The sequence below is a fragment of the Streptomyces sp. NPDC048481 genome, assembly GCF_043200075.1.
In the GTDB taxonomy this organism is placed as follows: domain Bacteria; phylum Actinomycetota; class Actinomycetes; order Streptomycetales; family Streptomycetaceae; genus Streptomyces.
Genome location: NZ_JBICXC010000002.1, coordinates 1 through 55,632, shown reverse-complemented (window position 1 = coordinate 55,632; position 55,632 = coordinate 1). Strand labels below are relative to the sequence as shown.

The window sequence follows — 55,632 nt, the reverse complement described above, 5'->3', positions numbered from 1 at the left end:
TCCGTACGAGTGACGGTGGAACGGTCGTCGCCGCGGTGCACGGCGGTTTCATCTCGTTCGCCGACGACAAGCTGTCGCTGCTGGCCGAGATCGCCGAGCTGTCGGACGAGATCGACGTCCAGCGCGTGGAGCGGGAGCTGGAGCGCGCGAAGGCGGAGGGCGACGCCGCCGCCGAGCGTCGCGCGGACGTACGACTGCGTGCGGCGGCCTCGCGCTGACCCAGGGCACAGCCGCATGACGTCACTCAGCCGCGGTCGGTACCGGAGCAATCCGGCGCCGACCGCGGCTGAGGCAGATCTGGATGTTTTTTCCGTTCCGTTACCTATTTCGGTACCTAGGAGACGAGGAGGTCGGTGTCGATGGTCCTCGCTCTGACTGTGTGCGGAATCGTCGTGGCCCTGGTGGTGCTGGGGTTGTTCGTCTTCGGCCTGCGCCGCAGACTCATCCAGCGATCCGGCGGCACCTTCGACTGTTCGCTGCGCTGGGACGTCTTTGAGGAAGCGGACACGAGCGGCAAGGGCTGGAGCTACGGCGTCGCCCGCTACAACGGCGACCGCATCGAGTGGTACCGGGTCTTCTCCTACGCCTACCGTCCGCGCCGGGTCCTGGAGCGCGGCTCGATCGAGGTGGCCGGCCGCCGGCTTCCCGACGGCGAGGAGGAGCTGGCGCTGCTGTCCGACGCCGTCGTCCTCGTCTGCGTGCACCGCGGGACCCGTCTCGAACTCGCCATGAGCGAGGACGCGTTGACCGGTTTCCTCGCCTGGCTGGAGGCGGCCCCGCCCGGCCAGCGGGTGAACGTGGCCTGACCGCGTTCGCCCTCCCCCGGAAGAGGTCCGGGAGAGGGCGAAGTCGTTCGGTCATTCGGTCAGGCGGTCATACGCACTTCGTCAGTTCAGTCCGTTGCTGATGGCGTTCACCAGCTCTCCGTTGCCGGTGTCGCCGCTGAACTCCCAGAAGAACGCACCGCCCAGGCCCTGGTTCTTGGCCCAGGTCATCTTCGTGGCGATGGTGGCCGGGGTGTCGTAGGACCACCAGTTGCTGCCGCACTTCGCATACGCCGTGCCGGCGATGGTGCCGGTGGCCGGGCAGGACGTCTTGAGGACCTTGTAGTCCTCGATGCCCTGCTCGTAGGTGCCGGCCGCCGGGCCGGTGGCCGTGCCGCCGGGGGCGTCCTGGGTGACGCCGGTCCAGCCCCGTCCGTAGAAGCCGATGCCGATGAGCAGCTTGCTCGCGGGCACGCCCTTCGCCTTGAACTTGGCCATCGCGTCGGCCGTGGTGAACCCGGCCGTCGGGATGCCGCTGTACGAGGTGAGCGGCGAGTGCGGAGCGGTCGGGCCCTGGGCGGCCCAGGCGCCGAAGAAGTCGTACGTCATCACGTTGTACCAGTTGACGTACTGCGCGGCGCCCGCGTAGTCGGCGGCGTCGATCTTGCCTCCGGTGGAGCCGTCGGCGGTGGTCGCGGCGGTGACCAGGTTGCCCGTGCCGAATTTGGCGCGCAGGGCCTGCATCAGGTTCTTGTAGGCCGCGGGGCCGCTGGTGTCGCAGGACAGGCCGCAGGAGTTGGGGTACTCCCAGTCGATGTCGATGCCGTCGAAGACGTCGGCCCAGCGCGGGTCCTCGACCAGGTTGTAACAGGACTGCGCGAACGCGGCGGGGTTGGCCGCGGCCTGGGCGAAGCCGCCGGACCAGGTCCAGCCGCCGAAGGACCAGAGCACCTTGATGTGCGGGTACTTGGCCTTCAGCTGGCGCAGCTGGTTGAAGTTGCCGCGCAGCGGCTGGTCCCAGGTGTCGGCGACGCCGCTGACGGACTGGTCGGCGGTGAAGGCCTTGTCGTAGTCGGCGAAGGAGTCGCCGATCGCGCACTGGCCGTTGGTGACGTTGCCGAAGGCGTAGTTGATGTGCGTGATCTTGGCGGCCGAGCCGGACGTCACCAGGTTCTTGACGTTGTAGTTGCGGCCGTAGATGCCCCACTCGGTGAAGTAGCCGAGCTTGACCTTGTCGCCGGTGGTCGGGGGAGTGGTGCCGCCGCCGGTGGTGTGGACGGCGACCGCGCCGCCGGCCGGGCCGGTCTGGTCGGCGGTGTCGCGGGCCCGGACGGTGTAGGAGTAGTCGGTGCCGGCGGTGAGGCCGGTGTCGGTGTACGAGGTCGTCGTCACCGTGGCGACCTTGGCGCCGTCGCGCAGGACGTCGTAGTTCTTGACGCCCTTGTCGTCGGTCGCGGCCGACCAGGCCAGCTTCACCGAGGTGTCGGTGACGGAGGACGCGGTCGGGGTGCCGGGGGCGGACGGCGGGGCGTCGCCCGGGACGCTCGTGCCGTCGCAGCTGCCGCCGTTGAGCTTGCAGTTGGACGGGGAGCCGGCGCCCGCGCCGTTGAAGCCGAAGCTGACCGAGGCGCCGGGGGCGAGGGAGCCGTTCCAGGACTTGTTCTTGGCGGTCCAGTGGAGGCCGGAGGACGTGACGTCGGCGTCCCAGGCGGAGGTGACGGACGTGCCGGAGGGGAAGTCCCACTCGATCGTCCAGGAGCTGATGGCGGTGGTGCCGGTGTTCTTCACCGTCCACCTGCCCTCGAAGCCGGTGCCCCAGTCGGAGGCCTTCGCGTAGGTGGCGGAGGCCGCCGATGAGTCTGCCGCCGCCTGGGCGGGGCCGGTGAGACCGACCAGGCCTGCCAGCGGGAGCAACAGCGTCGCGAACCCTGCCGCGGCTCTGTGTCTGAAGCGCATCCTGCGCCTCCTCGGGGGGAGTTGGGGGGCGTGACTGAGCCTTCACACCCACGGTGCCGCGAGAATAGAAAGGTCTGGACCACGGGTCAATAGGTCTGGACCAATGCACGGGATAAACCTCTGCCCGCCCCCGAAACGCCTCCCGGCCGCAGACCCCGGACGTCAGTCGAGGCCCGGCTCGACGCCCAGCTCCTGGGCCAGCACCGCCGCCTGCACCCGGCTGCGCAGCCCCAGCTTGCCCAGCAGCCGGCTCACATGGGTCTTCACCGTCGCCTCCGCCATGTCCAGGCGCCCGGCGATCCCCGCATTGGACAGCCCCCGGCCCAGACAGGCCAGGACCTCGCGCTCGCGCCGGGTCAGCGGGTCGAGCACGGCGGGATCGGCCGCGGGCGCCCGGGCCGGCCGCGCGGCGAACTCGGCGATGAGACGGCGGGTCACGGCCGGGGCGATCAGGCCGTCCCCGGCCGCCACCGTGCGGACCGCGGTGAGCAGATCCCTCGCCTCGGTGTCCTTCAGCAGGAACCCGGACGCTCCCGCCCGCAGCGCGCCGAAGACGTACTCGTCGAGGTCGAAGGTGGTCAGCACCAGCACGTCGGCGAGGCCCTCGCCGACCACCGCCCGGGTCGCCGACACCCCGTCCAGGCGCGGCATCTGAACGTCCATCAGCACCAGGTCGGGAAGCAGCTCCCGGGCCAGCCGCACCGCCTCCTCGCCGTCCGCGGCCTCGCCGACCACCTCGATGTCGGGCGCGCTGCGCAGGATGAGGACCAGTCCCGCGCGGACCGCGGACTGGTCCTCGGCGACCAGGACCCGGATGGCGGCGCTCATGCGGACTCTCCATCGACCAGGGGAAGAACGGCGTGCACGCTCCAGCGCGGGCCCTGCGGTCCGGCGGCGAACGTGCCGCCCAGCAGCGCCGTCCGCTCGCGCATGCCGACGAGCCCGGCGCCCGATCCGGGGGCGCGGGGCCCGTCCCGGTGACCGTAGGGGCTGAGGACCCGCAGGTCGAGCGCGCCGTCGCGCTGGACCAGCCGGACGGTGACCCGTCCGGGGCGCGCGTGCTTGAGGGCGTTGGTGAGCGACTCCTGGACGATGCGGTAGGCGGCGAACTCGACGGGCGTGGGGAGTGTGCCGTGGTCGGCGTCGAGGCTGACGTCGAGCCCGTTGGCGCGGGCGCCGTCGACCAGCGCGCGCAGTCCGTCGAGGGTGGGGGCGGCGGCCGGCTCGCGGTCCCCGCTGCCGTCGCGCAGGATGCCGATCAGCCGCCGCATCTCCGCCAGCCCCTCGACGCTGTTCTCCCGGATGACGGCCAGGGACCGGCGGGAGGTGTCCGGATCGTCGAGGGACAGGGCGGCCGTCGAGTGGATGGCGATCGCGGAGAGGTGGTTGGCGACCATGTCGTGCAACTCCCGCGCCATCCGCGCCCGCTCGGCCGTGACCGCCTGGGCGCGGTCCGCCTCGGCGAGCAGCGCGGTCTGCTCGGCGCGCAGCCGGGCGGCCTCGGCGGCGTCACGGTGATCGCGCACGATCCAGCCGGTGGCGGCCGGCCCGTAGGCGACGACGCCCACGATCACGCCGATCAGCAGCGCCTCCGGCACCCGCCACACCGCGAACGGCACCACGGTCCCCGCCACCGTGAGCAGAGCGGTGATCCACTGGATGCGGCGGGCGGAGGCGAGCGGGCCGTACAGGACGGCCGCGTACACGACGTCGGTGAACATCAGGATCGTGGACACGTTGCCCTGGGTCACGAGGTCCGCGGTGACCGTGACGCCGGCGACGGCCAGAGCCGTGCGCGGGGCCGTCCGGCGCAGCAGTTCGCAGCCGGCCATCACGGTGAGCGGCACGAGCACCGGCCAGGGGCCGTCGAAGACGGTGATCGGGTCGTCGGACCTGCGGGTGCCCAGTCCGGCGGCCACCAGGAGCAGCCCGCCGAGCAGTCCGCCGGCCGCGAGGAGCACGTCGAACCGGTGCGGTCGGGGGAGTCGTCGGGCGGGCATGCCCTCCATCCAACACGCCCTCCGCGCCGGGCGCCTGCCCCCCGGGGACGGTCCGGGACTGCATCTTTCGATGTACCGCCGGTTCGTCATCGGCGACGACGAACGCGGGCCGCGGCGGCGGCAGCCTGGGAGGGACGGAGAGGAGCCGACCGTGATCGTCGCGCTGATCGTCGCCTGCGAGGCGGCCTTCTGGGTGCTGCTGGCCGCCGGACTGGCCTGCCGGTACGTGTTCCGCATGCCGAGGCTGGGGCTGGCGCTGCTGCTGTGCGAGCCGCTGCTGGAGGTCGTGCTGTTCGCCGTGACCGCGGTCGACCTCAGGAACGGGGCCGAGCCGGACTGGCGGCACGGCCTCGCCGCCGTCTACATCGGCTTCACCGTGGGCCTGGGCCACTCCACGATCCGGTGGGTCGACGCCCGGGTGGCCCACCGCTTCGCCGGCGGTCCGCCGCCCGTGCGCCCGCCCCGGTACGGCACGGCCCGCGCCGTGCACGAGTGGAAGGTCGCCGGGCGCTGGACCGTCGCCGCGCTGACCGCCGTCGCCCTGCTCCAGGCGGCCGTCTGGTACGTCGGCGGCGAGGGCGCGACCGGCTCGCTGCGGGCGTGGCAGCAGCGGATGCTGTTCGTCGTCGGCGTCAATGTCGTCATCGCCGCGAGCTACACCCTCTTCCCGAAGAAGCGGCCGCAGGGCGAGCCGGATCGGGAACCGGCCAACCTGGGACAGGGGCCCGCCGCCCGCCCGCCGGGGCCGTGACGGGCGCCGTGGTCAGCGTTCGCCGCCCGGCACCCACAGGACGTCGCCGGTGGCCTTGTTGGCGGTGCGGGCCAGGATGAACAGGAGGTCCGAGAGGCGGTTGAGGTAGGTCGCGGTCAGCGGGTTCATCGCCTCGCCGTGCACCTCCAGCGCCGCCCAGGTGGAGCGTTCGGCGCGCCGCACGACCGTGCAGGCCTGGTGCAGCAGGGCCGCGCCCGGCGAGCCGCCGGGAAGGATGAACGAGCGCAGCTTCTCCAGCCGCTCGTTGAAGCGGTCGCAGTCCGCCTCCAGCCGGTCGACGTAGAACTGCTCCACCCGCAGCGGCGGGAACCCGGGGTTCTCCGTCACCGGCGTCGACAGGTCCGCGCCGACGTCGAAGAGGTCGTTCTGGACGCGGGTGAGGACCGCGACGAGTTCCTCGTCGAGCCCGCCCAGGGCGAGCGCCGTGCCGATCACCGCGTTCGCCTCGTTGGCGTCCGCGTACGCGGAGATCCGCAGATCGGTCTTGGCGACCCTGCTCATGTCGCCGAGGGCCGTGGTGCCCTGGTCGCCGGTCCTGGTGTAGATACGCGTCAGATTGACCATGCCGTCAATCTAGTCCGTCTCCGCGGACGCGTTCCGTTCCGTTCGTCACTGCGCCGACCACGGGGTCACTTCAGGGCCAATCGGTGGGAATCGGGCAGGATTTGACGACGTGACCGGCGTCTCACGCCCTGAGACGTGAAACGCGTTACTAACCGGTCACACAGCGCCTCGCGACCGCTAATCTCCGGCCCAGAGGCACACGGACAGGTACAGGGACGGACAACCGGACGGACAACCGGACGGTCGGCCGGACCCTCGGCCGGGACTCGACCGGACGGGCGGCCGGAACGGCTGCGCCGGATGGCTGAACGCCGGTGACATCGGACGCGTGAGCGGGCAGGGCTTCTACAGGCGCACACCGCACGGGCCCCACGGGCCTCACCCCTGCGGGTGAATTCGGTATCGGTTCGCTCACAGACGGCAACCTCCGGCCGCTTCACGCAGTCAGAGGATGCAACGCACCACCGGACATCACACCGCGGAGCACGAGACGCACGCTTAGGGGAGCGCTATGCACATCAGGGGCGACCACGTCGAGCTGGTCGTCGGGGGCCGTCTCGACGTCCGCAGCGCGGCGGACGCCCGTACGGCCCTGCACACGGCCGTCGACGACGGAGTCGGCGACCTGGTGCTCGACCTGTCCGAACTGGATTCCTGGGACGCCACCGGACTCGGCGTCATCATGGGCGTCCACCGACGGGCGGGCCGCTGCGGCCGGCGGCTGGTGCTGCGCGGCGTACCCCCGCAGATGCAACGCCTCCTGGTGGCCACCCGGTTGCACCGCATCCTCGCCATCGAGGGCGGCATCGGCGTGGAGTCGCTGCCCCGGGTGTGACCCACGAGGGCCGTGGCCTGCACGGGAATCGTGCGACGGGCGCAATCCTCACAAGACCGTGACGCTTCGGGCGGGGCGGTACCCCGGGCTGTCGCGGATACTGTGCGAAGGTTTACGGTTCGTCTGCCCGCCGCTCTCAGCCTCGAGCGGGCACCGGACCAGAAGCGACAGCGCAGTGTGCAGCAAGGCCGGGAGGGGCTACCGCCACACGACGCTTTTGGGGGGCTCGAACCTATGGACCCGAACCCGCGGGGACCCGAGGAGTACGGGCAGGACGGCGACGGGAAAGCGCCGCGCCCACGCCCTTCCCGGGACCCCCTCACACCCGACTTCGGCCAGCACCAGCCGGCCCAGGCCCGCACCGTGCGACTCGTCGTCGGCGAACACCTCCTCACCGTCAACCCGGTGGACGGCAGCGAGATGGAACGCCGTCCGCCCGGCGAGCAGGACGGCGGACCACCCGGCAAGCGCACGCCCGAGCAGCGCGCCGAGACCGAGCGCGCCGCCCGGCCGCCTGCCCCCGCGGGGCCGGCCCGCACCCCGTGGCCGCTCCAGGGCCGCCAGGACGAACGCGAACAACTGGTCCGCCTGCTCGCCCGCGGCCGCTCCGTCCGGGTCACCGGCGCCCCCGGCTCCGGCCGCACCAGCCTCCTCGACCTCGTCGCCGAGGACTGCGAGGACCTCGCCCCCGACGGCGTCGTCCGCCTCTGCGGGTTCGGCCGCACCGCCTCCGACCTGCTGCGCGACCTCTTCCACGCCGTCCACGACGCCCCCCGGCACCGCCCCGGCGATGACGAGCTGCGCGACCTCGTCCGCGAGATCGGCGCGGTCGTCGTCGTCGACGACATCGACCTCGGCGGCGCCGCCCTCGACGAACTGCTCGACGCGACGCCCGAGTGCGCCTTCCTGCTCGGCGCCGCCCCGGACGCCCCCGCGCCCTCCGCGGAGTCCGCCGTCGAGGAGGTCGCCCTCGCCGGACTCGACCGCGCCGGCGGCGTCGAGGTCATCGAGCAGGCCGTCGGCCGCGTCCTCACCGAGGAGGAGGCCAACTGGGCCGGGGACCTCTGGTTCGAGTCCGAGGGCCTGCCGCTGCGGTTCGTGCAGGCCGGCGCCCTGCTCCGGCAGCGCGACCGGCTGCGCGCCGACGCCGACGCGGTCGACGCCTTCGGCGTCTTCGAGGACGCCCGGCCGCTCCCCGCACCGGCCGAGGCCGCCGCCGGGGCGTGCGAGGCGGAGGAGATACCCCTGCCCTCCCTCGGCGAGGCGGCCGCGCCCGCGCCGCTGCTCGCCGCCCGCCTGAGCGCCTCCGCCCGCGCCACCCTGCGCTTCGCCGTCGCCCTCGGCGGCGAGGTCCCGCACCAGGCGCACCTGCCCGCCCTGGTCGGCGACACCCACGCCGACGCGGCCCTCGGCGAACTGGCCGCCTGCGGACTCGTCTCCCCGGTCGGCACCCGCTACCGCCTCGCCGTCGGCGTGCGGACCCAGCTGGAGGCCGCCGGATACGCCGACGACGTCGAGGCCCGCGTCCTGGCCGCCGCCCAGCACTACGCCTGGTGGGCCGGACACCCCTCGGTCACCCCCGAGCGGGTGTGCGCCGAGGCCGACGCGGTGCTCGCCGCGCTCACCGCCCTCGTTCCCGCCACCACCCGCCCCGAAGAGGGCGAGGAGGCCACCGCGGTCCGGCTCGCCCGCACCGCAGCCCCCGCCTTCGCCGCGGGCCTGCACTGGCGGGCCTGGGCGAGCGCCCTGCACGAGGGCGCCGAAGCCGCCAGGCTGGCCGGCGAGTCCGCCGACCGCGCCTACTTCCACCACGAACTGGGCGTCCTCGCCCTGTGCACCGGCGACCTCGACCGCGCCCGCTCCGAGCTGGAGGCCTCCCTCGCGCTGCGCGGGGTCATCTCCGACAAGCGCGGCACCGTGGCCGGCCGGCGCGCCCTCGCCCTGGTCGCCGACGCCTCCGGCGACATACCCGGCCTGCCGACGACGGCCCCGCCGGTGGCCGCGGACGAGGAGAAGCCCGAGGCCCGCCACGAGGAGTCGGCGCCCGCGCCGCGCGCCGTCCAGGCGGCCCTCCCGTCCTTCACGCCGGAGGCGGTAACCCTCGTCGCCCGCCGCGAACCGCCCGCCCGGCCCGCCGGGCCGGCCAAGCACCAGCGCGGCGGTCTGCGGGGCCTGGCCCGGCGCAACCTCGTCGCGGCCGGCGCGGGCGCGCTGCTCGTCGCCGTCCTCGGCACGGTGGTGACGCTGGGCGCGACCTCCGACAACGACGCCCACAACCCCTCCGACCGGGTGGGCGTCAACCCGACCGCCGACTCCGGGCAGAACGGCGACGACCCGAACGGCGACACTCCCGGCGACGGCGACGCCGGATCGTCCTCCGACACCGGCGAGGCGACCAGCAGGCCGACCGACCCCGGCCCGGACGGCACGATGGGCACCACGGACGACCCCTCGCCCACGGGACCGGCCGACCCGTCCCCGGACGCCAGCGGTTCGCCCGGCGGTCCCGGGCACGGCAGCTCGCCGTCGAGCACGCCCAGGCCCTCCACGTCGCCGAGCCGCAGCACCGGGCCCTCGACGACGCCCTCGCAGTCGGCGTCGTCGAGCTCGTCCGCTTCCCCGGACCCGTCCGAGTCGGACACCGAGGAGCCCACCGGGACGCCGACCGGCGACACCTCGAACTCGGCGGGCAGCTCGATGTCGTCCGCGCCCGGCAGTTCCCTCACCTCCGCCGCGCCCGCCGCGGACGCCGGCCCGCCCGCCTCGCCGGACGAGGTGCTCTAGGGCGCATACGCGGACACACGGGAACGGGCCGGTTCCGCAAGGGAACCGGCCCGTTGCCGATCGTCGCGCACGCGGTCGGTCCGGACCGCGCGGCCGTGTTCAGAACAGACGCAGCTTGTCGTCCTCGATGCCGCGCAGGGCGTTGTAGTCGAGGACCGTGCAGCCGATGCCGCGGTCCGTGGCCAGGACTCGGGCCTGGGGCTTGATCTCCTGGGCCGCGAAGACGCCCCGCACCGGCGCGAGATGCGGATCGCGGTTCAACAGCTCCAGGTAGCGGGTGAGTTGCTCGACGCCGTCGATCTCGCCGCGCCGCTTGATCTCCACCGCGACGGTCTGCCCCGCCGCGTCCCGGCACAGGATGTCGACCGGTCCGATGGCCGTCATGTACTCGCGGCGGATGAGGGTGTAGCCCTCGCCGAGGGTCTCGATGCGGTCGGCGAGCAGCTCCTGGAGGTGCGCTTCCACGCCGTCCTTGATCAGGCCGGGATCGACGCCCAGTTCGTGCGACGAGTCGTGGAGGATCTCCTCCATCGTGATGATGAGCTTCTCGCCGCCCTTGTTGACGACGGTCCACACGCCCTCCTCGTCGCCCGCGCCCTCCTTGAGCGTGCAGGGCGGCGACATCCAGTTCAGGGGCTTGTAGGCGCGGTCGTCCGCATGGATCGAGACGCTGCCGTCCGCCTTCACCAGAATGAGGCGGGGGGCGGAAGGGAGATGGGCGGTGAGCCGGCCGGCGTAGTCGACGGAGCACCGGGCGATGACGAGACGCATGGGGCGCAACGCTATCCGACGCCCCCGCCCCCAAGCGATTCGCCCTGGAAAAAGATCCTTCGGCGGGCACTCGACAGTGGCCGATTGTGTGCCCAACCGGGGTTCCCTATGTGCCCATTCTCCTGGTGCGGTCACCGTCCGTTGCCTACCGTAGTGAACGGGAGGTCGCGATGCGTGTACTCAGCGTGTGCGGTGTTTCGGCATGCGGACTCCCGTCCCTGTCCGGCAACCCCTGCTGTTCCGGGGGTGCGAGAGGAGTACCCATGTCGCTCGACGTCTCACCGGCCCTACTCGAACAGGCCGAGCGAGGCGAGGTCGACGAAGCACAATTCGTCGACTGCGTCCGGACCTCCCTGCCCTACGCATGGGAGATGGTCAGCTCCCTGGTGGCCCAGCTGAAGGTGGACGGCGCGGACTTCGCCGACAACCAGACGCCCCCGCCGGACGAGCAGGCACGCGGGCAGTTGCTGCGCGCGCTCGCGAGTGACGCCATACGCGGTGCGCTGCAACGGCACTTCGGTGTGCGGCTGGCCTTCCAGAACTGCCACCGGGTGGCGGTGTTCCCGTTGGACCCCGCGGTCGACGAGAAGCTCGGCCGCTTCACCTCGGTCCGCAGCCAGGTGCTGAACCAGTCCCCGGAATTCCGGGACTGCTGAACCGGTGACGCTGTCGCTTGCCGCTCCTGACGCGGGAGGTTCCACAGACACGGGAGCGGCAGGCCTCAGGGTCGGCTGGGCTGTTCACCGGAGGTGGGGGAGCACCTCCGAGCCCAGCCGCCGTACGTTCTCCTCCGTGGCCGCGAGGTCGCCGGAGCCCTCGACGAGCAGCGCGAAGCGCGAGATGCCGGTCCGTTCGCTGGTCGCCGCGAGGCGGTCGGCGCACAACCGCGGGGTGCCCACCGGGTGCAGCCCGCAGAGCAGTTCGGTGTACGCCACCGGGTCCCGCATGCTGCGGGCTCGGCCGTCCACCGTCACATGCGCGTCCAGGCCCTGCTTGAGCCAGCCCGGCATCGCCTTCACCAGCGTCTCCACCGCGTCCGTGCGCCGGTCCGCGATCTGGCAGACGCCCGCCGACACATGCGCCGCGCCCCGGATCTCGTCCCCCGAGCGGCCGGCGGCGCGCGCGCAGCGCCGCCACTGCGCGACCATCTCGGCCTTCTCCTCGTCCCCGACGTGCATGCCGAGCAGCATCGGCAGCCCGCGCTCGGCGGCCAGCCGCACGCTCGCCGGGGAGGTGCACGCCACGACGACCTCCGGTCCCGCCGTGTCGGTCAGGGCCTCCGACGGCCGGGGCACGACAGGGACCTCGCGGAAGCGGAACCGCTCGCCGTCCGCTCCCACCGAGGGCTCGCGCAGCCAGCGCACCAGCAGATCGAGTGATTCCGGGAACCCCTGCTCGTACGCGCGCAGCCCGGCGCCGAAGACCTCCAGGTCGACCCACGGGCCGCCGCGGCCCACGCCCAGCGAGAAGCGGCCGCCGCTCGTCAGGTGCAGCAGGGCGGCCTGTTCGCCGAGGGCCACGGGATGGACGGTGGGCAGTACGCTGACCGCCGTGCCGACCCGGATGCGCCGTGTGCGGCCCAGCAGCAGCGCGGCGAGCGTGACCGCCGACGGACACGTGCCGTACGGCACGAAGTGGTGCTCGGCCAGCCAGACCGAGTCCAGGCCCGCCTCCTCGGCGACCTCGGCCGAGCGGACGGCGCGGTGCAGCGCCTCGCCCTGGCCCTGGCCGGGGAACTGGGCTCCCAACACGAAACTTCCGACACGCATGGACATTCCTGCTTCCTTGGCTCCGACGCGGAGCTCCCCCACCGGGCATAACCGTCCGACACGTGCCGAGGACACGGCCTGGCGGAGAGATTTCCGGATTGTCTGCAGAATGCGCCGTCCGGCAGGGTGACTTGCAGGGGCGGCCGATCTACGGGCGCCCCCGTCCGGGCCGCGTACGCTGGACGCCGAACCCGCTTCCCGCAGAGCCCCGTGAGGTGTCCCGTGTCCCCGCGCCGCAACCGACCCAAGGGTGAGAACTCGTCCGGCCGGAGCGCCGAGGACGACGGCGCGGGCCGTTACGGCGGCTGGCAGTCGGCGGAGGCCTGGCAGGGCGAGCGGTGGAGCGTGCGCCATGTGGCGGGTTCGAGCGCGCAGGGCAAGGCCTACCGGTGCCCCGGCTGCGACCAGCTGATCCCCGACGGCGTCCCGCACGTCGTCGCCTGGCCCGAGCACGCGGGCGTCGACGACCGCCGGCACTGGCACAAGGCGTGCTGGAACGCACGGGACCGCCGCACCCCGGGGGTGCAGCGGTCCCGTAACGCGCCGAGGTTCTAGCCCCGGCCGCGCGCGCAGCGGGCGGCCTCGCGGCGGATCAGACGTCCCGCTTCTCCAGCAGGGCGAAGGCGGCGCCGAGCGCGGCGGCGGTCACGCCCAGCGCGATCCACAGCGGGTCCCAGCCGCTCGGTCCGCTCTCGCTGAGCGAGGTCGCGTAGAAGACGCCCATCTGGTTCGGGATCGAGTACTCGAACAGGGCCTGGCGCAGGTCCTCCAGCGAGGACGAGAACATGAAGATCGCGATGACCAGCGGGGCCAGCAGGAGGCCGATCATGATGGTGATCGCGCCCGCGGAGTGCCGGATGATCGAGCCGACGGCAAGCGACAGCAGGCCGAGCAGCGCGACGTAGAGGGACACGCCCACCGTCGCCTTCAGCCACTCCCCGCCCGTCGGCTGCCGGGCTTCGCCCAGCATGCCCACGTGCATCAGGGCGACGAGGCCGGACGACACAAGCGTCACCGTGAAGGCGACGGTGAAGAACACGACGGCCTTCGCCGCGAGGACCCGCCCGCGCGAGGGGCAGGCCACCATGGTCGTGCGGATCATGCCGGTGCCGTACTCCGAGGCCGTGGTCAGCACGCCCAGCGTGATGACGCACATGCTGCCCAGGAGGAGCCCGAAGAACCCGAACGGCAGGGCCGTCTCGTCCGAGAGGTCGCTCTCCGAGGCGTTCGCGGCGACCAGCGCGCCGGCCAGCAGGCCGATGCCGACGACGAGCAGCACGAACACGCCCAGCGTCCACATGGTGGAGCGCACCGACCGGATCTTGGTCCACTCGGAGGCGACGGCGTGCCCGAGGTGGGTGCGCACGACGGGGATCGGCGAGGTGTAGCCGGGGCCGGCCTGGGCGTACGAGGGGCCGGGCGCCTGCCAGGCGGGCGCGGCCTGCGGCGGCTGGTGCTGCGGGGTGCTCATCGGGCGTCCTCGGACTTGGTCTGGGCTGCGTCGGGGGCGGGGGAGGAGGCAGGGGCAGGAGTGGCGGCGGAGGGCTGCGCCGGGGCGGGGGCCGGCGCCGCGGCCGGCTGCGCCGGGGCCTGGACGGGCGGCTGGGCGGGCGCCGCGTACGGGTTGGCCCCGCCGGGCCCGGGAGCCGCCCCGGGCGCTCCGGGGGCGCCGTACGCCCCGTAGGAGGCCGCCGGAGGCGTCTGCGCGGGCTGCGGGGGCGCGTAGCCCTGCTGCGGGGGCGGCGGGGCGTACCAGCCCGGCTGGCCCTGGCCCGGCACCGGCATCGGCGGCTGGACGCCGGGCGGCAGCGGCTGCTGGAGCCCGGCCTTCTGGTCGATGGTCGAGCGGTAGTCGACGGCGCCCTGCGTCATCCGCATGTACGCCTCCTCCAGCGAGGCCTGGTGCGGCGACAGCTCCCACAGCCGGACGTCGCAGTCGTGGGCGATGTCGCTGATGCGGGGCAGCGGCAGACCCGTCACCCGCAGCGCTCCGTCCGGCTCGGGGAGCACATTGCCGCCCGCCTCGGTCAGCGCCGAGGCCAGCTTCTCGCGCAGCGGCGGGTCGGTGTGCGGGGTGCGTACCCGGGCGAAGTCGGCGGAGTTGGCCGAGATGAAGTCCGTCACGCTCATGTCGGACAGCAGCTGCCCGCGCCCGATGACGATCAGGTGGTCCGCCGTCAGCGCCATCTCGCTCATCAGGTGCGAGGAGACGAACACGGTGCGGCCCTCGGCGGCCAGCGACTTCATCAGGTTGCGCACCCAGAGGATGCCCTCGGGGTCGAGGCCGTTGACCGGCTCGTCGAAGAGCAGCACCTGCGGATCGCCGAGCAGCGCGGCCGCGATGCCGAGCCGCTGGCCCATGCCCAGGGAGAAACCCTTGGAGCGCTTTTTGGCCACGTCCTGGAGGCCGACAACGCCGAGCACCTCGTCGACCCGGCGGGCCGGGATGCCGGACAGCTGGGCCAGGCACAGCAGGTGGTTGCGGGCGTGCCGGCCGCCGTGCACCGCCTTGGCGTCGAGCAGCGCGCCCACCTGGCGGGCCGCGTTGGGCAGCTTGCGGTACGGGTAGCCGCCGATCGTCACCGTGCCCGCCGTCGGGTTGTCCAGGCCGAGGATCATCCGCATGGTCGTCGACTTGCCCGAGCCGTTCGGGCCGAGGAAGCCCGTCACGGCGCCGGGCCGTACCTGGAAGGAAAGGTTGTGAACAGCGGTCTTGTCGCCGTAGCGCTTGGTCAGGCCGACTGCTTCGATCATGCTCCGCACCCATCGAAAGGATCAGGACAGCAGGGCACACGCCCCCGTAAGGGTTAGGAGGATATCGGGGCGCTGACGGTTCCGCTCAAATCAAAGCAAAGGCCGAAGCGTGACCCGCCCCCTCGTGCCGTGACCCGCCCCCTCGTGCCGGGCGCGGTACCGGTCCGGGCGCCGTCCCGCGTCGGAGACCGCCCGCCCCCCATGCCGGCGTGCGCCCGGGTCAGGCGTCGCGTCTCTTGAGCAGCAGGTACCCGCCCGCCAGCGCGGCCGCCACCCACAGCGCCATGATCGCGAAGCCGCCCCACGGCCCGTAGGGGGTGTCGTCGTCGATCGGCGTCACCACCCGCATGATCTTGCTGCCGGCCTGGTCGGGCAGGTACTGGCCGATCTTCTTCGTCGCGGAGACGTTGCCGAGGATGTTGGAGATCAGGAAGAAGAACGGCATCAGGATGCCGAGCGAGAGCATCGGCGAGCGCAGCATCGTCGCCACGCCCATCGAGAACAGGGCGATCAGCGTCATGTACAGGCCGCCGCCGATCACCGCGCGCAGCACCCCGCTGTCCCCGATCTCCGCCCGGTGCGAGCCGAGCATGGCCTGTCCCAGGAAGAACGTGACGAAGCTGGTGACGAGGCCGACCGCCAGCGCCAGTCCGCCCGCCACGACGATCTTGCTGAACATGAACGCCCCGCGCTGCGGCACCGCGGCCAGCGAGGTGCGGATCATCCCCGTGCTGTACTCGTTCGACACGACCAGCACCCCGAACACGATCATCGCCAGCTGACCCAGGCCCATCCCGGCGAAGCTGATGAACGTCGGGTCGAAGGAGAGCCGGTCGTTGCGGCTCATGTCGTCGAAGTCGCTGTTCGACAGTGCCGAGATCAGCATGCCGAGGGCGACGGTGACGATCACCGAAAGGGAGAGCGTCCACACGGTGGACGCCACCGACCGGATCTTGGTCCACTCGGACCGGATGACCTGGGTCGCCGCCATCGTCAGCTCCTCGTCCGGTCGTCGCCCCACCGCTGCTGCGGCGGCGCGTCCGAGTGCGCGTGGTACTCCACCGACTCGGCGGTCAGCTGCATGAACGCCTCCTCCAGCGAGGCCCGCTGGGGACTCAGCTCGTGCAGTACGACCTGGTGGCGCGCGGCCAGCTCCCCGATGTGCTCGGGCTTGCCGTCGTCCACCTCCAGCGCCCCGTCGCCGGCCTGCACGACGGTGGTCCCGGCCGCGTGCAGCACGTCGAGCAGCCGCTCGCGCTCGGGGGTGCGCACCCGCACGTACGACCGCGAGTTCTGCGCGATGAAGTCGGCCATCGAGGTGTCGGCGAGCAGCCGGCCCTGCCCGATGACCACCAGATGGTCGGCCGTCAGCGCCATCTCGCTCATCAGATGCGAGGAGACGAACACCGTCCGCCCCTGCGCGGCCAGCGTCTTCATCAGGTTGCGGATCCAGTGGATGCCCTCGGGGTCGAGCCCGTTGACCGGCTCGTCGAACATCAGGATCCGCGGGTCGCCGAGCAGCGCCCCCGCGATGCCCAGCCGCTGGCCCATGCCCAGCGAGAACCCCTTCGCCTTCTTCCCCGCCACCGCCGTCAGACCGACGGTGTCCAGCACCTCGTGCACCCGGCCGCGGGGGATGCCGTTGCTCTGCGCCAGACACAGCAGATGGTTGAACGCGCTGCGCCCGCCGTGCATGGCCTTGGCGTCCAGCAGGGCGCCGATGTACTTCAGAGGGTCCTTGAGCCGGTCGTAGTGCTGCCCGTCGATCCGCACGTCCCCGGCCGACGGCCGGTCCAGGCCCAGCATCATCCGCATGGTGGTGGACTTGCCGGCGCCGTTGGGCCCGAGGAAGCCCGTGACGATGCCCGGTCTGACGGTGCACGTCAGATCGTTGACCGCCACTTTCTCGCCGTACCGCTTCGTCAGGCCCTCGAGCTCGATCATGCGGCCACGCTAGAACGCGGCAAAGCCCTCTGCCACCGGAGTGGCAGAGGGCTTCACCGGCGTTCGGCCGCCGTGCGCCCGGAGGTTACCGGGACTGCTGCGCCGGAACCCCGCGGGAGATCGGCTCGTCGTCCGTGGACGGCGTGCCGGCCGCGGCCACCGCGGCGCCGGTCAGCGTGGCGAGCATCTCGCGGACGTTCGTCAGCTGGGCGTTGATCGAGTCGCGGCGGTTGGTGAGAGCCGCCAGCTCGCGCTCCGACTCCGAACGGATCCGGTCCGCCTTGGCGTTGGCGTCGGCCACGATGTCCTCGGCCTGGCGCTGGGCCGTCTCGACGGTCTGACGCGCGCGGCGCTCGGCGTCGGTGCGCAGCTTCTCCGCCTCCAGGCGCAGCTGCTCCGCGCGGTGCTCGATCTCCGCGAGACGCTTCTCCGCCTTCTGCTGACGGGACGCGAGGTCGCGCTCCGACTGCTCCCGGCGCTTGGCCAGGTTGGTCTCGAAGTCGGCGGCGGCCTGTGCGGCCTTCGCGCGGGTCTCCTCGAAGAGCGCGTCGGCCTCCTCACGCTTCGACTGCGCGTCCTTCTGCGCCTCGGAACGCAGCTGCGACGCGTCGCTCTTGGCCTTCTCGACGATCCGGACGCCCTCGTCCTCGGCCTTCGCCTTGCGCTCCGCGGCGAACGACTCCGCGTCGTTGCGCACCTGCTGGGCCGCGGACTCGGCCAGCTCACGGTGCTGCTCGGCCGCGCGACGGGCCTCCTCGCGCAGATCCTTGGCCTCTTCCTCGGCGAGGCGGAGGATCTTCTCGACACGCGCGCCGAGACCGGCGTACGACGGCTCCGCGTCGCTTACCTGGGCCTGGGCGTTCTGCGTCTCGAGGTGCAGCTCCTCGATGCGCTTTTCCAGAGCAGTGATACGGGCCAGAGCGCTGTCACGGTCGGAGACGAGCTTCGAGATGCGTTCGTCCACCTGAGCGCGGTCGTACCCACGCCGCACAAGCTCGAAGCCGTAGGGGGAAGTGTCGCTCATGGGGTTCCTGTCGAATGAGACCGGTGAGGTGATAGGTGGAATCCTAGGGGCCTTTGCGGTGTGTCATCGAGCGTATGCGTGTTTGATCTGGAGAATGACACCCCTTTTGGGTGGCTCGGCGGCGGACCGCTTGCCAAAGGTGCGCTCAAAGGCCCAAGAATTTAACGCAATCCACACATTCCGCTAGCCGTCCGGCGACTTCCCACCCGATCGAGGGGCTCCGATGGCCGCGCCCGCCTTGACGGCTCCGTCCTTGCCCCCGCCCGGCGCCTCGAACGACTCCAGCGCCTCCAGCACGTCCTGGACCCGCGAAATCTCGGCGTTGATGTCCTCGCGCCGGCGCACCAGGACCTCCAGCTCCCGCTTGCCCTCCTCGACCGTGCGCCGCGCCTCCCGGATCGCCTCGGCCTTCAGCTCCTCGGCCTCGCGCACCAGCGTCGACTTCTTCTGCTCGGCCTCCTTGAGCAGCCCCTCGGCCTTCTTCACCGCGGCGATGCGGACCTTGCCGGCCTCGGAGTTGGCGTCCGACACCAGCTCCTTCGCCTTCGCCTGCGCCTTGGCGAGCTGCTCCTCGGCCGCCTTGATGAGCGCATCGCAGCGGTCGCCCGTCGAACGCATCGTCTCGGCGGCCTCACGGCGGGCCCGCTCGTGCAGCGCCTCGATCTCGCCGGTGATGCGGTCGCGCAGCTCCTCCGCCCGCTCCCTTATCGCCGTGGCGTCCCGGCGCGCGCCGACCAGCAGCTCGTCGGCGTCCGTACGCGCCTTCTCCACCCGCGAGTTGCCCTCGACGGTCGCCTCGGACACCAGCCGCTCCGCCTCGCTGCGGGCCGCGCCCACCATCGAGTCGGCCTGCGCCTCCGCGTCCGCCGTGGCCTTCTGCGCCTGCTGCTGCGCCTCGGTGAGCAGCTTGTCCGCCTCGGCCGCCGTCTCCGTGATGAGGGTGTCGACCTGCTCGGCCGCCTCGGAGCGCCGCTTGTTGGCCTCCTTGCGGGCCTCGTCCAGCGTCGTGTCGGCCTCCTCGCGAGCCACGCTCATCAACCGGTCGGCCTCCGCCGCGGCCTGCGCCTTGACGCGCTCGGCCTCGGCCCGCATCCGCTCCGCGTGCGCCTGCGCGGACCCGACCGTCTCGGCGGCCTCGGCGCGCAGCCGCTCCGCGTCCCCGGACGCGTCCTGGATCAGCTTCTCCGCCTTCGCAACCGACTCCGACCGCAGCCGCTCGGCCTCCGCCATCGTCTCGGACTGCAACCGCTCGGCCTCCGCGAGGGTCTCGCTCTGCAGCCGCTCCGCCTCGCTGCGCGCCTCGTTGATGAGCGCGTCGGCCTGCGCCGCCGCGTCCGAACGGATGCGGTTGGCGTCGTCGCGGGCGTCCGCCCGGGTGCGCGACGCGTCCTGGTCGGCCTGCGCAATGGCGTCCGAGACCTCGGTGCGCACCCGCTGGGCGTGCGCCGACGCCTCCGAACGCAGCCGCTCCGCCTCGGCGATCGCCTCCCCGAGGGTCCGGTCGGCCAGTTCCTGCGCCGCCTCCGACGCCTCGCTCGCCTCGCGCCGGACCCGGCTCGCGTCCTCGGCGGCCCGCTCCCGCTCGGCGTAGGCGTCGGCGCGGACCCGGTCCGCCTCCTCCTCGGCCTCGCGCCGGGTGCGGTCCGCCGCGTGCTCGGCGGCCGAGCGCAGCCCGGTGATCTCCTCCTGCGCCTGCTCGTGCAGTCCGGCCACCGAGTCGCGCACCTGCTGCGCGTGCTGCTCGGCCGCCGACACCATCTCGGTGGCCCGCCGGTCCGCGTCCTCGACCAGACGGACGGCCTCGGTCTGCGCCTCCTCGACGCGCTTGCGCGCCGAGGCCAGCAGTTCCTCGCTCTGCTCGCGGGCCCGCTCGCGCTCCTGGCCGGCCTCCTCGCGGGCGGAACCGAGGAGTTCCTCGGCCTCGCGCCGGCGCCGGACGGCCTCCTCCTGCGCGGCGGCCAGCGTCTCGGACGCCTCGGCCGACAGCCGCTCGGCCGCGGCCTGCGCCTCGGCGCGCACCCGGTCGGCGGTGTCCTGCGCCTCGGACTTCAGCCGCTCCGCCTCCGCGGCGGCCTCGGACCGCAGCCGCACGGCGACGGCCTCGCCCTCGGCGCGGGAGGCGGCCGCGTCGGACGCGGCCTCGGTGCGCAGCCGGTCGGCCTCCGCCTCGGCCTGCTGTTGCAGGGAACGGATCCGCTCGGCGGCCTCCGAGCGCAGCCGGTCGGTCTCCTCGGCGGCCTCGCGGCGGATCCGCGCGGCCTCCTCCCGGGCCTCCGTCAGCGCCTGCTCGGCGGAGGCGAGGCGTGCCTCCGCCTCCGTCTGAAGCCGGGTCAGCTCCTCGGCGGCCTCCGCCTGCCGGGCCTCGACCGCCCGCTCGGTCTCCTCGCGCAGCTCGCGCGCGGCCTGTTCGGCGTTCGAGGTGATGGTCTCGGCGAGCTCCACCGCCTCCTCGCGGGAGCGCTCGGCCTCCGCGCGGGTGCGCTCCAGGACCTCCTCGGCCTGCCGGCGCAGCGTGGTGGCGCGCTCGATGGCCTCGGTGCGCACCTTCTCGCTGTCCGAGGTGGCCTTCTGGCGCAGCTCGTCAGCGTCGGCCTTCGCCTTGGACAGCAGCTCCTCCGCGGAGCGGGCCGCCTCCTCGATCTGCTGGACGGCCTCCTTGCGGGCCTCCGCGCGGATCTTCTCGCCCTCGGCGACCGCGTCGGCGCGCAGCTGCTCGGCCTCGCCGCGCAGCCGGCGGGCCTCCTCCTGAAGCTCGACCGTCTTGGCGCGGTACTCCTTGGTGTCGTCCTTCGCCGAGCCCTTGAGCTGCTCCGCGATGTCGTGCGCCTCGGCGCGCAGCCGGTCGGCCTCGGTCTCCGCCTCACGGCGGATCCGCTCGGCCTCCTCGGCGGCGGCCTTCGTGGTGCGCTGCGCGTCCTCCTGCGCCTTGTTGAGGACGTCCTCGGCGGTCTTCGCCGCCTTCGACAGCTGGGTGGCGCTCTCCTCGGCGGTGAGCGTGCGGGCCTTCTCGGAGGCCTCCGCGACGATCTTCTCGGCCTCGGCGCGCGCGTCGGCGACGAGCTGCTCGGCGTCCGCCTTGGTGGTCTCGGCCTCCTTGGTGGCCTCGCTGACCAGCCGGGCGACCTGCTCCTTGGCCGTGCGGGTGCGCTGCTCCTTGGCGGCCTCCGCGGCGGCGAGCGCCTTCTCCGCGGCCGCCTTCGCCTCCGCGAGCACCTTGTCCGCCTCGGCCTGCGCCTTGCGCAGCGCCTCCTCGGCCTCGGACATGCGCTGCTCGGCAGCGCGGCTCAGCTCACCGGCCTGGCGGCGGGCGGCGTCGGACTCGGTGACCGTGGAGGTGCGCAGCTGCTCGGCGTGGTCGCTGGCCTCCTGGGCCTGCGTGGAGGCGGCGTTCAGCAGCCGCTCGGCGTCCGTGCGGGCGCGCAGCAGGAGCTGCTCGGCCTCCGCGCGGGCCGCTTCGGCGTCGGCCTGGAGCCGCTGGCGCGCCTCGGCGGCGACGCGTTCGGCCTCCGCGCGGGCCGTCGCCAGGGCCTGCTCGGCCTCCGCCCGCGACTCGTCGAGCAGTCGGCGGGCCTGCGCCTCGCTGCGGGCGCGCAGCTGTTCGGCCCAGGCCACGTTCTCGTTGACGTGCGACTCGACGTTCTGCCGGCGCTCGGCGAGTTCCTGGTCGAGCTGCTGGCGGCGGGTGACCGCCTCCTGGTGCAGCTCCGCCTGGAGCCGGGCCGCCTGCTCGGCGTGCTCCTGGAGGATGCGCTGCGTCTGCGCCCGCACCTGGCTCAGCTCGCGCTCGGCGTCCTGGCGCAGCTGGTCGGCCTGCATCTGCGCGTTGCGCAGCAGCTGTTCGGCCTGGTACCCGAGGTCGCCGCCGTCGAAGGCGGGCCGGGACATGATGGTGCGACGCGCCTCGTGCAACTTGGCGCGCAGCACCTCGACCTGGTAGCCGAGGTCCTCGGCGTGCTGGATCGCCTTTTCCCGCTCGGTCTTCAGCCGCTTCATCTCGGCTTCGAACCGAGTCAGGTGGTCGACGTCAGCCGCCGGTTCCCGCTCCTGGCTCTCGTAGCCCCGCACTGCGCGGTCCCATCCGTCCCTGGTCGCAAGCTTGCCGAACGAGCTCCGTCCATCCGCCGGACGGGGCTCCCGGGGAATGGTGTCAGATCAACGACGGAGCATGGGCTGCTGCCCCGACGCTCGTCCCCCGAAACCCGGACCCCGGCCGCGTCCTGCCGCCGGACGGCAGGACCGGGTCGCCCCGGTGTGAGCGGCGACCGAGCCCAACCCTACCGGCCCATATGTACGAGGGTCAGTGCTCAGGTGACTCAACAGGGGCCGATGTGACCAGTTCTGTCAGTACTCCGTGGCAATCCTTGGGGTGCAGGAAGGTGATCCGTGACCCCATGGAGCCGCGTCGGGGCTCTTCGTACAGAACGCGTACGCCCTTGGAGCGGATGTCCTCGGCGTCGCCGTCCACATCCGCCGTACCGAAAGCGATGTGGTGGACTCCCTCGCCGTTCTTGGCCAGCCACTTGCCGACGGCGGAGTCCTCGCGGGTCGGTTCGAGAAGTTGCAGGTAGGAGGCGCCTCCGTCGGACGTTTCGTTGATCTTGAGCATGGCCTCGCGCACGCCCTGTTCCTCGTTGACCTCGGAGTGGAACACCTCGAAGCCGTATGTGGAACGGTAGAACTCGACGGTCGCGTCGAGGTCGTGGCAGGCGATCCCGATGTGGTCGATTCGCGTCAGCATGGTGTCAGTGCAGCGCGCCCGCGGTGGTTACGCAACGTGCGCGCGATCACACTGACGGCCCGATGACGGCACGGAGTGCCACTCAGTACATTCGAAGTAAACCCTCGTTCACTCCTCGGCCTGTGCAGGCCGGTAAGGGGATTCGCAGCTCATGACTGACTCGACTGGCTCCAACGGCACGACCTCGGTGATCGTCGCGGGTGCGCGTACGCCCATGGGACGGCTGCTGGGCTCCCTCAAGTCCTTCTCCGGAGCCGACCTCGGCGGCTTCGCGATCAAGGCCGCCCTCGACCGTGCGGGGATCGGCGGCGACCAGGTGCAGTACGTGATCATGGGCCAGGTGCTGCAGGCCGGCGCGGGCCAGATCCCGGCCCGCCAGGCCGCCGTCAAGGCCGGCATCCCGATGAACGTCCCGGCGCTCACCATCAACAAGGTGTGCCTGTCGGGCCTCGACGCGATCGCGCTCGCGGACCAGCTGATCCGCGCGGGTGAGTTCGACATCGTGGTGGCGGGCGGCCAGGAGTCCATGACCAACGCCCCCCACCTGCTGCCCAAGTCCCGCGAGGGCTTCAAGTACGGCGCCATCGAGATGCTCGACGCGATGGCGTACGACGGCCTCACCGACGCCTTCGAGAACATCGCGATGGGCGAGTCGACCGAGAAGCACAACACGCGCCTCGGCATCGCGCGCCCCGAGCAGGACGAGATCGCCGCGCTGAGCCATCAGAGGGCCGCCGCCGCGCAGAAGAACGGCGTCTTCGAGGCCGAGATCACCCCGGTCGAGATCCCGCAGCGCAAGGGCGAGCCGGTCGTCTTCAGCAAGGACGAGGGCATCCGCGCCGACACCACCGCCGAGTCCCTCGGCAAGCTCCGCCCGGCGTTCGCCAAGGACGGCACGATCACCGCGGGCTCGTCCTCGCAGATCTCCGACGGCGCGGCGGCCGTGGTCGTGATGAGCAAGGCCAAGGCGCAGGAGCTCGGCCTGGAGTGGATCGCCGAGATCGGCGCCCACGGCAACGTGGCCGGACCGGACAACTCGCTCCAGTCCCAGCCGTCCAACGCCATCCTCCACGCGCTCAAGAAGGAGGGCCTGGAGGTCGCCGACCTCGACCTGATCGAGATCAACGAGGCCTTCGCCGCCGTCGCCGTCCAGTCAATGAAGGACCTCGGCGTGTCCACGGAAAAGGTGAACGTGAACGGCGGCGCCATCGCCCTGGGCCACCCGATCGGCATGTCCGGCGCCCGGCTCGTCCTGCACCTGGCGCTGGAGCTCAAGCGCCGGGGCGGCGGCGTCGGCGCGGCCGCGCTGTGCGGCGGCGGCGGCCAGGGCGACGCCCTGATCGTCCGGGTGGCCAAGGCCTGAGACGGCCGCTGTCGCGCCCCGCGCCCGGAACGGCCGGGCACGGGCGAGGCCGGAACAGGGCTGAGCAGAGCTGAACGGAGCTGAACGGAGCTGTGATGCAGGACGTCTCCTCACTGGCCGCCCAGGCCAGGGAAGGCCGGCCCCGGGCCGTGGCCCGGCTGATCTCGCTGGTCGAGGGGGCGTCCCCGCAGCTGCGGGAGGTCATGGCGACCCTGGCCCCGCTCACCGGCAACGCCTACGTCGTGGGCCTGACCGGCTCGCCCGGCGTGGGCAAGTCGACCACGACGTCCGCGCTCGTCACCGCGTACCGCAGGCAGGGCAGGCGGGTCGGCGTGCTGGCCGTCGACCCGTCCTCGCCGTTCTCCGGCGGCGCGCTGCTCGGCGACCGGGTCCGGATGTCCGAGCACGCCTCGGATCCCGGCGTCTACATCCGCTCCATGGCCACCCGCGGCCACCTCGGCGGCCTCGCCTGGGCGGCCCCGCAGGCCATCCGCGTGCTGGACGCGGCGGGCTGCGACGTGATCCTGGTCGAGACGGTGGGCGTCGGCCAGTCCGAGGTGGAGATCGCCTCCCAGGCGGACACCAGCGTGGTGCTGCTCGCCCCCGGCATGGGCGACGGCATCCAGGCCGCCAAGGCCGGGATCCTGGAGATCGGCGACGTCTACGTCGTCAACAAGGCGGACCGGGACGGCGCGGACGCCACCGCGCGGGAACTGAACCACATGCTCGGCCTCGGCGAGGCCCGTGCGCCCGGCGACTGGCGGCCGCCCATCGTGAAGACGGTCGCCTCCCGCGCCGAGGGCGTCGACGACGTCGTCCAGGCATTGGAGAAGCACCGGGCCTGGATGGAGGAGCGCGGCGTCCTCGCCGAGCGGCGCCGCTCGCGCGCGGCCCGCGAGGTCGAGACGATCGCCGTCACCGCCCTGCGCGAACGCATCGGCGACCTGCACGGCGACCGCAGGCTGAGCGCCCTCGCCGAACGCATCGTCGGCGGCACGCTCGACCCCTACCGCGCGGCGGACGAACTGGTGGCGGGCCTCACCGAGAGCTGAGGGCCGGAGACGGCAGGAAGGCGGACCGCCGATCGGGGGTCCGCCTTCCTGCCGTCCCGCCGAGGAGGCTGCCTACGGCCGTCCCCGGTGACCGCGGAGGTGTTCCGCGACGGGCTTGAGGGCCTTGGAGAGTTCGGTCAGTGCCTCGGGGGAGAGGAGGTCGATGAAGTGCCGCCGCACGGAGTCCACATGGTGCGGCGAGACCTTCTGCATCGTCTCCATGCCGTGTTCGGTCAGCACCGCGTACAGGCCCCGGCGGTCCGACTCGCAGTTCTCACGGCGCACCAGGTCCGCGTTCTCCATGCGGGTGATCTGGTGCGAGAGGCGGCTCTTGGACTGGAGGGTGGCGGACGCGAGGTCGCTCATCCGCATCCGGCGGCCCTCCGACTCGGAGAGGTTCACCAGGATCTCGTAGTCGTTCATGGTCAGGCCGAACGGCTGGAGATCCTTTTCGAGCTGGTACGTCAACAGCCTGTTGACCTCCAGATGGGTACGCCAGGCGCACTGCTCCGCATCGGTCAGCCACCGGGTGGCCGTTTCGGTCTCCATAGATGAAGTCTACCTAAAATGTTGAAAGGCGAACTAGTGAGGGCGGTGTGACGGTGCGCACGCGTTCGATGTCACACTCCGCAGACTACCGCTCACAGCCCGAAGCGACGCTGGAGGTCCCCCAGCTGTCCGGGAAGGCGCGGTGCGCCGGATTGCGCTCCGGGACCCCCGTGCCCACCCGCGCCGGTCCCGGAACCGGGCACTCCCGGCTCGTGCGGAACCACCCCCGTGGCCTGCTCCGCCATCAGCGTCTCGGTCGACTGAAGCAGCACCGTGCCGGCGCCCACGAACTCGAACTGGTGCTCCTCGCCGGAGGCCCCGCCGAGGCCCGTCAGTGCACGTAGACCGCCCATCACACCCGTCATGTACCCGTGGTCGTAGTGGTGGCACGGGGAGGGGCAGTCGGCCCATCCGACGAGCGCCTGGGGGTCCACCCGGAGGGGAGGTTCCATGAACACCACCGGGCCGTTAGATGCGGCCACGAACTTTCCGGTTCCGATGAGCGTGAGGAATCCCGGCACGATCGACTGCTTGAGCGACAAGCTTGGCTGAAAAGCGAGCAGATTGCCCGAGCGAATGGTCAGGTTGCCGTCGTCCAGATCGTACGAATTCACGTCGAAGGCCCGGTCGGCGAGGAGCATCTTGCCCGAGCCCTCCGCCACGACCCAGTCGCTCGCGTGCAGAGGCGAATGGAAGGAAGTGCGCACCAGGCGGTCCAGCCGGCCGTGTCCGACGCCGTTGAAGTCGATCGACCCGTAGTAGGCGATCATCTTCCCCTTCTGGAGGAACCACTGGCTCCCCTTGAGCTCCACGCAGAAGGTGTAGCTGTTCACGTTGTCGTCGACCGGCAGGCTCATGGGGTCGTAGACCGTCGGGCCGCCGCCCGGAACCCCGTACATGCTCACAGCTTCTCCTCCGACGCCTGGACGAACACCGCACCGCTGCCGCTCAGCTCCAGCTGGAACGCCTCGCCGGAGCCGCGGCCCACCATGTCCCGCCAGCCGAGCGCGGTCGACAGCTTGTTGCGGACGTCGCCGTGGTGGGCGACGTAGGCCTGGGGGTCGACGTGGACCGGGCGCTGCGGGGTGATCGGGACCTCGAAGACCCCGCCGTGGGCCATCACGGCGACGGCTCCCTGGCCCTTGAGGGTGGTGGTGAACAGCCCCTGTCCGCTGACCTGGCCGCGGACCATGCCCATGACCCCGCCCTGGGAGCCCAGGAACATCGTGCCCTGCTGGAGCGTGCCCTCGAAGGCGAGGAGCCGGTCCGCCTCGACGTACAGCGTGTCGCCGGTGAGCCGGATGACCTGGACGTGGTGGCCGCCGTGCCCGAAGAGGACCGTGCCGCTGCCCTCGACGGTCATCAGCGGCGTGTCCTCGTTCGCGAGCCGCCGCCCGATCATGGACATCACGCCGCCCTGCCCGCCCTGGACGTTGGGCGTGAACGACACCTCGCCGCGGTACGCGAGCATCGCGCCGCGCTGGCTGTAGAGGCGCTGCCCGGGGATCACGGTCGCCTCGACGATCTTGGAGTTGATCTCGCGGAACGTCATGTCACACATCCCCCGCGATCGTGTTGCGCTCGCTGGGCTGGACGTACACCAGGCCGTTCCCCTCGAAGCGGATCTGGAAGGCCTCGCCGCCGCCCTCGCCCATGAAGGTGCGGAACGTCACACCGGACTGGAAGGACTGACGGACGTCTCCCTGATGCGCGATGTACGCCCCCGGGTCGACGGTCAGCGGGTACTGCGGGCTGACGCGCAGCACCACGGCCGGCCCGTCCGAGGTGATCGCGGCCTGGCCGTTCCCCTCGACGGTCGTCGTGAACAGCCCGTTGCCCTGGGTCGCTCCGCGCAGCCCCGTGAAGCTCGTGCCCGTGCGCAGGCCCGCGTCGGTCGCGAGCAGGTTGCTCGACTCGACGAAGAGCTTGTCGCCCTGGAGCCGGACGAGGTTGATCTCGGAAGCGCGGTCGGCGAACCAGCACGTGCCCTGCCCCCTCACCTCCATCACCGTCATCTGCTCGCCGGTGAGCCGCCGGGTCACCATGCCCCGGATGCCCTCGCCGCCGCCGCTGAGCTTCTTGAAGGCCATCTGTCCGTCGTACGCGACCATCGAGCCGTTCTTCGCCTTCACGGCGTCCCCGGTCATGTCGACGGCCAGCACCTTGCTGCCTTGGAGTCGAAACATCGCCACGCTGCGAAAGGTATCCGCCACCCGGGTGCCCGGAACAGCACCCGGGGGTGGAGAACGACCCTGAACGCACCCTTAGGGCGACCGTTTGCCACAATGGACGAACGCTTGTGCGCGCGTTCACAAGCCGCCCCTGCCGAAAGCCCTCCCCGAAGGTGACCCGTGGACCTGAAGACCGCCTCCGCCCTCCGCCGACTGCGACTGGTCTCGGCCCCCGAAGCCGTGTCCTTCCTCCTGCTGCTCGTCTGCTCCGTGCTGAAGCGCACCACCGACTTCAACGGGGTGCCCGTGATGGGCGCGGTCCACGGCCTGCTGTTCGTCCTGTACGTGCTCTTCTGGGCGGACGCCTGGAACCGCGCGAAGTGGTCCCTGAAGACGGCGGCCCTCTACTTCGTCCTGTCCGTTCTGCCGACCGGCGGCTTCTTCGCCGAGCGCAGGCTGCGCCGCGAGGCCGAGGACGCGGTCATCGCCTCCCGCGCCCGCAAGGAAGGCGTGGTGAACGCGTGATCGTCGCCTTCTCGGTCACCCCGCTGGGCGTCGGCGAGGACGTCGGCGAGTACGTCGCGGAAGCCGTCCGCGTCGTCCGCGACTCGGGCCTGCCGAACCGCACGGACGCCATGTTCACCTCCGTCGAGGGCGAGTGGGACGAGGTGATGGACGTCGTCCGGCGCGCCGTGGCCGCCGTCGAGGCACGGGCGCCCCGCGTCTCCCTGGTCCTGAAGGCGGACATCCGCCCCGGCGTCACCGACGGCCTGACGTCGAAGGTGGCCACCGTGGAGCGGCACCTGGCTTCCTAGCCCGCTCTGCACACCCGTCCGGCCGGTCACCCGAACGGCTACGGAGAGGCGGGGTTCCCTCCCCGGCCGCGTGGCTAAGGTCTCCCCGGTCGATCATGTTCCGCGCCGTGGCGCGGCGCCCGAAAGGGGAGTGTGCAGTGGCAGGGCGGCGAGGACCGGGCGGTCTGGGCAGGGCGTTCACGGCGCTCGTGCTGACGGTGACGGCGTCGCTGGCGGTGGTCCGCGCGGGGGAGGCTCACCGGCCCGCGTGCCCGCCCGCACGCGGCGAACTCACCGTCGAGGACCTCCCCGCGGGCTCGTCGGTGCGGGACTGCCACGCCGTGGGCCGCGTCGTCACCCACGACGGCGCGGGCCTGGCGGTCCCCGAACCCGGCACCACGGTCAGCGTCGACGCCCTCACCGCGGACGGCTCGGCGCGCGACTTCACGGTGGCCGTAGCGCCCGACGGCACGGTCTCCTACGCCTACGAGGCCGAGCACGCGCAGGCCCGCCCGCACCGCCGGGACGACGCCCCCGCCTCCTGCTCCGACGACGCGTACTCGACCGCCGGGCGCAAGGAGTACGGCACGTACGAGTGGTTCCTGGGCGACGGACCGCTGCCCGCCCATCTCTCCCGCGCCGAGGCCCGGCACGCGTTCGCGTCCGCCGTCGCCGCCATCACCACGAGCCGCAACGACTGCGGCTACGAGGACACCGTCACCGCGAGGGCCCGGTACCTGTCGACCACCAGCCGCGAGGCGGGCATCGACCGCGAGGCCCGCTGCGTGCACCGGGACGGTCTGAGCGTGTGGGACGCGGGCGACATCGGCCCCGACGCCGTCGCCACGACCTGCTCCTGGAGCCGGCCGGTGCCGGGCGGCGGCCCGGAGGAGCTGCTGGAGGCCGACGTCCGCTTCAACATCCGCGACTTCGCCTTCACCGACCGTCCCTCGGACGCCTGCACGCGCGCGTACGACCTGCGCAGCGTCGCCACACACGAGGCCGGGCACGTCTTCGGCCTGGGCCACGCCGGCGAGGGACACGAGAACCTCACCATGTACGCCAGCTCGTTCGCCTGCTCCGCCGCCGCCCGCACCCTCGGCAAAGGCGACGTCCTCGGTCTGCGCAGCCTCTACTGACAACCGCCTCCGGCCGGCCGGCCCACCCCGGTCGCGGGGTGCGGACGCGCCGCGTCAGCCGCGCGCGCGTCGCCTCACCGCTCGTCCGTGTGACCCCGGTCCCGTCGGCTCGTCTGCCGTGCGCGCGCCCGGCGCGGGCGCTTCGGGGGACCGACAGGCGAGACGGGGCTGACCGCGATGTGACCGGCCGGTAAGGTCTGGAGGCGTGCCGAAACCGCTCAGTCTCCCTTTCGACCCCATCGCCCGCGCCGATGAGCTCTGGAAGCAGCGCTGGGGGAACGTGCCGTCCATGTCCGCGATCACGTCGATCATGCGCGCGCACCAGATCCTGCTCGCCGAGGTGGACGCCGTGGTCAAGCCGTACGGCCTGACGTTCGCGCGGTACGAGGCGCTGGTGCTGCTCACCTTCTCCAAGGAGGGCGAGCTGACGATGTCGAAGATCGGCGAGCGGCTCCAGGTGCACCCCACGTCGGTGACCAACACCGTCGACCGGCTGGTGCGTTCGGGCCTGGTCGACAAGCGCCCCAACCCCAACGACGGACGCGGCACGCTCGCCGTCATCACCGACAAGGGCCGCGAGGTCGTCGAGGCCGCCACCCGCGACCTGATGGCGATGGACTTCGGGCTCGGGGTGTACGACGCGGAGGAGTGCGGGGAGATCTTCGCGATGCTGAGGCCCCTGCGCGTGGCGGCGCACGACTTCGAGGACTGACCGGCGCGGACCCGAACGGGTCGGCGCCGCGGGTCCGGCCCCGGGCAAGATCGTCCCAAAACCGGTGGTTACGCTCGTCCTCATGAAAAAGAGCGTGCTGACCCGCTACCGCGTCCTGGCCTACGTCACCGGTGTCCTGCTGGTACTGCTGTGCCTGAGCATGATCGCCAAGTACGGCCTGGACATGGACGGCGCCGCGGACTTCACCCGTGTCATCGCCATCGCGCACGGCTGGCTCTACGTGGTCTACCTGATCTTCGCCTTCGACCTGGGCTCCAAGGCGAAGTGGCCGGTCGGCAAGCAGCTGTGGGTCCTGCTGGCCGGGACGATCCCGACGGCCGCCTTCTTCGTCGAGCGCAGGATCAGCCACGAGCTGGCCGGCCGGACCGCGGACGCGGCCCCGGCGCCCGTCGAGGCGTGACCCGGCGACTCCGGTGACCCCTCCGCCGTACGCCCACGCGCGCGTACGGCGGCCGGGCGCGTTCGGCCGGCGGCTGCCCCACGGCCGCCGGCTGCCGGCGGCCCGCGCCCGGCGCCCTTGGACGTCTCCAGGCGCCCTCAGCGGCTTCTGACGTCCGTAGCCGCAGGCGTCTTGTGACGTCCCCGGGTGTCCCCGGGCGTCCTCAGGCGTCGCCGCCAGTCGCTCTCAGGCTTCGGCGGCCGGGAGGGACGCCGACGACAGGCCCAGGAGCAGTACGCGCGTGAATCCGCGCACCCACTCCTCGTCGGCCGGTTCCGCGCTGACCAGGGTGCGGTGCACCACCGCCCCGGCGACCACGTCGAAGATGAGGTCGACCGTGCGCGCGGCCTCCGCCGGGTCGGTCTCCGGGGGGAGTTCGCCGCGGGCCTGCGCGCGGGCCCGGCCCTCCAGGACCAGCCCCTTCTGCGGCTCGACGATGGAGGCGCGGATGCGCTCGCGCAGCGCGTCGTCGCGGGTGGACTCGGCGACGGCCGCCATCAGCCCGCTCTTGGCCTCCGGGCGGGCCAGGATCGCCGCGAACTGCAGGACCACGCCCTCGATGTCGGCCGCCAGGCTGCCGCGGTCGGGGAGTTCGAGTTCGCCGAAGAGTTCCGCGACCGCGTCGACGACCAGTTCGTTCTTGCCGGCCCACCGGCGGTACAGGGTCGTCTTGGCTACTCCGGCCCGCGTGGCGACGTCCCCCAGGGTCAGTTTCGACCAGCCCAGCTCGACCAGGGCCTCCCGCGTCGCGGCCAGGATCGCGGTGTCCGCGGCGGCGCTGCGCGGACGGCCGGGACGGCAGGCGGGAGTGCGGATCTGCATGCCTTCGACCATAACCGCAGGTTTTTTCCCCGCTTCCGTGAGGCAGATCACCGGGGGGCGGTGTTGCGCGAGCACCCGGTGCCATTACGCTACGACTCGTAGCGAAAGCCCGTGACGGACGTACACGGGCCGGATCCGGCAGGGGTGCGGGTGGGGACCCGAGTGCTCGTGTCCGGAGTTGTTCGCGAAGTACGGGGATCGCTTTTCACGCAGGCGCGCGGACGGGGGAGGATAGACGCATGCAGCCACGGAACATGTCCATGAGCGGAGTCGTCGACCTCGCCGCGGTGAAGGCGGCCCAGGAGGCCAAGGCGAAGGCGGAGCAGACGCGCGCCGAAGCGGCCCGGCAGGGCGGCGCGGGGGCCGTCTCCCCGGCCGATCTCGTCATCGACGTCGACGAGGCGGGATTCGAGCGGGACGTCCTGCAGCGGTCCGCCGAAGTGCCCGTCGTCATCGACTTCTGGGCGGAGTGGTGCCAGCCCTGCAAGCAGCTGAGCCCCGTCCTGGAGCGGCTCGCCGTCGAGTACAACGGCCGCTTCCTGCTCGCCAAGATCGACGTCGACGCCAACCAGATGCTGATGCAGCAGTTCGGGGTGCAGGGCATCCCGGCGGTGTTCGCGGTCGTCGCCGGGCAGGCGCTGCCCCTCTTCCAGGGGGCCGCCGGCGAGGCGCAGATCCGCCAGACGCTCGACCAGCTGGTGGAGGTCGCCGAGCAGCGGTTCGGGCTCACCGGCCTGACCGTCGACGCCGATGCCGCGCCGGGCGCCGCGCAGCCGGCCGAGGCCGAGCCCGTCGGGCCGTACGACGCCCTGCTCGAAGCCGCCGTACAGGCCCTGGACGCCGGTGACTTCGGCGGCGCCGTACAGGCCTACAAGAACGTGCTCGCCGACGACCCGGGCAACAGTGAGGCCAAACTCGGACTCGCGCAGGCCGAGTTGCTCCACCGGGTGGGCGGCATGGACCCGCAGCAGGTGCGCAAGGCCGCCGCCGAGAACCCGGCGGACGCCCAGGCGCAGATCGCCGCGGCCGACCTGGATCTGGTGGGCGGTCACGTCGAGGACGCGTTCGGGCGGCTCATCGACACCGTGGCCCGCACCGCGGGTGACGACCGGGACGCCGTGCGGCTGCGACTGCTCGAACTGTTCGAGGTGGTCGGGCCCGAGGACCCCCGGGTCGCGGCGGCCCGGCGCGCGCTGGCGCGCGCCCTGTTCTGATCCCCCGGGCGCCCGGGTTCTGACCAGTCGCTAAACGTCAGAGCCCGTGCCGCCGGAGTGAAAGTTCTGCCGAATCGGTTCCCTCGCGGCCGCGCTTTACCAAATCTTGGTAATCGCGGCCGCTGTTACTGGGAGTAAGACAAGGCCGCCGATCTGTCGGATTCCGTCCATCGATCAACAGTTTTGTCCTGGGCATGAGGGACACCCTGCGTCGTCGGTCGAGACCTGTGGGTCGTTCTTCGGTTATCCGGCCGTTACTAGCCAGTAACGAACCCCCTTGTGCGGGCGGCGAGAATGCACCACGATCGGCCACGCTCGGTCCAATCCCGTACCCCGACAGCCGGTTGGGTCGACGGGTCTCCCTGGGTCCCCACCGAGCAGGACCGACGGCGCTGTCGTCGGGCCTTGGACAGGGGGGTCTTCGCTGCGGCGAAGCCTGTCCAGCAAGGTTGTGCGTGATGCGTGTCAGGCGCGACCAGTGGTTGTCGCTCGGGGGTGATCGCCGGTGATCGGTGCGCGGTTCGCGCCTCCGGAACAGGCGCTCCCCTTCCCGAGGACGTAGCACTTCTCCCATCCCTGCCCGGCTGAGCCGCCGTCTCGGAGGCGAGTCAGGGCCAGGAGATGTACGTCCGAGAAGGAGGAAATATGGAGTCCCAGGTGCGTGGCGGGACCAGATGGAAGCGCTTCGCTGTGGTCATGGTGCCCAGCGTCGCAGCGACGGCATGCATAGGCGTGGCCCTCGCGCAGGGTGCGCTGGCCGCGTCGTTCAGCGTGTCCGGCCAGTCGTTCAAGGTGAGCGCCGACAAGCTCGAAGGCACGGGCTTCTCGCAGTACGGCGCGATCGACTCGGGTTACACCCTCGACGGCAAGAAGACGGCTCACCCCGTCGCCGTCTCGGCGTTCAAGAGCGCCTCGATCACGAACATGTGCCAGTCCGTGGTCACCCCGAACATCCCGCTGCTCGGATCCGTCAGCCTCACGCTGAAGGCGGGCGGCGGCGGTACGCCGGTCGAGGCCGAGAACCTCTACATCGACGTCGAGGACCTGCAGGCGAACGCGACCTTCAGGAACATCGACATCGGCGTCGCGGCCAAGGACGCCGACAAGGGTCCCGGCCTCAAGAGCGGTGACACGGCGAACCCGTACGGCTTCGCTCAGCAGGCCGAGTCGGCCACGCTGACCGACGTGAAGCAGACGGCGTGGGCCACCACCGCCGGAACCTTCAAGCTCAGCGGCCTGAAGATGTCGCTGTCGACGGGTGTCAAGGAGTGCTACTAAGCACTCTCTGACGGGCGGGGGAGCCGGTGGCGCCCCCGCCCGTCCAGTCTGAAGCCCGGGTCTTCACCGGCAGCACGACTCACCACCACAGAAACGCCGCACCAGGGAGCTGTTTTCCATGAGCGCCGAGACCCCTGCCGCACCCGGCCAGTTCACCCGCCGGAGGCAGCAGTTCCGCGCCTGGCGGGGCACCAGGCCGTTCTGGGCGGGCCTGTTCGTCCTTCTCGCCGGCTTCCCCATCGCCTACTTCCCCTACGCCCACCTCCAAGTGGGCCATCTGACTCTGGCGATGGCGACCACCGCGGGGGCGGGGTCCCTGATCATCGGCGTGCTGCTGGGCGTCCTGGGCATCAGTCTGTGGTTCCAGAAGCACGTGCAGGTCTTCGCGGGCGTCGCGGCGATCCTGCTGGGCCTGGTCTCCATCCCGGTGTCCAACCTCGGCGGCTTCCTCATCGGTTTCCTGTTCGCCCTCGTGGGCGGCGCGATGGCCGTCTCCTGGGCCCCGGGCGCACCGCCCGAGCCGGCCCGGGCGCCGGAGGCCGGCGCGAACGCCGGAGACGCCCCCGAGGGCGCGTACCCCGAGGGCTCCGCCCCGGCGGACGACCTCGGCGCGAATCCGTACAGCACGGGTCCCGCCGTCGCCGAACGGCCGTCCTTCACCAAGGGCGAGGGACCGGGCGAGCCGCACGACCTGCACGATCTGTCAGGAACGAGCCCGGCCAACGGGGCGAACGGGAGGCACAGTGCCGGCTGACGAGGTTTCCACCGGGAGCGATGTGGACGCTGCCTGCGTGAGAACCACCGGACCGCGCCACGCGGCACCCAAGAAGCCGCTGTTCACCAGGTTCCACATGCCGGCCGGCAAGGCGATAGCCCTGGCGGCCATGCCGACGGCGGTCCTCATGGGCATGGGCTTCACGCCCACCCTCGCGAACGCCGACGACCAGCCGTCGTCCAAGAACCTCACGATCGACGAGTACAAGGACTGCGTGGCGGCCCTGGAGGGCACGGACGCCTCCGCGTCGGCCTCGCCCTCGCCGTCCGCCTCGAAGAGCACGAGCGAGTCCGCGGACGACTCCAAGGACGACTCCAAGGGCGACTCCAAGGACTCCTCGGACGGCGCCAAGGGCGACTCGGGCGGTTCGAAGGACACCTCGGGCTCCGCCGGCTCCTCGGGCTCCGCGGACGACAAGAGCGGTTCCTCCTCGTCGGATTCAGGTTCCGGCGATGCGGCGGAGCCCGCCCCGTCCGCGTCCTCCTCGCCCGCGAAGTCGACGACGTCCGGCGACACGGCTCCGACGGTCCCGTCGGCCGCCGAAGCGGGCAAGAAGGTCCTCGACACCATCGGCGACGCCCTCACGGACCTGCTCGACGGCAAGAAGACCGACGAGACGGCCACCGCGAGCCCGTCCCCGTCCGAGACCCCCTCCGCCGAGGCCTCCGCCCCGGCCGCCGGCTCGGGCTCCTCCGGGTCCTCGGACTCCTCCGGACCGTCGGGCAAGGACTCCTCGGGCACGTCCGAGGACTCCGGCGGCTCCGGCGCCGGGACGGCGAAGGACACCGTCAAGGACACGGCCGCGGACACCGCCGACAAGGTGAAGGACGCGGCCAAGGACAAGGCCAAGGACGCCGCGGACACCGCCGCCGACGCCACGTCCACCCCCAGCCCTTCGGCGAGCGCCGGCACGAAGGCCGAGAACTGCCCCGCCGCCACCGACGACGAGGGCGGCATCGACAACAAGGTCCGGCTGCCCGACGACCCCTGGTTCCTCAACGCCAGCTCGCTGCTCCTCAAGGGCGCCGACTACCAGGGCATCGTCAAGGTGAAGACCGCCAACGGCACCGTCAAGGAGGTGCTGAAGTACGTCATCTCCGGCGGGACCGACATCGGCGACCTGCACCAGACGGTCAACGACAAGCAGGCGAACCGCACTTACCACGTGCAGGCGGGCAAGGGCACGACGTCCACCATCAAGGACGGCGACACGATCATGTACACGGAGAGCATCTCCGGGAACCTGTTCGGTCTCATCCCGGTGACGTTCAGCCCGAAGAGCCCGCCGCCGCTGAACATCCCGCTGATCTACTTCACCAACGCCAAGGTCCAGCAGGCCGGCCAGTTCGGCGGCACGCTGACCGTTCCCGGCCTGCACCAGTTCACGACCGCCGACTGAGCTGAGCGCAGGCGGTCACGAGCTTTTCCGGGAGCCGCGAAAGCGCCGAGGGCGCCCCCTGCGACAGGGGGCGCCCTCGGCGCTGTTCGGGCTCCGGGACGGCGGAGCCGCTCGCTCAGTCGCGGGCGCCGCCGCCGAGGTGGTGGACGCGGAGCATGTTGGTGGTGCCGGGGACGCCGGGGGGCGAGCCGGCGGTGATGATGACGATCTCGCCGGGGTTGAACCGGTTGATCTTGGCGATCTCCTGGTCCACCATGTCGACCATCTCGTCCGTGGTGTTCACGAACGGCACGATGTGCGACTCGACGCCCCAGCTGAGCGCCAGCTGGTTGCGGGTGCCCTCGTCGGTGGTGAAGGCGATGATCGGCTGGGACGCGCGGTAGCGCGAGAGCCGGCGGGCGGTGTCGCCGGACTGGGTGAACGCCACCAGGCCGCGGCCGCCGAGGAAGTCGGAGATCTCGCAGGCGGCGCGGGCGATGGAACCGCCCTGCGTGCGCGGCTTCTTGCCCGGCACGAGCGGCTGGAGGCCCTTGCTGAGCAGCTCCTGCTCGGCCGCGGTGACGATCTTCGACATCGTCTTCACGGTCTCGATCGGGTACGCGCCCACGCTCGACTCGGCGGACAGCATGACCGCGTCCGCGCCGTCCAGGATCGCGTTGGCCACGTCGGAGGCCTCGGCGCGGGTGGGGCGGGAGTTGGTGATCATCGACTCCATCATCTGGGTCGCCACGATCACCGGCTTGGCGTTGCGGCGGCACAGCTCGATGAGGCGCTTCTGCACCATGGGGACCCGCTCCAGCGGGTACTCGACGGCGAGGTCGCCGCGGGCGACCATCACACCGTCGAACGCCATGACGACGTCCTCCATGTTCTCCACCGCCTGCGGCTTCTCCACCTTGGCGATGACGGGGACGCGGCGGCCCTCCTCGTCCATCACGCGGTGGACGTCGGCGACGTCCTTGGCGTCCCGGACGAAGGACAGGGCGACCAGGTCGGCGCCCATGCGCAGCGCGAACCGCAGGTCCTCGATGTCCTTCTCGCTGAGTGCGGGCACGTTGACGGCCGTGCCGGGCAGGTTGATGCCCTTGTGGTCGGAGATGACGCCGCCCTCGATGACGATCGTCCGCACCCGCGGGCCCTCGACGTCGAGGACCTTCAGCTCGACGTTGCCGTCGTTGATGAGGACCTGGTCACCGCGCGAGACGTCGCCGGGCAGGCCCTTGTACGTCGTGCCGCAGATCGTCTTGTCGCCGGGGACGTCGTCGGTGGTGATGGTGAACTCGTCACCGCGCACCAGCTCGACGGGGCCCTCGGCGAAGGTCTCGAGGCGGATCTTGGGGCCCTGGAGGTCGGCGAGGACGCCGATGGCCCGGCCGGTCTCCTTGGCGGCGGCCCGCACCCGGTCGTAGCGACCCTGGTGCTCGGCGTGCGAGCCGTGGCTGAAGTTGAAGCGGGCCACGTTCATGCCGGCCTCGATCAGCGACACGAGCATTTCGTGGGAGTCGACCGCGGGGCCGAGAGTACAGACGATTTTCGAACGGCGCATGGGGCGATCCTATCGGTTTGTTTCGCCGCGGAATATTCCGTCTGGCGGAAGATACAAACGGGCGGAAGCGTGCTCAGTTGTATTCCTGCTCAGTTTGTGTTTTTCACCAGTGCGTAGGTCTGTGTCGCGATCTCCAGTTCCTCGTCCGTCGGCACCACCGCGACCGCCACCCGGGCGTCCGCCGGGGAGATCAGCCGCGGCTCGTCGGCGCGCACGGCGTTCAGCGCGTCGTCCACGGCCAGGCCCAGCGAGTCCAGGCCCGCGACCGCCGCCGCCCGCACGGGCGCCGCGTTCTCGCCGACTCCGGCGGTGAACGCGACCGCGTCCACCCGTCCGAGTACCGCGTAATAGGCGCCGATGTACTTCCTCAACCGGTGAATGTAGATGTCGAACGCGAGCTTCGCCCGCTCGTCGCCCTCGTCGACACGGCGCCGGATCTCCCGCATGTCGTTGTCGCCGCACAGCCCCACGAGACCGCTCCTCTTGTTGAGAAGAGCATCGATTTCGTCGATGGACATTCCACCGACGCGCGCCAAATGGAAGATGACGGCCGGGTCGACGTCTCCGGAACGCGTCCCCATCACCAGCCCCTCCAGCGGCGTCAGCCCCATCGAGGTGTCCACGCACCGGCCCCGCTCCACGGCCGACGCCGACGCCCCGTTGCCGAGGTGCAGCACGATGACGTTCACCTCTTCGGGGGCCTTGCCCAGCAGCTTCGCCGTCGCCCGGGAGACGTACGCGTGCGACGTCCCGTGGAAGCCGTAGCGCCGCACCCGGTGCGCGTCCGCCGTCTCCACGTCGATCGCGTAGCGCGCCGCCGCCTCCGGCATCGTCGTGTGGAAGGCGGTGTCGAAGACGGCGACCTGGGGCAGGTCGGGCCGCAGGGCCGTCGCCGTGCGGATGCCGGTGAGGTTGGCCGGGTTGTGCAGCGGCGCGACCGGGATGAGCCGCTCGATCTCGGCGAGGACCGCGTCGTCGATCACGGTCGGCCGGGTGAAGTGCTTGCCGCCGTGCACGACGCGGTGCCCGACGGCCGCCAGCTCGGGGGAGTCCAGGCCGAGGCCGTCCTTGGCCAGCTCCTGGGCCACGGCCTTCAGCGCGGCGTCGTGGTCGGCGATCGGCCCGTCCGCCTCGCGGGACGCGCCGCCCGCCGCGAGCGGGGTGTGCTTCAGCCGGGAGGACCGCTCGCCGATGCGCTCGACGAGCCCGCTCGCCAGCCGGCTGCTGTCCCGCATGTCCAGCAGCTGGTACTTCAGCGACGAGGAACCGGAGTTGAGGACGAGGACGCGGGTCGCGCTCACAGATCGTTCGCCTTCTCGCTGGGGGCCTGGGGCCGGGACTGGGGCTCGGACGGGGTCTGGGCCTGGATCGCCGTGATGGCGACGGTGTTGACGATGTCCTGGACGAGAGCGCCCCGGGACAGGTCGTTGACCGGCTTGCGCAGGCCCTGGAGCACCGGCCCGACCGCGATCGCGCCGGCCGACCGCTGCACGGCCTTGTAGGTGTTGTTGCCCGTGTTGAGGTCCGGGAAGATCAGCACGCTGGCCTGGCCGGCCACCTCGGACCCCGGCAGCTTCGTCGCGGCGACGGTCGGCTCGACGGCGGCGTCGTACTGGATGGGCCCCTCGATCCTCAGGTCGGGCCGCCGCGCCCGCACCAGCTCCGTCGCCTCGCGCACCTTGTCCACGTCCGCGCCCGAGCCGGACGTGCCGGTCGAGTACGACAGCATCGCGATCCGCGGCTCCACGCCGAACCGGGCCGCCGTCGTGGCCGACTGCACGGCGATGTCGGCGAGCTGCCCGGCGTCCGGGTCGGGGTTGACCGCGCAGTCGCCGTAGACGAGGACCTTGTCGGCCAGGCACATGAAGAACACGGACGAGACGATGTCGGCGTCCGGCCTGGTCTTGATGATCTCGAAGGCGGGCCGGATGGTGGCGGCCGTGGAGTGCACGGACCCGGAGACCATGCCGTCGGCCAGGCCCTCCTGCACCATGAGCGTGCCGAAGTAGTTGACGTCGGACACGACGTCGTGGGCCAGCTCCACGCTGACGCCCCGGTGGGCGCGCAGAGCGGCGTACTTCTGCGCGAAGGCGTCGCGCAGCTCACTGGTCGCCGGGTCGATCAGCGCGCAGTCGCCCAGGTCGATGCCCAGGTCGGCGGCCTTCTTGCGGATCTGGTCGACGGGCCCGAGCAGCGTGAGGTCGCACACGCCCCGGCGCAGCAGCACCTCGGCCGCGTGCAGGACGCGCTCCTCGGTGCCCTCGGGCAGTACCACGCGCCGCTTGTCGGAGCGGGCCTGTTCGAGGAGTTTGTGCTCGAACATCATGGGCGTGACGCGGTCGGTGCTCGGCGCGGAGACCCGCCCCAGCAGCCCGCTCGTGTCGACGTACCGCTCGAACAGGCCCAGCGCGGTCTCGGCCTTGCGCGGGGTGGCCGCGTTCAGCTTGCCCTCCAGCGAGAACAGCTGCTCCGCGGTGGGGAAGCTGTTCCCGGGCACCGACAGGACGGGTGTGCCGGGGGCCAGACGGCCGGCCAGCGTGAGGATCTCCTGCGGCGGGACCTCGCCCAGCGTGAGCAGCACACCGGCGATCGGCGGGGTGCCGGCGCTGTGCGCGGCGAGCGTGCCGACGACCAGGTCGGCGCGGTCGCCGGGCGTGACCACCAGGCAGCCCGGCGTCAGGGCGTTGAGGAAGTTCGGCAGCATCGCGCCGCCGAAGACGAAGTCGAGGGCGTCGCGGGCCAGCCCGGAGTCGTCGCCCAGCAGCACCCGCGCGCCGAGGGCGTGGCTGATCTGCGCGACGGTCGGGGCGGCGAGCGCGGGCTCGTCGGGCACGACGTAGCAGGGCACGGGCAGCCGGGCGCCGAGACCGGCGGCGATCTGCTCCCGCTCGTCGGGGGCGACCCGGTTGGTCACCATGGCCAGCACGTCGCACCCGAGGCCCTCGTAGGCCCGGTAGGCGTTGCGGGTCTCGGCGAGCACCGACTCCGCGGTCTGCCTGCGGCCGCCGACGACCGGGATCACGGACGCGCCGAACTCGTTGGCGAGGCGGGCGTTGAGCGCCAGCTCGTCGGGGAACTGCGTGTCGGCGTAGTCCGTGCCGAGGACGAGGACGACGTCGTAGTCGCGGGCGACCCGGTGGAACCGCTCGACCAGGGTGGAGACGAGTTCGTCCGCCCCCCGCTCGGCCTGGAGGGCGGACGCCTCGTGGTAGTCCATGCCGTAGACGGTGGCCGGATCCTGCGCCAGCCGGTAGCGCGAGCGCAGCAGTTCGAAGAGCCGGTCGGGCCCGTCGTGGACGAGGGGACGGAAGACGCCCACCCGGTCGACCTGCCGGGTCAGGAGTTCCATGACTCCCAGCTCGACGACCTGGCGGCCGTCGCCGCGGTCGATGCCGGTCACGTACACACAGCGGGTCACGCGAGCTCTCCGTTTCGTTCCGGGGCAGTTCGCCGGCGCTCGGCCCGGCCGCCCGGCCCGGACCGCTTCCGGCGCACAAAAATCGCCCACCTAGGTGAGCAGATCCCTCTTGACAATACCCCCGGCCGTGATTAAGGCGCCCGTCAAGCGACAGCCCGCTCGGCGGCGTGAAACAATCGGATCCGGCTCACCGGCAACGACAGCGAGCAGGAGACACAGCACGATGCGCATCGGAGTTCTCACCGCAGGCGGCGACTGCCCCGGCCTGAACGCAGTGATCCGGTCGGTCGTGCACCGCGCCGTGGACAACTACGGCGACGAGGTCATCGGCTTCGAGGACGGCTACGCGGGCCTGCTGGACGGCCGTTACCGAGGGCTCGACCTCAACGCGGTGAGCGGCATCCTGGCCCGCGGCGGCACCATCCTCGGCTCGTCCCGGCTGGAGCGCGACCGGCTGCGCGAGGCCTGCGAGAGCGCCTCCGACATGATCCACGACTTCGGCATCGACGCCCTCATCCCGATCGGCGGCGAGGGCACGCTGACGGCCGCGCGCATGCTGTCCGACGCCGGGCTGCCGGTGGTCGGCGTCCCGAAGACGATCGACAACGACATCTCCTCCACCGACCGCACCTTCGGCTTCGACACGGCCGTCGGCGTCGCCACGGAGGCGATGGACCGGCTGAAGACGACCGCCGAGTCCCATCAGCGGGTCATGGTCGTCGAGGTCATGGGCCGCCACGCGGGCTGGATCGCGCTGGAGTCCGGCATGGCGGCGGGCGCGCACGGGATCTGCCTGCCGGAGCGGCCCTTCGACCCGGCCGACCTGGTGAAGATGGTCGAGGAGCGGTTCGCGCGCGGCAAGAAGTTCGCGGTGATCTGCGTCGCCGAGGGCGCGCACCCGGCCGACGGCACCATGGACTACAGCAAGGGCGCGATCGACCAGTTCGGCCACGAGCGCTTCCAGGGCATCGGCACGGCCCTCGCCTACGAGCTGGAACGACGGCTCGGCAAGGAGGCCCGCCCGGTCATCCTCGGCCACGTCCAGCGCGGCGGCGTCCCCACGGCCTACGACCGCGTCCTCGCCACCCGCTTCGGCTGGCACGCCGTGGAGGCGGCGCACCGCGGGCAGTTCGGGCGGATGACGGCGCTGCGCGGCACGGACGTCGTGATGGTGCCGCTGGCGGAAGCGGTGACCGAGCTGAAGACCGTGCCCAAGGACCGCATCGTCGAGGCGGAGTCGGTCTTCTAGACCCCGGGGCCCGAGGAGGGGCGGCCGGGTTCCCGGCGGCTAAGCCGTCCGCTTCCTCAGGCTCGTCCAGAAGTGGTCGACGATCCGGTCGAGGAAGCCGTCGCCCGCGTCGCTCGCGTCCCGGGCCGCGCTGCCGCCGCCCCAGCTCAACGTGGCGGCCATCCGCCCCTGGTAGTCCTGGTGCAGCTCCTGGAGGGTGTCCTCCAGCAGCCGCCGGTCCAGCGGCACGATCCTGGCCACCTGCTTGACGTACGCCTGCCAGCGCGTGCCGGCCGCGGAGCGCAGCAGGCCGGCGAGTTCGCCCTCCCGGCCGGTGACCGTGACCAGGTCCGGCAGCGCGAGGTCGAGCAGGTCGGCGAGGAGGGCGTTCTGCCGGTCCGTGCCGCGCCACTGCCCGCTCTCCTCCATGCGCGTGTACGCCAGGAACTCGTGGCCCACGGCGCGGGCGACGTCCTCGGGGGCCAGGCCGCGGGCGACGCGGTGTTCGCGCAGGGTGCGGGGGCGGCCGATGAGTTCGGCTGGGGAGCACCACAACACGCCCGCGAGCGCGGTGAGTTCGGCGTGGGCCGGGGTGAGCGCCCCGCGCTCCCAGGCATTCACCAGGTCGGGGGTGGCGTGCGCGAGGGCATAGGAGGTGCGCAGCCCCTGGGCGACGTGACCGGGGGTCATGCCGAGGGCGACACGGAGTCTGCGGGCGGCGGGGGCGTCGAAGGGCGGACCGGGCTGACGGGTGTGAGCTGCGGGTCTGGACACGGGGGACAAGGTAGGGGGCCCGGGGGGCGTTGACTACGGGGTGTTCGGACATAGTCACCGGTCGTAGAAAGCTACGGGAGTGACGGGGGTGACGGTCCTGGCGGATGGGACGGCGGCACGGGCGGCGGGGCCGGCGGGCACGACCGTCCACGGCGGACGCGGTGCGGACGCGAACGGTGGGATTCGTCCGCGGCGTCCCCTTAAGGTACTGCCTAGTCCATCGGGGGAGGGGGCGGTCGCCATGGCCGGACAGGACGTGGGAGCCGGGCAGTTGCTGCTCGCGGAGTACCAGAGCGTCAAGGACGAGCAGAAGGCCCGGATCGGGTTCCGCGACAACCTGCTCTACGTGACCCTCGCGGTCGTGGCCGCGGTCGCCGCCGCGGCCGCCCAGGCCGGGCAGACGGCGATGCTGCTCGCCCTGCCCCCGGTGTGCGTCGTGCTGGGCTGGACCTACCTGGTCAACGACGAGAAGATCTCGGCCGTCGGCCGCTACGTGCGCCAGGAGCTGGGGCCGCGGCTCGCCGAACTGGCGGGCACCGACGCGGCGTTCCGCTGGGAGACGTACCACCGCGGCGACGCCCGCCGGGTCTCCCGCAAGATCGTGCAGTGCGTGGTCGACCTGCTGGCCTTCTGCGTCGTCCCGCTGGCCGCGCTCGCCGTGTACTGGTGCGGCGGGCAGGTGACGACGGGGCTGCTCGTGCTGTCCTTCGCCGAGGCGGCGGCGGTGACCGGTCTGGGCGTGTTCGTCGTGCGCTACGCCCTGCCGTCCGGCAGCGGCGGTGCGTGAGCGTCCCGCCCGCCCGTGGCGCGCGCAGTGTCACACGGTGGCCGGCCGCGCGCCGGGCGGATCACCGGCCCCTGGCCGGGCCCGGCACCCACCGATAGACCAGCTCGGGCCTTCCCACCTGCCCGTACAGCGGCTTGCGCTCGGCCCGGCCGGCCTCGACGAGATGCTCCAGATACCGCCGGGCGGTGATCCGCGAGATGCCCACCGCCTCGGCCGCCCCCGCCGCCGTCAGCCCCTCCGGGGCCTCCCGGACGGTCTCCGTCACCCGTTCCAGGGTCGGAGCGCTCAACCCCTTGGGCAGTGCGGCCGGGCCGGGCGCGCGCAGCGTCGCGAGCGCCCGGTCGACCTCGTCCTGGCCGCTCGCCTCGCCCGCCGCGGCCCGGAACTCCGCGTAGCGCACCAGCCGGTCGCGCAGGGTGGCGAACGTGAAGGGCTTCAGCACGTACTGCACGACCCCCAGCGAGACGCCCTCGCGGACCACCGTCAGGTCGCGCGCCGAGGTCACCGCTATGACGTCCGCGTGGTAGCCGGCCGCCCGCAGTGAGCGGGCCAGTTGCAGCCCGTGCCCGTCCGGCAGGTGCAGGTCCAGCAGGAGCAGGTCCACCGGGGTGCGGTCCAGCAGCCTGCGGGCCTCCGCGCCGGTGTGCGCCTTGCCCACGGCCACGAACCCCGGGACGCGTCCGACGTACATGACGTGGGCGTCGGCGGCGACCGGATCGTCCTCCACGACCAGCACTCTTATCGGCGTCGGCGTCTGCTCCGTGCCTGTCATCTGCTGCCTCCCGGCGTGGCCGCGGCCGCCGTCCGCAACGGCAGGCGCACCGTGAACTCGGCTCCGCCGCCCTCGGCCCCGGCCACCGACAGGGTGCCCTCGTGCCGCTGCACGGCCTGGCGGACCAGAGCCAGTCCGAGGCCCCGGCCGGTCGGCCCGGACGGCTTCGTCGAGAAGCCGCGCTCGAAGACCAGCGAGGCGTGCGCGGGGTCCACGCCCGCCCCGGTGTCCGCCACGCGCAGCAGGAGTTCGGCGTCCTGCGTGGACGCCGTGACCGTCACCCGGGCCCGGACGCTGCCCTGGGCCGCGTCCACCGCGTTGTCGATGAGGTTGCCGAGGATCGTCACCAGGTCGCGGGCGGGCAGGGACGGCGGCAGCACCCCGTCGTCCAGGGTGCTCTCCTCGGACACCACCAGCTCCACGCCCCGCTCGTTGGCCTGGGCCGTCTTGCCCAGAAGCAACGCCGCCAGGACCGGCTCGCCGACCGCCGCGACGACCCGGTCGGTCAGCGCCTGGGCCAGTTCCAGTTCCGCGGTCGCGAAGTCCACGGCCTCCGGGGCGCGCCCCAGCTCGATCAGCGAGACGACCGTGTGCAGCCGGTTCGCCGCCTCGTGAGCCTGCGAGCGCAGCGCCTGCGTGAAACCGCGCTCGGAGTCCAACTCGCCCATGAGCGACTGTAGTTCGGTCACATCGCGCAGGGTGACGACGGTGCCGCGGCGTTCGCCGCCCGACACCGGGGAGGTGTTCACGACGAGCACCCGGTCCGCCGCGAGGTGCACCTCGTCCACCCGCGTCCGGGAGGCGAGCAGCGCGCCCGTCAGGGGAGCCGGCAGGCCGAGGTCCGCGACGGACCGCCCCACCACTTCCCCGGAGACCCCCAGCAACTCGCGGCCCCCGTCATTGATGAGCGCCACCCGGTACTGTCCGTCCAGCATCAGCAGCCCCTCGCGCACCGCGTGCAACGCGGCCTGGTGGTAGTCGTACATCCGGCTCAGCTCGCTCGCGTTCATGCCGTGGGTGTGCCGGCGCAGGGAAGCGTTGACGACGTACGTGCCGACCGCGCCGAGGGCGAGCGCCCCGCCTGCCACCGCGAACAGGGCCGTGACCTGGTCCTGGACCCGCTTGCTGATCGACTCGACCTTGATGCCCGCGCTGACCAGGCCGACGATCCCGCGGTCGCCGTCCACCACGGGGGTGACCGCGCGGACGGACGCGCCGAGGGTGCCGGTGTAGGTCTCGGTGAAGGTCTTCCCGTGCAGGGCCGGGGCCGTGTTCCCGCGGAACCGCCCGCCGATCTGGGTGACGTCCGGGTGGGTCCAGCGGATGCCCCGCGGGTTCATGATCGTGACGAAGTCGACGTCGGTGTCCCGCATGATCCGCAGCGCGTACGGCTGGAGCTCGGCGCTGGGGTGGGCCGTGCGGATCGCCGCACGCACGGAGGGGGAGTCGGCGACGGAACGGGCCACCGCGGTGGCCTGGCTGCGCGCCGCCTGCTCGGCCTGGTCGCGGTCGCTGACGTAGGTGAACAGCGCGTATCCCGCCACGAGCACCGCGATCAGCACGGCCTGCATGGCGAACAGCTGGCCGGCGAGGCTGCGGGGTCGTGGCAGGTCGGGGAGGCGCATGCGGTCAGTGTGCCCCCGCCGCCGGGCGTGAACTAAATGAACGGAAGGGTGACCGCCCTCACACGGCGCGAGAGAGTCTCGGCATCCCCCACAACTTCCCGGACGTGAGCCGCACGCCGGTGAATGCCGACGACGACGTCAAGGAGGGCAGCCGTGGCCGCCAGCAGCACCCCCGATACGGCACCTGCCGCACCCGTGGCCAAGCGGGACCGCACCCACTATCTGTACATCGCGGTGATCATCGCGGTGGCGCTCGGCATCACGGTGGGCCTCGCCGCCCCCGACTTCGCCGTGGAGCTGAAGCCCATCGGGACCGGCTTCGTCAACCTGATCAAGATGATGATCTCGCCGATCATCTTCTGCACGATCGTGCTGGGCATCGGGTCGGTGCGCAAGGCCGCCAAGGTCGGCAAGGTCGGCGGCATCGCGCTCGGCTACTTCGTCGTCATGTCGCTGGTCGCGCTCACCATCGGCCTGGTCGTCGGCAACATCCTGGAGCCGGGCAGCGGGCTGCACATCACCGACGCCGTGAAGGAGACCGGCCAGGCGCAGGTCTCGGCCGAGGCCAAGGACACCACCGAGTTCCTGCTCGGCATCATCCCCACCACGATCGTCTCCGCCTTCACCCAGCCGGACGTGCTCCAGACCCTGCTCGTCGCGCTGCTGTGCGGGTTCGCCCTCCAGGGCATGGGCAAGGCCGGCCGGCCGATCCTGCGGGGCGTCGAGCACATCCAGCGGCTCGTCTTCCGCATCCTCGCGATGGTGATGTGGGCCGCCCCGGTCGGAGCCTTCGGCGCGATGGCCGCGGTCGTGGGATCGGCGGGCGTGGACGCGCTCAAGAGCCTCGCCGTGCTGATGCTGGGCTTCTACATCACGTGCTTCCTGTTCGTCTTCATCGTCCTGGGCGCGATGCTGAAGATCTTCACGGGTCTCAACATCCTCACGTTCCTCAAGTACCTGGCCCGCGAGTTCCTGCTGATCCTGTCCACGTCCTCCTCCGAGTCCGCGCTGCCGCGGCTCATCGCCAAGATGGAGCACCTGGGCGTCAGCAAGCCCGTCGTCGGCATCACCGTCCCGACCGGCTACTCCTTCAACCTCGACGGCACCATGATCTACATGACCATGGCGTCCCTGTTCATCGCGGACGCCATGGGCACCCCGATGTCGATCGGCGAGCAGATCCCGCTGCTGCTGTTCCTGTTCGTCGCCTCCAAGGGGGCGGCCGGCGTGACCGGCGCGGGCATGGCGACCCTGGCCGGCGGCCTCCAGTCGCACAAGCCCGCCCTGGTGGACGGCATGGGCCTCATCGTCGGCATCGACCGCTTCATGAGCGAGGCCCGCGCCCTCACCAACTTCGCCGGCAACGCCGTCGCCACCGTCCTGGTCGGCACCTGGACCAAGGAGATCGACAAGGAGCGCGTGCGGCTGGTGCTCGCCGGCGGCCTGCCGTTCGACGAGAAGACCCTGCTCGACCACGACGACGACGCCCCCGACCACGACGCCGAGGGGGCCGTCCCGGCGGACCTGCCCGAGCAGCGCGAAGAGGGCGAGAAGGAACTCGCCAAGGCCTGAGATCCGGATTCCGGACCTTCGACTCCGGGTGTCCGGCCCCGCCTGAACCGGGGCCGGACATCCGGCCACCCCCGCTCCGGGCGGCCGAGCACTCCCCCGTGGCCCGGCCGCCCGGTCTCCCCGTCCCGCTGTCCGCCCGGCCCGGCGCCGGGCGGTTCCGCGTTCCGGGGATGTTGCCTTGACGTCGGCGTCAAGCCGTACCGTCGACCGTATGCGCATCGGAGAGCTGGCCGCGCGGGCCGGGACCACGACCCGGACGCTGCGGTACTACGAGTCCCGGGGACTGTTGACCGCCCGGCGGAACCACAACGGCTACCGGACCTACGACGAGGACGACCTGAGACTGCTCCGGCAGATCAGGACGCTCCAGGACTTCGGGTTCGACCTGGAGGAGACCCGTCCCTTCGTGGAGTGCCTGCGGGCCGGGCACCCCGAGGGCGACTCCTGCCCGGCGTCGCTGGCGGTCTACCGGCGCAAGCTGGCGGAGCTGGACGAGCTGATCGGCGAACTGGGGGCGGTGCGCGCCCAGGTCGGCGAGCAGCTGGTCAGGGCCGAGCGGGCACGGGACGAGCTGGCTGCCGGTGCGACGGTTCCGGGGGGTCCGGATCCGGTGTGCGAACTGGGAGGGCGAACGCGGTGATCAAGGCCGACGGTGTGGCGGAAGTGACGGACGCGGACTTCGGGACGGAGGTGCTCGGGGCGGACCTGCCGGTGCTGGTGGAGTTCACCGCCGACTGGTGCCCGCCGTGCCGGCAGATGGGACCGGTGCTGACCGCGCTCGCCGCGGAGGAGGGCGAGCGGCTGAAGGTGGTGCAGCTGAACGTGGACGTGAACCCGGAGACGACCAACGCCTACAAGGTGCTGTCGATGCCGACGTTCATGGTGTTCCGGTCCGGTGAGCCCGTGAAGGCGATGGTGGGAGCGCGCCCGAAGAGGCGGCTGCTGGAGGAACTCGCCGACGTGCTGTAATCCCCGCCGGAACACAGGAAATCCCCCGGGCAATTGCGCCCGGGGGATTTCTCTGCGTATATTCGATGATTCGCGACTCGAATGTAAACCGGGTCGCGAAGAAGCTCAGTGAGCACAGTATATTCGGGCGGGAGTGGAATTGTCAAACACCGGCTTTCCTGACAGTGAATTGCGGCACGAACAGGAATTCATCGACGGGCTGTACGCACGCGTGGACGCCCTGCGCGGGGACACCGAGGCAGGCGTCACGGACGCCCTCGCCCAGGGGGACAAGCCCATGCAGGCCCGCCTGGAGCGGGACATCCTCGTCGCCGAGCGCTCCGGACTCCTGGCCGCGCTGAACGCGGTGGACGGCTCCCTGTGCTTCGGCCGCATCGACCTCGCCTCGGGCACCGACCACCACATCGGCCGCATCGGCCTGCGCACCGACGACGCCGACCGCACCCCCCTCCTCATCGACTGGCGGGCCGACGTCGCCCGCCCCTTCTACCTGGCCACCGGCCACACCACGATGGGGCTGCGCCGACGCCGGCACCTCACCACCGAGGGCCGCCGGGTCACCGCCCTGCACGACGAGATCCTCGACCTCGGCGACACCACCCGCACCGGCCACGAGGACCCCACCGGCGACGCCGTGCTGCTCGCCGCCCTCGACTCCGCGCGGACCGGCCGGATGAGCGACATCGTGCAGACCATCCAGGCCGAGCAGGACGAGATCATCCGGGCCCCGCACCGCGGCGTGCTGGTGGTGGAGGGCGGCCCCGGCACGGGCAAGACGGCCGTCGCCCTGCACCGGGCCGCCTACCTCCTCTACGAGCACCGGGAACTGCTCGCCAAGCGGGCCGTCCTCATCGTCGGCCCGAACCCCGCCTTCCTCGGCTACATCGGCGAGGTGCTGCCCGCGCTCGGCGAGACCGGCGTGCTGCTCGCGACGGTCGGCGAACTGTTCCCGGGCGTCAGGGCCACGGCCGCCGACACCCGCGAGGCGGCCGCGGTCAAGGGCCGCGCCGACATGGCGGACGTGCTCGCCGGCGTCGTACGCGACCGGCAGGCGCTGCCCGACCCGGTGATCGCCATCGAGCACGACCGCGAGATCCTGATGCTCGACGCCGGCCTGGTGAGGATGGCGCGCGAGCGCACCCGCGCCGCGAACCTCCCGCACAACGCGGCCCGTGAGGTGTTCGAGGGGCACATCCTCAACACGCTCACCGACATGGTCGCCGAACGCATCGGCACCGACCCGTTCGACGGCACGAACCTGCTGGACCCGAGCGACATCACGCAGATCCGCGACGAACTCGCCGAGAACCCCGAGGTGTGGGCCGCCGTCGACCGGCTGTGGCCGCGCCTGACCCCGCAGCGCCTGGTCGCCGACTTCCTCGCCGACCCCGCGGGCCACGTCGGCGACGACGATGCGGCCGTCATCCGCCGCCCGGTCACCCGCGCGTGGACGGTGGCGGACGTCCCGCTGCTGGACGAGGCCGCCGAACTGCTCGGCGTGGACGAGCGCGTGGCACGGGCGCTGGCCGAGCGGGAGCGCGAGACGCAGGTCGCCTACGCGCAGGGCGTCCTGGACGTCTCCTACGCCTCGCGCACCTACGAGTTCGACGACAAGGACGAGGAGGACTCCGAGGTCCTGTCCGCGCACGACATCATCGACGCCGAGCGGTTCGCCGAGCGGCACGAGGAGGACGACCACCGCAGCGCCGCCGAGCGTGCGGCGGCCGACCGCACCTGGGCGTTCGGGCACATCATCGTCGACGAGGCGCAGGAGCTGTCGCCGATGGCCTGGCGGCTGCTCATGCGGCGCTGCCCGACCCGCTCGATGACGCTGGTGGGCGACCCGGCGCAGACCGCCGAGGCGGCCGGCGTCGGATCCTGGGAACAGATCCTCGCGCCGTACGTCCAGGACCGCTGGGAACTCACCCGTCTCGGCGTCAACTACCGGACCCCGGCGGAGATCATGGAGGTGGCGGCCGCGGTGGTGCGCGCCGAGCGCCCGGACTTCGCGCCGCCGAGCTCCGTGCGGTCGACGGGGGTGCGGCCGTGGGCGCGCGCGGCCGGTGACCTGGCCGCGGCGGTGGCCGAGGCCGTCCGCGAGCTGACGCCGGCCGAGGGCAGGCTCGCCGTCATCGCCCCGCGCGACCTGCACGACCGGCTCGCCGAGCGGCTGGACGGGATCACCGCGGGCGCGGAGCCGGACCTGACCCGGCCGGTCGTCCTGCTGGACCCCCGCCGGTCGAAGGGCCTGGAGTTCGACTCCGTGCTGGTGGTGGAGCCGGCGGCCTACGGCACGAGCGACCTGTACGTGGCGCTGACCCGCGCCACCCAGCGGCTCGGCGTCCTGCACAGCCGGCCCCTCCCCGCACCGCTCGCCGACGCCCTCGCCGCCCCGGTCCCCGCCGAGGCCTGACGGCTCGGGCCCGCCCGCCGGGGAGGGGACCGGGCGGGCTCAGGCCGGGCGCAGCCAGACCGTGGCCAGCGGGGGCAGCGTCAGGCGGACGGACGCCGGGTGGCCGTGGCGGCCCTGGGGCTCCGGCTTGACCGGCTCGGGGCCGGCGACGCCGCTGCCCCCGTACCCGGACGCGTCGGTGTTGAGCACCTCGTGCCAGGCCGGGACGTCGTCGGGGACGCCCAGAAGGTAGTCGGGGCGCACGACGGGCGAGAGGTTGCTGACGCACAGCAGGGGGGAGCCCTCGGCGTCGTGGCGCAGGAACGCGAACACGTTGTCCTCCGCCGCGTCGCCGACCACCCACCGGAAGCCGGCCGGGTCGGTGTCCAGCTGCCACAGCGCGGGGGTGGCCCGGTAGACCGCGTTGAGGTCGCGCACGAGGTCCCGCACGCCCCGGTGGTCCGCCTCGGCCCCGTACGCCGGGTCCAGCAGCCACCAGTCGGGGCCGTGCTCCTGCGACCACTCCGCGCCCTGCGCGAACTCCTGCCCCATGAACAGCAGTTGCTTGCCCGGATGGGCCCACATGAACGCCAGGTAGGCCCGCAGGCCGGCGCGCTGCTGCCACCAGTCGCCGGGCATCTTCGACACCAGCGAGCGCTTCCCGTGCACCACCTCGTCGTGGGAGATGGGCAGCACGTAGTTCTCGCTGTACGCGTAGACCATCGAGAACGTCATCTCGTGGTGGTGGTACCTGCGGTGCACCGGCTCGTGGCTCATGTAGTCCAGCGAGTCGTGCATCCAGCCCATGTTCCACTTCAGCCCGAAGCCGAGCCCGCCGAAACCGCTCGGCCCCGGCTGGTCGGTGGCGCGCGTGACGCCGTCCCAGGCCGTGGACTCCTCCGCGACGGTGACGACGCCGGGACTGCGGCGGTACACCGTCGCGTTCATCTCCTGGAGGAACGCGACCGCGTCCAGGTTCTCCCGGCCGCCGTGCTCGTTCGGCGTCCACTGGCCCGGCTCGCGCGAGTAGTCGAGGTAGAGCATCGAGGCGACGGCGTCCACCCGCAGTCCGTCGATGTGGAACTCCTCGCACCAGTACGTGGCGTTGGCCACCAGGAAGTTGCGCACCTCGCGCCGGCCGAAGTCGAACTCCAGCGTGCCCCAGTCCGGGTGCGCGGCCCGCAACGGGTCCTCGTGCTCGTACAGCGGACGCCCGTCGAACTCGGCGAGGGCCCAGTCGTCGCGGGGGAAGTGCGCCGGCACCCAGTCCATCAGGACGCCGACGCCGGCCCGGTGCAGGGCGTCCACCAGGTACTTGAAGTCGTCCGGAGTGCCCATCCGGGCCGTGGGCGCGTAGAAGCCGGTGACCTGGTAGCCCCAGGAGCCGCCGAAGGGATGCTCGGCGACGGGCATCAGCTCGACGTGCGTGAAGCCCAGGTCCTTGACGTAGGCGGGCAGCTGGTCGGCGAGCTGCCGGTAGGTGAGGCCGGGCCGCCAGGACGGCAGATGGACCTCGTACACCGAGAAGGGGGCCCGGTGCACGGGTATCTCGGCCCGCCGGGCCAGCCACTCCTCGTCGCCCCACTCGTAGTGCGAGGCGGTGACGATCGACGACGTCGCGGGCGGGACCTCGGTGCGCCGGGCCATCGGGTCGGCGCGCAGCGTGTGCGAGCCGTCGGGCCGGGTGATGTCGAACTTGTACAGCTCGCCCTCTCCCACCCCGGGCACGAACAGCTCCCAGACGCCCGTCGAGCCGAGCGAACGCATGGGGAACCCCGTGGCGTCCCAGAAGTTGAACGAGCCGGCCACCCGCACACCGCGCGCGTTCGGGGCCCACACGGAGAAACTCGTGCCGCTCACGCCCTGGTGGACCCGCGGATGCGCGCCGAGCACCGTCCAGAGCTCCTCGTGCCGGCCCTCGCCGATCAGGTGCAGGTCCAGATCGCCCAGCGTGGGCAGGAAGCGGTAGGCGTCCTCGGTCTCCACGGTGGCGTCGTCGTAGGCCACGAGCAGCCGGTACTCGGGGACCTCGGTCAGCGGCAGCAGGCCGGAGAAGAAACCGTCGCCGTCGTCCTGGAGGCCGGCGCGCAGCTCGCCCGCGAGCACGGTCACGGAGCGCGCGTAGGGGCGCAGCGCCCGGAAGACGACACCGCCGGGGACCGGATGCGCGCCCAGGACCGCGTGCGGGGCGTGATGGGAGCCGTGCAGCAGACGCTCGCGGTCCTCGGCGTCCAGCGCCGGGGACACGGGGGACACGGCCGGTGGGGCCGGAGCGGGGGCCGGGGGCTGGGCGGGGGCGGCGGCGGAGGACGGGGCCGGGGCCGGGGGCGTCGTCGGGGCGGGGGCGACGGCCGGGTTCCCGCTCTTCCCGTGGGTCTTCTTGACCTTCTTCGGGGGAGTCACGTGCGGAGCCTCCTCAAGGCAGGTCGGGGGCGGCGAGGCGGTGTATCGCGGACAGGGGGACGGGCAGCCAGTCGGGCCGGTGCCGGGCCTCGTAGACGACCTCGTAGATCGCCTTGTCCGTCTCGTGGGCTCGCAGCAGCACGGGGTCGGCACGCGGGTCGACGCCCGCCGCCTCGGCATATCCGGAGCAGTAGGCGGCCCGGCAGGCGTGCGCCCAGCCGGGGTCCGGCGGGCTCGCCGAGTGGGCCGCGTAGTCGAAGGAGCGCAGCATGCCCGCCACGTCCCGCACGGTCGGCTGCGGCATCCGCCGCTCGGCCAGCGGCCTGGCCGGCTCCCCCTCGAAGTCGATCAGCGTCCACCGGCCCGCGGACGTGCGCAGGCACTGGCCGAGATGCAGGTCGCCGTGGACGCGCTGGGCGGTCCAGGTGCGGCCCTCGGCCGCGAGGTCGGCCAGAGCGGTGAAGGCGGTGCGCAGCGCCGGCGCGTAGGGGCGCAGGGCCGGCACCGCCTGCGCGGCCGCGTCCAGCCGCTCGGTCATGCCGTCCACCATCGGCCCGGTCTGGGAGGGCCCCAGCGTCGCCGTGGGCAGCGCCCGGGCCAGCGCCCCGTGCACCTCGGCGGTGGCCCGGCCCAGCGCCCTCGCCTCGGCCGTGAAGTCCTCGCCCTTGGCCAGCTCCCGCAGCGCCAGCTCCCAGCCGTCCGAAGCGCCCTGCAGATACGGCTGGAGCACCCCGAGGACGTAGGAGCCGTCCTCGCCCCGGCCGTCGCCGCCCGCGCTCTCGCCGAGGTCGGCCTGCATCCACGCCGTCGGCGCGGGCACCCGGGCGCAGCCCTCGCGGGCCAGCGCCAGCGGCAGCTCCAGATCGGGGTTGACGCCCGGCACGACCCGGCGCAGGAGCTTGAGGATGAACGTATCTCCAAAGACGACGGAGGAATTCGACTGCTCGCCCGTCAGCAGGCGCGGGACCAGTCCCGGCCGGATCTCCTGTGCCGGATCCCGCTCGCAGCGCAGCACGCCGACGCGGGCCCGGGTGCGCAGCGCCTCCAGCAGCACCTCGGCGGGCCGGGCGTCGTACAGGGCGTCGAAGACGGTCCGACCGGCCAGCGGCCCCTGTGCCACGTGCCCGATCAGCGCGGGGGCCAGCCGGGGCGGCAGCGCCTCGCGGACGCCGAGGAGCAACTGGTAGCAGTCGCCGGGCCCGGCGCCCTGACGGGCGCGCACCAGCAGGTGGTACAGCCCCAGCCGGGAGTCGGCCGGCAGCAGCTCGGTGGCCGCCACCAGCGAGAACCCGGTGATCGGACGCCCCTTGCCGGCGAACCAGCGCTGCCGTGGCAGCCACTCGCGCAGCAGGGGATCCAGCGACCCGAGGAGGCCGGGGACTGTCTTGCCGGAGAGCGTGACCGTTTCCGCCATGGCGTCGCATTCCTTTCCCCGCGGGGGTCGGGGTGTTACTCATGCGTGCCCCGGGCGGGACAGAGGAAACCGCCCCGGCCCGGGGTTGCGGGCCACCGGACCCCGACTAGGCCGGATCCTTGCGCAGCCGGAACCAGTAGAAGCCGTGCCCGGCCAGCGTCAGCAGGTAGGGCAGCTCGCCGACCGCCGGGAAGCGCACCCCGCCGAACAGCTCCACCGGATAGCGCCCCATGAAGCGGCTGAGGTCGAGTTCGGTGGGCTGTGCGAAGCGTGAGAAGTTGTGCACGCACAGCACCAGGTCGTCCTCGTGTTCGCGCAGGAAGGCGAGG

General features: G+C 72.1%; 51 protein-coding genes (1 of these 51 only partly in view). 24 read left to right on the top strand and 27 right to left on the bottom strand.

The annotated features are described in order from the left end of the window. Together ACGFSH_RS06490 and ACGFSH_RS06485 are read left to right on the top strand one after the other, a co-directional pair. Positions 1 to 218 carry the 3' portion of a F0F1 ATP synthase subunit epsilon gene (locus ACGFSH_RS06490; protein WP_062642034.1) on the top strand. It extends 157 nt beyond the left edge of the window, so only the last 218 of its 375 coding nucleotides appear in the window; its start codon lies beyond the left edge, outside the window; the stop codon is at positions 216 to 218. Positions 219 to 359: 141 nt separating this feature from the next. Then, complete coding sequence (locus ACGFSH_RS06485; RefSeq protein ID WP_393345590.1) at positions 360 to 806, top strand: DUF2550 domain-containing protein; 447 nt, start codon at positions 360 to 362, stop codon at positions 804 to 806. A gap of 81 nt (positions 807 to 887) precedes the next feature. Here ACGFSH_RS06485 and ACGFSH_RS06480 read toward each other — a convergent pair whose 3' ends face one another. The 3 genes from ACGFSH_RS06480 to ACGFSH_RS06470 all read right to left on the bottom strand — a co-directional run bounded on the left by ACGFSH_RS06480 (position 888) and on the right by ACGFSH_RS06470 (position 4,720). Then, positions 888 to 2,720: a glycosyl hydrolase family 18 protein gene (locus ACGFSH_RS06480; protein ID WP_393345588.1), complete on the bottom strand. Its 1,833-nt coding sequence runs from the start codon at positions 2,718 to 2,720 to the stop codon at positions 888 to 890. Positions 2,721 to 2,882: 162 nt separating this feature from the next. After that, the gene (locus ACGFSH_RS06475; protein WP_393345586.1) at positions 2,883 to 3,548 is read right to left on the bottom strand and encodes a response regulator; all 666 of its coding nucleotides are present in this window, start codon (positions 3,546 to 3,548) and stop codon (positions 2,883 to 2,885) included. Beyond that, positions 3,545 to 4,720 carry a sensor histidine kinase gene (locus tag ACGFSH_RS06470; RefSeq protein WP_393345584.1) on the bottom strand — a complete coding sequence of 392 codons (1,176 nt, stop codon included), beginning with the start codon at positions 4,718 to 4,720 and terminating at the stop codon, positions 3,545 to 3,547. The genes ACGFSH_RS06475 and ACGFSH_RS06470 overlap by 4 nt, the downstream gene beginning before the upstream one ends. 151 nt (positions 4,721 to 4,871) lie before the next feature. On the opposite strand from ACGFSH_RS06470, the gene ACGFSH_RS06465 reads away from it, so the two are divergent. Further along, positions 4,872 to 5,471 carry a hypothetical protein gene (locus tag ACGFSH_RS06465; RefSeq protein WP_393345582.1) on the top strand — a complete coding sequence of 200 codons (600 nt, stop codon included), beginning with the start codon at positions 4,872 to 4,874 and terminating at the stop codon, positions 5,469 to 5,471. 12 nt (positions 5,472 to 5,483) lie between these two features. Here ACGFSH_RS06465 and ACGFSH_RS06460 read toward each other — a convergent pair whose 3' ends face one another. Beyond that, entirely contained in the window at positions 5,484 to 6,056 is a 573-nt protein-coding gene (locus ACGFSH_RS06460) for a cob(I)yrinic acid a,c-diamide adenosyltransferase (RefSeq protein ID WP_329413655.1), read from the bottom strand. A gap of 511 nt (positions 6,057 to 6,567) precedes the next feature. Here ACGFSH_RS06460 and ACGFSH_RS06455 point away from each other — a divergent pair. Next, the gene (locus ACGFSH_RS06455) at positions 6,568 to 6,891 is read left to right on the top strand and encodes an STAS domain-containing protein (RefSeq protein WP_020131168.1); all 324 of its coding nucleotides are present in this window, start codon (positions 6,568 to 6,570) and stop codon (positions 6,889 to 6,891) included. Between the two features lie 234 nt (positions 6,892 to 7,125). Continuing rightward, positions 7,126 to 9,675 (top strand): ATP-binding protein, encoded by a 2,550-nt coding sequence (locus ACGFSH_RS06450; RefSeq protein WP_393345580.1) that lies wholly within the window; start codon positions 7,126 to 7,128, stop codon positions 9,673 to 9,675. A 99-nt stretch (positions 9,676 to 9,774) separates the two neighbouring features. Here the strand turns inward: ACGFSH_RS06450 and nucS are convergent, their stop codons facing one another. Beyond that, positions 9,775 to 10,446 (bottom strand): endonuclease NucS, encoded by a 672-nt coding sequence (nucS, locus tag ACGFSH_RS06445; RefSeq protein ID WP_329413657.1) that lies wholly within the window; start codon positions 10,444 to 10,446, stop codon positions 9,775 to 9,777. 263 nt (positions 10,447 to 10,709) lie between these two features. On the opposite strand from nucS, the gene ACGFSH_RS06440 reads away from it, so the two are divergent. Continuing rightward, on the top strand, positions 10,710 to 11,102 hold the full coding sequence (locus tag ACGFSH_RS06440) for an SCO5389 family protein (protein WP_329413658.1): 393 nt from the start codon (positions 10,710 to 10,712) through the stop codon (positions 11,100 to 11,102). 84 nt (positions 11,103 to 11,186) lie between these two features. On the opposite strand, the gene ACGFSH_RS06435 is transcribed toward ACGFSH_RS06440, so the two are convergent. Further along, positions 11,187 to 12,215: an LLM class flavin-dependent oxidoreductase gene (locus ACGFSH_RS06435; protein WP_393345577.1), complete on the bottom strand. Its 1,029-nt coding sequence runs from the start codon at positions 12,213 to 12,215 to the stop codon at positions 11,187 to 11,189. Between the two features lie 222 nt (positions 12,216 to 12,437). Between ACGFSH_RS06435 and ACGFSH_RS06430 the strand changes: the two genes are divergently transcribed. Then, complete coding sequence (locus ACGFSH_RS06430; protein ID WP_393345575.1) at positions 12,438 to 12,770, top strand: ATP/GTP-binding protein; 333 nt, start codon at positions 12,438 to 12,440, stop codon at positions 12,768 to 12,770. Between the two features lie 37 nt (positions 12,771 to 12,807). Here the strand turns inward: ACGFSH_RS06430 and ACGFSH_RS06425 are convergent, their stop codons facing one another. The 7 genes from ACGFSH_RS06425 to mce form a co-directional block, all read right to left on the bottom strand. Beyond that, positions 12,808 to 13,686, bottom strand: coding sequence for an ABC transporter permease (locus ACGFSH_RS06425; RefSeq protein ID WP_393345573.1), 879 nt, complete (start codon positions 13,684 to 13,686; stop codon positions 12,808 to 12,810). Further along, positions 13,683 to 14,969 (bottom strand): ABC transporter ATP-binding protein, encoded by a 1,287-nt coding sequence (locus ACGFSH_RS06420; protein ID WP_393345571.1) that lies wholly within the window; start codon positions 14,967 to 14,969, stop codon positions 13,683 to 13,685. The genes ACGFSH_RS06425 and ACGFSH_RS06420 overlap by 4 nt, the downstream gene beginning before the upstream one ends. 220 nt (positions 14,970 to 15,189) lie before the next feature. Then, positions 15,190 to 15,960: an ABC transporter permease gene (locus tag ACGFSH_RS06415; RefSeq protein ID WP_393345569.1), complete on the bottom strand. Its 771-nt coding sequence runs from the start codon at positions 15,958 to 15,960 to the stop codon at positions 15,190 to 15,192. A gap of 2 nt (positions 15,961 to 15,962) precedes the next feature. Next, on the bottom strand, positions 15,963 to 16,913 hold the full coding sequence (locus ACGFSH_RS06410; protein WP_393345568.1) for an ABC transporter ATP-binding protein: 951 nt from the start codon (positions 16,911 to 16,913) through the stop codon (positions 15,963 to 15,965). An 85-nt stretch (positions 16,914 to 16,998) separates the two neighbouring features. Then, complete coding sequence (locus tag ACGFSH_RS06405; protein WP_079659495.1) at positions 16,999 to 17,937, bottom strand: cellulose-binding protein; 939 nt, start codon at positions 17,935 to 17,937, stop codon at positions 16,999 to 17,001. Positions 17,938 to 18,120: 183 nt separating this feature from the next. Further along, a complete protein-coding gene (scy, locus tag ACGFSH_RS06400) occupies positions 18,121 to 22,002 on the bottom strand; it encodes a polarized growth protein Scy (RefSeq protein WP_393345565.1) in 3,882 nt (1,293 codons plus the stop codon). Positions 22,003 to 22,234: 232 nt separating this feature from the next. Then, entirely contained in the window at positions 22,235 to 22,675 is a 441-nt protein-coding gene (gene mce / locus ACGFSH_RS06395; RefSeq protein WP_256917245.1) for a methylmalonyl-CoA epimerase, read from the bottom strand. A 151-nt stretch (positions 22,676 to 22,826) separates the two neighbouring features. On the opposite strand from mce, the gene ACGFSH_RS06390 reads away from it, so the two are divergent. Together ACGFSH_RS06390 and meaB are read left to right on the top strand one after the other, a co-directional pair. Then, on the top strand, positions 22,827 to 24,038 hold the full coding sequence (locus ACGFSH_RS06390; protein ID WP_393345563.1) for an acetyl-CoA C-acetyltransferase: 1,212 nt from the start codon (positions 22,827 to 22,829) through the stop codon (positions 24,036 to 24,038). Positions 24,039 to 24,133: 95 nt separating this feature from the next. Then, complete coding sequence (meaB, locus tag ACGFSH_RS06385; RefSeq protein ID WP_393345561.1) at positions 24,134 to 25,090, top strand: methylmalonyl Co-A mutase-associated GTPase MeaB; 957 nt, start codon at positions 24,134 to 24,136, stop codon at positions 25,088 to 25,090. 72 nt (positions 25,091 to 25,162) lie between these two features. On the opposite strand, the gene ACGFSH_RS06380 is transcribed toward meaB, so the two are convergent. From ACGFSH_RS06380 to ACGFSH_RS06365, 4 genes are all read right to left on the bottom strand, one after another. After that, positions 25,163 to 25,639 carry a MarR family winged helix-turn-helix transcriptional regulator gene (locus ACGFSH_RS06380; protein WP_393345559.1) on the bottom strand — a complete coding sequence of 159 codons (477 nt, stop codon included), beginning with the start codon at positions 25,637 to 25,639 and terminating at the stop codon, positions 25,163 to 25,165. 92 nt (positions 25,640 to 25,731) lie between these two features. Beyond that, on the bottom strand, positions 25,732 to 26,538 hold the full coding sequence (locus ACGFSH_RS06375; RefSeq protein ID WP_393346919.1) for an AIM24 family protein: 807 nt from the start codon (positions 26,536 to 26,538) through the stop codon (positions 25,732 to 25,734). A gap of 2 nt (positions 26,539 to 26,540) precedes the next feature. Next, positions 26,541 to 27,191, bottom strand: coding sequence for an AIM24 family protein (locus ACGFSH_RS06370; protein ID WP_393346917.1), 651 nt, complete (start codon positions 27,189 to 27,191; stop codon positions 26,541 to 26,543). Between the two features lies 1 nt (position 27,192). Next, positions 27,193 to 27,825, bottom strand: a complete 633-nt coding sequence (locus ACGFSH_RS06365; RefSeq protein WP_393346915.1) for an AIM24 family protein — start codon at positions 27,823 to 27,825, stop codon at positions 27,193 to 27,195. 165 nt (positions 27,826 to 27,990) lie between these two features. On the opposite strand from ACGFSH_RS06365, the gene ACGFSH_RS06360 reads away from it, so the two are divergent. The 5 genes from ACGFSH_RS06360 to ACGFSH_RS06340 all read left to right on the top strand — a co-directional run bounded on the left by ACGFSH_RS06360 (position 27,991) and on the right by ACGFSH_RS06340 (position 30,876). Continuing rightward, a complete protein-coding gene (locus ACGFSH_RS06360) occupies positions 27,991 to 28,335 on the top strand; it encodes a DUF3817 domain-containing protein (protein WP_393345557.1) in 345 nt (114 codons plus the stop codon). Further along, a complete protein-coding gene (locus tag ACGFSH_RS06355) occupies positions 28,332 to 28,625 on the top strand; it encodes an MTH1187 family thiamine-binding protein (protein WP_393345555.1) in 294 nt (97 codons plus the stop codon). The genes ACGFSH_RS06360 and ACGFSH_RS06355 overlap by 4 nt, the downstream gene beginning before the upstream one ends. A 137-nt stretch (positions 28,626 to 28,762) precedes the next feature. Further along, positions 28,763 to 29,743 (top strand): matrixin family metalloprotease, encoded by a 981-nt coding sequence (locus tag ACGFSH_RS06350; protein ID WP_393345553.1) that lies wholly within the window; start codon positions 28,763 to 28,765, stop codon positions 29,741 to 29,743. Positions 29,744 to 29,948: 205 nt separating this feature from the next. After that, positions 29,949 to 30,455: a MarR family winged helix-turn-helix transcriptional regulator gene (locus ACGFSH_RS06345; RefSeq protein ID WP_069769979.1), complete on the top strand. Its 507-nt coding sequence runs from the start codon at positions 29,949 to 29,951 to the stop codon at positions 30,453 to 30,455. Positions 30,456 to 30,537: 82 nt separating this feature from the next. Then, positions 30,538 to 30,876, top strand: a complete 339-nt coding sequence (locus tag ACGFSH_RS06340; RefSeq protein WP_329413690.1) for a DUF3817 domain-containing protein — start codon at positions 30,538 to 30,540, stop codon at positions 30,874 to 30,876. Positions 30,877 to 31,101: 225 nt separating this feature from the next. Here the strand turns inward: ACGFSH_RS06340 and ACGFSH_RS06335 are convergent, their stop codons facing one another. Next, a complete protein-coding gene (locus ACGFSH_RS06335; protein WP_393345551.1) occupies positions 31,102 to 31,737 on the bottom strand; it encodes a TetR/AcrR family transcriptional regulator in 636 nt (211 codons plus the stop codon). Positions 31,738 to 31,976: 239 nt separating this feature from the next. On the opposite strand from ACGFSH_RS06335, the gene ACGFSH_RS06330 reads away from it, so the two are divergent. The 4 genes from ACGFSH_RS06330 to ACGFSH_RS06315 all read left to right on the top strand — a co-directional run bounded on the left by ACGFSH_RS06330 (position 31,977) and on the right by ACGFSH_RS06315 (position 36,403). Beyond that, positions 31,977 to 32,951, top strand: a complete 975-nt coding sequence (locus ACGFSH_RS06330; RefSeq protein ID WP_393345549.1) for a tetratricopeptide repeat protein — start codon at positions 31,977 to 31,979, stop codon at positions 32,949 to 32,951. Positions 32,952 to 33,596: 645 nt separating this feature from the next. Continuing rightward, positions 33,597 to 34,229 (top strand): DUF6230 family protein, encoded by a 633-nt coding sequence (locus ACGFSH_RS06325; protein ID WP_393345547.1) that lies wholly within the window; start codon positions 33,597 to 33,599, stop codon positions 34,227 to 34,229. 118 nt (positions 34,230 to 34,347) lie between these two features. Beyond that, on the top strand, positions 34,348 to 34,983 hold the full coding sequence (locus tag ACGFSH_RS06320) for a DUF6114 domain-containing protein (RefSeq protein WP_393345545.1): 636 nt from the start codon (positions 34,348 to 34,350) through the stop codon (positions 34,981 to 34,983). Continuing rightward, a complete protein-coding gene (locus ACGFSH_RS06315; RefSeq protein ID WP_393345543.1) occupies positions 34,973 to 36,403 on the top strand; it encodes a hypothetical protein in 1,431 nt (476 codons plus the stop codon). The genes ACGFSH_RS06320 and ACGFSH_RS06315 overlap by 11 nt, the downstream gene beginning before the upstream one ends. Positions 36,404 to 36,518: 115 nt before the next feature. On the opposite strand, the gene pyk is transcribed toward ACGFSH_RS06315, so the two are convergent. The 3 genes from pyk to pta form a co-directional block, all read right to left on the bottom strand. Next, positions 36,519 to 37,949, bottom strand: coding sequence for a pyruvate kinase (gene pyk, locus ACGFSH_RS06310; protein WP_393345541.1), 1,431 nt, complete (start codon positions 37,947 to 37,949; stop codon positions 36,519 to 36,521). A gap of 89 nt (positions 37,950 to 38,038) precedes the next feature. Then, positions 38,039 to 39,250, bottom strand: coding sequence for an acetate kinase (locus tag ACGFSH_RS06305; RefSeq protein WP_393345539.1), 1,212 nt, complete (start codon positions 39,248 to 39,250; stop codon positions 38,039 to 38,041). Then, positions 39,247 to 41,367 carry a phosphate acetyltransferase gene (pta, locus tag ACGFSH_RS06300; RefSeq protein WP_393345537.1) on the bottom strand — a complete coding sequence of 707 codons (2,121 nt, stop codon included), beginning with the start codon at positions 41,365 to 41,367 and terminating at the stop codon, positions 39,247 to 39,249. The genes ACGFSH_RS06305 and pta overlap by 4 nt, the downstream gene beginning before the upstream one ends. 223 nt (positions 41,368 to 41,590) lie before the next feature. On the opposite strand from pta, the gene ACGFSH_RS06295 reads away from it, so the two are divergent. Then, the gene (locus ACGFSH_RS06295) at positions 41,591 to 42,616 is read left to right on the top strand and encodes an ATP-dependent 6-phosphofructokinase (RefSeq protein ID WP_256904827.1); all 1,026 of its coding nucleotides are present in this window, start codon (positions 41,591 to 41,593) and stop codon (positions 42,614 to 42,616) included. 39 nt (positions 42,617 to 42,655) lie between these two features. Here the strand turns inward: ACGFSH_RS06295 and ACGFSH_RS06290 are convergent, their stop codons facing one another. Beyond that, positions 42,656 to 43,378 (bottom strand): helix-turn-helix domain-containing protein, encoded by a 723-nt coding sequence (locus ACGFSH_RS06290; RefSeq protein WP_393345535.1) that lies wholly within the window; start codon positions 43,376 to 43,378, stop codon positions 42,656 to 42,658. A gap of 232 nt (positions 43,379 to 43,610) precedes the next feature. Between ACGFSH_RS06290 and ACGFSH_RS06285 the strand changes: the two genes are divergently transcribed. Continuing rightward, positions 43,611 to 44,156, top strand: a complete 546-nt coding sequence (locus ACGFSH_RS06285; protein WP_393345533.1) for a hypothetical protein — start codon at positions 43,611 to 43,613, stop codon at positions 44,154 to 44,156. 61 nt (positions 44,157 to 44,217) lie between these two features. Here ACGFSH_RS06285 and ACGFSH_RS06280 read toward each other — a convergent pair whose 3' ends face one another. Then, the gene (locus ACGFSH_RS06280) at positions 44,218 to 44,928 is read right to left on the bottom strand and encodes a response regulator (RefSeq protein ID WP_393345531.1); all 711 of its coding nucleotides are present in this window, start codon (positions 44,926 to 44,928) and stop codon (positions 44,218 to 44,220) included. Continuing rightward, positions 44,925 to 46,553 (bottom strand): ATP-binding protein, encoded by a 1,629-nt coding sequence (locus ACGFSH_RS06275; protein ID WP_393345529.1) that lies wholly within the window; start codon positions 46,551 to 46,553, stop codon positions 44,925 to 44,927. Before ACGFSH_RS06275 ends, ACGFSH_RS06280 begins: the two co-directional genes overlap by 4 nt. A 123-nt stretch (positions 46,554 to 46,676) precedes the next feature. Here ACGFSH_RS06275 and ACGFSH_RS06270 point away from each other — a divergent pair, with 123 nt between their 5' ends. The 4 genes from ACGFSH_RS06270 (at position 46,677) to ACGFSH_RS06255 (ending at position 51,507) form a co-directional block, all read left to right on the top strand. Beyond that, the gene (locus tag ACGFSH_RS06270; RefSeq protein WP_393345527.1) at positions 46,677 to 48,125 is read left to right on the top strand and encodes a cation:dicarboxylate symporter family transporter; all 1,449 of its coding nucleotides are present in this window, start codon (positions 46,677 to 46,679) and stop codon (positions 48,123 to 48,125) included. Positions 48,126 to 48,336: 211 nt separating this feature from the next. Beyond that, positions 48,337 to 48,765: a MerR family transcriptional regulator gene (locus tag ACGFSH_RS06265; protein WP_393345525.1), complete on the top strand. Its 429-nt coding sequence runs from the start codon at positions 48,337 to 48,339 to the stop codon at positions 48,763 to 48,765. Continuing rightward, entirely contained in the window at positions 48,762 to 49,094 is a 333-nt protein-coding gene (locus tag ACGFSH_RS06260) for a thioredoxin family protein (protein WP_393345523.1), read from the top strand. The genes ACGFSH_RS06265 and ACGFSH_RS06260 overlap by 4 nt, the downstream gene beginning before the upstream one ends. Positions 49,095 to 49,263: 169 nt before the next feature. Beyond that, positions 49,264 to 51,507, top strand: coding sequence for a HelD family protein (locus tag ACGFSH_RS06255; RefSeq protein ID WP_393345522.1), 2,244 nt, complete (start codon positions 49,264 to 49,266; stop codon positions 51,505 to 51,507). A gap of 39 nt (positions 51,508 to 51,546) precedes the next feature. Here the strand turns inward: ACGFSH_RS06255 and glgB are convergent, their stop codons facing one another. From glgB to ACGFSH_RS06240, 3 genes are all read right to left on the bottom strand, one after another. Beyond that, a complete protein-coding gene (glgB, locus tag ACGFSH_RS06250) occupies positions 51,547 to 53,889 on the bottom strand; it encodes a 1,4-alpha-glucan branching enzyme (RefSeq protein ID WP_393345520.1) in 2,343 nt (780 codons plus the stop codon). Positions 53,890 to 53,902: 13 nt separating this feature from the next. Then, positions 53,903 to 55,303 carry a phosphotransferase gene (locus ACGFSH_RS06245; protein ID WP_393345518.1) on the bottom strand — a complete coding sequence of 467 codons (1,401 nt, stop codon included), beginning with the start codon at positions 55,301 to 55,303 and terminating at the stop codon, positions 53,903 to 53,905. Positions 55,304 to 55,409: 106 nt separating this feature from the next. After that, on the bottom strand, positions 55,410 to 55,632 hold a 223-nt coding region (locus ACGFSH_RS06240), incomplete at its 5' end, for an alpha-glucosidase C-terminal domain-containing protein (RefSeq protein ID WP_393345517.1).

Excerpts from the sequence above, each read along its gene's own strand:
- ACGFSH_RS06485 (WP_393345590.1), top strand. The coding sequence starts at position 360 with ATGGTCCTCGCTCTGACTGTGTGCGGAATCGTCGTGGCCCTGGTGGTG.
- ACGFSH_RS06480 (WP_393345588.1), bottom strand. The coding sequence starts at position 2,720 with ATGCGCTTCAGACACAGAGCCGCGGCAGGGTTCGCGACGCTGTTGCTC.
- ACGFSH_RS06475 (WP_393345586.1), bottom strand. The coding sequence starts at position 3,548 with ATGAGCGCCGCCATCCGGGTCCTGGTCGCCGAGGACCAGTCCGCGGTC.
- ACGFSH_RS06470 (WP_393345584.1), bottom strand. The coding sequence starts at position 4,720 with ATGCCCGCCCGACGACTCCCCCGACCGCACCGGTTCGACGTGCTCCTC.
- ACGFSH_RS06460 (WP_329413655.1), bottom strand. The coding sequence starts at position 6,056 with ATGGTCAATCTGACGCGTATCTACACCAGGACCGGCGACCAGGGCACC.
- ACGFSH_RS06455 (WP_020131168.1), top strand. The coding sequence starts at position 6,568 with ATGCACATCAGGGGCGACCACGTCGAGCTGGTCGTCGGGGGCCGTCTC.
- ACGFSH_RS06450 (WP_393345580.1), top strand. The coding sequence starts at position 7,126 with ATGGACCCGAACCCGCGGGGACCCGAGGAGTACGGGCAGGACGGCGAC.
- nucS (WP_329413657.1), bottom strand. The coding sequence starts at position 10,446 with ATGCGTCTCGTCATCGCCCGGTGCTCCGTCGACTACGCCGGCCGGCTC.
- ACGFSH_RS06440 (WP_329413658.1), top strand. The coding sequence starts at position 10,710 with ATGTCGCTCGACGTCTCACCGGCCCTACTCGAACAGGCCGAGCGAGGC.
- ACGFSH_RS06435 (WP_393345577.1), bottom strand. The coding sequence starts at position 12,215 with ATGCGTGTCGGAAGTTTCGTGTTGGGAGCCCAGTTCCCCGGCCAGGGC.
- ACGFSH_RS06425 (WP_393345573.1), bottom strand. The coding sequence starts at position 13,686 with ATGAGCACCCCGCAGCACCAGCCGCCGCAGGCCGCGCCCGCCTGGCAG.
- ACGFSH_RS06420 (WP_393345571.1), bottom strand. The coding sequence starts at position 14,969 with ATGATCGAAGCAGTCGGCCTGACCAAGCGCTACGGCGACAAGACCGCT.
- ACGFSH_RS06415 (WP_393345569.1), bottom strand. The coding sequence starts at position 15,960 with ATGGCGGCGACCCAGGTCATCCGGTCCGAGTGGACCAAGATCCGGTCG.
- ACGFSH_RS06410 (WP_393345568.1), bottom strand. The coding sequence starts at position 16,913 with ATGATCGAGCTCGAGGGCCTGACGAAGCGGTACGGCGAGAAAGTGGCG.
- ACGFSH_RS06405 (WP_079659495.1), bottom strand. The coding sequence starts at position 17,937 with ATGAGCGACACTTCCCCCTACGGCTTCGAGCTTGTGCGGCGTGGGTAC.
- mce (WP_256917245.1), bottom strand. The coding sequence starts at position 22,675 with ATGCTGACGCGAATCGACCACATCGGGATCGCCTGCCACGACCTCGAC.
- ACGFSH_RS06390 (WP_393345563.1), top strand. The coding sequence starts at position 22,827 with ATGACTGACTCGACTGGCTCCAACGGCACGACCTCGGTGATCGTCGCG.
- meaB (WP_393345561.1), top strand. The coding sequence starts at position 24,134 with ATGCAGGACGTCTCCTCACTGGCCGCCCAGGCCAGGGAAGGCCGGCCC.
- ACGFSH_RS06380 (WP_393345559.1), bottom strand. The coding sequence starts at position 25,639 with ATGGAGACCGAAACGGCCACCCGGTGGCTGACCGATGCGGAGCAGTGC.
- ACGFSH_RS06375 (WP_393346919.1), bottom strand. The coding sequence starts at position 26,538 with ATGTACGGGGTTCCGGGCGGCGGCCCGACGGTCTACGACCCCATGAGC.
- ACGFSH_RS06370 (WP_393346917.1), bottom strand. The coding sequence starts at position 27,191 with ATGACGTTCCGCGAGATCAACTCCAAGATCGTCGAGGCGACCGTGATC.
- ACGFSH_RS06365 (WP_393346915.1), bottom strand. The coding sequence starts at position 27,825 with ATGTTTCGACTCCAAGGCAGCAAGGTGCTGGCCGTCGACATGACCGGG.
- ACGFSH_RS06340 (WP_329413690.1), top strand. The coding sequence starts at position 30,538 with ATGAAAAAGAGCGTGCTGACCCGCTACCGCGTCCTGGCCTACGTCACC.
- ACGFSH_RS06335 (WP_393345551.1), bottom strand. The coding sequence starts at position 31,737 with ATGCAGATCCGCACTCCCGCCTGCCGTCCCGGCCGTCCGCGCAGCGCC.
- ACGFSH_RS06330 (WP_393345549.1), top strand. The coding sequence starts at position 31,977 with ATGCAGCCACGGAACATGTCCATGAGCGGAGTCGTCGACCTCGCCGCG.
- ACGFSH_RS06325 (WP_393345547.1), top strand. The coding sequence starts at position 33,597 with ATGGAGTCCCAGGTGCGTGGCGGGACCAGATGGAAGCGCTTCGCTGTG.
- ACGFSH_RS06320 (WP_393345545.1), top strand. The coding sequence starts at position 34,348 with ATGAGCGCCGAGACCCCTGCCGCACCCGGCCAGTTCACCCGCCGGAGG.
- pyk (WP_393345541.1), bottom strand. The coding sequence starts at position 37,949 with ATGCGCCGTTCGAAAATCGTCTGTACTCTCGGCCCCGCGGTCGACTCC.
- ACGFSH_RS06295 (WP_256904827.1), top strand. The coding sequence starts at position 41,591 with ATGCGCATCGGAGTTCTCACCGCAGGCGGCGACTGCCCCGGCCTGAAC.
- ACGFSH_RS06285 (WP_393345533.1), top strand. The coding sequence starts at position 43,611 with ATGGCCGGACAGGACGTGGGAGCCGGGCAGTTGCTGCTCGCGGAGTAC.
- ACGFSH_RS06280 (WP_393345531.1), bottom strand. The coding sequence starts at position 44,928 with ATGACAGGCACGGAGCAGACGCCGACGCCGATAAGAGTGCTGGTCGTG.
- ACGFSH_RS06275 (WP_393345529.1), bottom strand. The coding sequence starts at position 46,553 with ATGCGCCTCCCCGACCTGCCACGACCCCGCAGCCTCGCCGGCCAGCTG.
- ACGFSH_RS06270 (WP_393345527.1), top strand. The coding sequence starts at position 46,677 with ATGCCGACGACGACGTCAAGGAGGGCAGCCGTGGCCGCCAGCAGCACC.
- ACGFSH_RS06265 (WP_393345525.1), top strand. The coding sequence starts at position 48,337 with ATGCGCATCGGAGAGCTGGCCGCGCGGGCCGGGACCACGACCCGGACG.
- ACGFSH_RS06245 (WP_393345518.1), bottom strand. The coding sequence starts at position 55,303 with ATGGCGGAAACGGTCACGCTCTCCGGCAAGACAGTCCCCGGCCTCCTC.